General features: G+C 42.1%; 50 protein-coding genes and 2 tRNA genes (1 of these 52 running past the window's edge). 31 read left to right on the top strand and 21 right to left on the bottom strand.

The features are described from left to right. Positions 1-52: 52 nt before the first annotated feature. Together AC4IFT_RS02975 and AC4IFT_RS02980 are read left to right on the top strand one after the other, a co-directional pair. Positions 53-175 carry a hypothetical protein gene (locus AC4IFT_RS02975; protein WP_490750603.1) on the top strand — a complete coding sequence of 41 codons (123 nt, stop codon included), beginning with the start codon at positions 53-55 and terminating at the stop codon, positions 173-175. A gap of 1,625 nt (positions 176-1,800) precedes the next feature. Further along, entirely contained in the window at positions 1,801-3,351 is a 1,551-nt protein-coding gene (locus AC4IFT_RS02980; RefSeq protein WP_490750604.1) for an aromatic amino acid lyase, read from the top strand. A 15-nt stretch (positions 3,352-3,366) separates the two neighbouring features. Here the strand turns inward: AC4IFT_RS02980 and idi are convergent, their stop codons facing one another. The 4 genes from idi to AC4IFT_RS03000 all read right to left on the bottom strand — a co-directional run bounded on the left by idi (position 3,367) and on the right by AC4IFT_RS03000 (position 7,887). After that, positions 3,367-3,888: an isopentenyl-diphosphate Delta-isomerase gene (gene idi / locus AC4IFT_RS02985; RefSeq protein WP_490750605.1), complete on the bottom strand. Its 522-nt coding sequence runs from the start codon at positions 3,886-3,888 to the stop codon at positions 3,367-3,369. Positions 3,889-4,054: 166 nt separating this feature from the next. Continuing rightward, positions 4,055-4,711 carry a two-component system response regulator NarL gene (gene narL / locus AC4IFT_RS02990; RefSeq protein WP_490731522.1) on the bottom strand — a complete coding sequence of 219 codons (657 nt, stop codon included), beginning with the start codon at positions 4,709-4,711 and terminating at the stop codon, positions 4,055-4,057. A 20-nt stretch (positions 4,712-4,731) separates the two neighbouring features. Further along, positions 4,732-6,498, bottom strand: coding sequence for a nitrate/nitrite two-component system sensor histidine kinase NarX (gene narX / locus AC4IFT_RS02995; protein WP_490750606.1), 1,767 nt, complete (start codon positions 6,496-6,498; stop codon positions 4,732-4,734). Positions 6,499-6,978: 480 nt separating this feature from the next. Further along, positions 6,979-7,887, bottom strand: coding sequence for a DUF808 domain-containing protein (locus AC4IFT_RS03000; protein WP_490731526.1), 909 nt, complete (start codon positions 7,885-7,887; stop codon positions 6,979-6,981). Positions 7,888-8,176: 289 nt separating this feature from the next. On the opposite strand from AC4IFT_RS03000, the gene AC4IFT_RS03005 reads away from it, so the two are divergent. Then, positions 8,177-9,163, top strand: coding sequence for a glycosyltransferase (locus AC4IFT_RS03005; protein ID WP_490731528.1), 987 nt, complete (start codon positions 8,177-8,179; stop codon positions 9,161-9,163). 45 nt (positions 9,164-9,208) lie between these two features. Here AC4IFT_RS03005 and uriH read toward each other — a convergent pair whose 3' ends face one another. After that, positions 9,209-10,153: a uridine-preferring nucleoside hydrolase UriH gene (gene uriH / locus AC4IFT_RS03010; RefSeq protein ID WP_490731530.1), complete on the bottom strand. Its 945-nt coding sequence runs from the start codon at positions 10,151-10,153 to the stop codon at positions 9,209-9,211. A 269-nt stretch (positions 10,154-10,422) separates the two neighbouring features. Here uriH and AC4IFT_RS03015 point away from each other — a divergent pair, with 269 nt between their 5' ends. The 5 genes from AC4IFT_RS03015 (at position 10,423) to AC4IFT_RS03035 (ending at position 15,614) form a co-directional block, all read left to right on the top strand. Then, positions 10,423-11,169: a helix-turn-helix transcriptional regulator gene (locus AC4IFT_RS03015; protein ID WP_490750607.1), complete on the top strand. Its 747-nt coding sequence runs from the start codon at positions 10,423-10,425 to the stop codon at positions 11,167-11,169. A 330-nt stretch (positions 11,170-11,499) separates the two neighbouring features. Then, positions 11,500-12,804 (top strand): NAD(P)/FAD-dependent oxidoreductase, encoded by a 1,305-nt coding sequence (locus AC4IFT_RS03020; protein WP_490731534.1) that lies wholly within the window; start codon positions 11,500-11,502, stop codon positions 12,802-12,804. 48 nt (positions 12,805-12,852) lie between these two features. Then, on the top strand, positions 12,853-13,221 hold the full coding sequence (locus AC4IFT_RS03025; protein WP_353244298.1) for a cupin domain-containing protein: 369 nt from the start codon (positions 12,853-12,855) through the stop codon (positions 13,219-13,221). A gap of 28 nt (positions 13,222-13,249) precedes the next feature. Further along, positions 13,250-14,743, top strand: a complete 1,494-nt coding sequence (locus AC4IFT_RS03030) for an aldehyde dehydrogenase family protein (protein WP_490731537.1) — start codon at positions 13,250-13,252, stop codon at positions 14,741-14,743. A gap of 127 nt (positions 14,744-14,870) precedes the next feature. Further along, a complete protein-coding gene (locus AC4IFT_RS03035; protein ID WP_490731539.1) occupies positions 14,871-15,614 on the top strand; it encodes an SDR family oxidoreductase in 744 nt (247 codons plus the stop codon). Between the two features lie 4 nt (positions 15,615-15,618). Here AC4IFT_RS03035 and AC4IFT_RS03040 read toward each other — a convergent pair whose 3' ends face one another. Further along, positions 15,619-16,284, bottom strand: coding sequence for a helix-turn-helix transcriptional regulator (locus AC4IFT_RS03040; RefSeq protein ID WP_490750608.1), 666 nt, complete (start codon positions 16,282-16,284; stop codon positions 15,619-15,621). 399 nt (positions 16,285-16,683) lie between these two features. On the opposite strand from AC4IFT_RS03040, the gene AC4IFT_RS03045 reads away from it, so the two are divergent. From AC4IFT_RS03045 to AC4IFT_RS03070, 6 genes are all read left to right on the top strand, one after another. After that, the gene (locus AC4IFT_RS03045; protein ID WP_490731543.1) at positions 16,684-18,177 is read left to right on the top strand and encodes an APC family permease; all 1,494 of its coding nucleotides are present in this window, start codon (positions 16,684-16,686) and stop codon (positions 18,175-18,177) included. Beyond that, positions 18,152-18,766 (top strand): DUF3156 family protein, encoded by a 615-nt coding sequence (locus AC4IFT_RS03050; RefSeq protein ID WP_490731545.1) that lies wholly within the window; start codon positions 18,152-18,154, stop codon positions 18,764-18,766. Before AC4IFT_RS03045 ends, AC4IFT_RS03050 begins: the two co-directional genes overlap by 26 nt. 58 nt (positions 18,767-18,824) lie before the next feature. Next, positions 18,825-20,393 (top strand): alpha/beta hydrolase-fold protein, encoded by a 1,569-nt coding sequence (locus tag AC4IFT_RS03055; protein WP_490750609.1) that lies wholly within the window; start codon positions 18,825-18,827, stop codon positions 20,391-20,393. A gap of 181 nt (positions 20,394-20,574) precedes the next feature. Next, positions 20,575-22,014 carry an alkaline phosphatase gene (gene phoA, locus AC4IFT_RS03060; protein WP_490731549.1) on the top strand — a complete coding sequence of 480 codons (1,440 nt, stop codon included), beginning with the start codon at positions 20,575-20,577 and terminating at the stop codon, positions 22,012-22,014. 218 nt (positions 22,015-22,232) lie between these two features. Next, positions 22,233-22,763, top strand: a complete 531-nt coding sequence (locus tag AC4IFT_RS03065; protein WP_490750610.1) for a GNAT family N-acetyltransferase — start codon at positions 22,233-22,235, stop codon at positions 22,761-22,763. Positions 22,764-22,882: 119 nt separating this feature from the next. Then, the gene (locus tag AC4IFT_RS03070) at positions 22,883-23,137 is read left to right on the top strand and encodes a DUF1435 family protein (RefSeq protein ID WP_353244289.1); all 255 of its coding nucleotides are present in this window, start codon (positions 22,883-22,885) and stop codon (positions 23,135-23,137) included. Positions 23,138-23,234: 97 nt separating this feature from the next. On the opposite strand, the gene AC4IFT_RS03075 is transcribed toward AC4IFT_RS03070, so the two are convergent. The 3 genes from AC4IFT_RS03075 to rsmC form a co-directional block, all read right to left on the bottom strand. After that, positions 23,235-23,320, bottom strand: a tRNA-Leu gene (locus AC4IFT_RS03075). A 48-nt stretch (positions 23,321-23,368) separates the two neighbouring features. Beyond that, positions 23,369-23,454, bottom strand: a tRNA-Leu gene (locus AC4IFT_RS03080). A gap of 159 nt (positions 23,455-23,613) precedes the next feature. Beyond that, positions 23,614-24,627 (bottom strand): 16S rRNA (guanine(1207)-N(2))-methyltransferase RsmC, encoded by a 1,014-nt coding sequence (gene rsmC / locus AC4IFT_RS03085; RefSeq protein ID WP_490731554.1) that lies wholly within the window; start codon positions 24,625-24,627, stop codon positions 23,614-23,616. A gap of 131 nt (positions 24,628-24,758) precedes the next feature. Here rsmC and AC4IFT_RS03090 point away from each other — a divergent pair, with 131 nt between their 5' ends. Together AC4IFT_RS03090 and rimI are read left to right on the top strand one after the other, a co-directional pair. Beyond that, a complete protein-coding gene (locus tag AC4IFT_RS03090) occupies positions 24,759-25,169 on the top strand; it encodes a DNA polymerase III subunit psi (RefSeq protein ID WP_219245631.1) in 411 nt (136 codons plus the stop codon). Further along, a complete protein-coding gene (gene rimI, locus AC4IFT_RS03095; protein ID WP_490750611.1) occupies positions 25,138-25,590 on the top strand; it encodes a ribosomal protein S18-alanine N-acetyltransferase in 453 nt (150 codons plus the stop codon). The genes AC4IFT_RS03090 and rimI overlap by 32 nt, the downstream gene beginning before the upstream one ends. An 87-nt stretch (positions 25,591-25,677) precedes the next feature. Here rimI and AC4IFT_RS03100 read toward each other — a convergent pair whose 3' ends face one another. Then, positions 25,678-27,237: a BCCT family transporter gene (locus AC4IFT_RS03100; RefSeq protein ID WP_490750612.1), complete on the bottom strand. Its 1,560-nt coding sequence runs from the start codon at positions 27,235-27,237 to the stop codon at positions 25,678-25,680. Positions 27,238-27,558: 321 nt separating this feature from the next. On the opposite strand from AC4IFT_RS03100, the gene AC4IFT_RS03105 reads away from it, so the two are divergent. The 3 genes from AC4IFT_RS03105 to AC4IFT_RS03115 are packed head-to-tail and all read left to right on the top strand — an operon-like array spanning position 27,559 to position 31,137. Further along, on the top strand, positions 27,559-28,686 hold the full coding sequence (locus tag AC4IFT_RS03105; RefSeq protein ID WP_490731561.1) for an aromatic ring-hydroxylating oxygenase subunit alpha: 1,128 nt from the start codon (positions 27,559-27,561) through the stop codon (positions 28,684-28,686). 32 nt (positions 28,687-28,718) lie between these two features. Next, positions 28,719-30,167 carry an NAD-dependent succinate-semialdehyde dehydrogenase gene (locus AC4IFT_RS03110; RefSeq protein WP_490750613.1) on the top strand — a complete coding sequence of 483 codons (1,449 nt, stop codon included), beginning with the start codon at positions 28,719-28,721 and terminating at the stop codon, positions 30,165-30,167. Positions 30,168-30,183: 16 nt separating this feature from the next. After that, a complete protein-coding gene (locus tag AC4IFT_RS03115; protein WP_490731565.1) occupies positions 30,184-31,137 on the top strand; it encodes a PDR/VanB family oxidoreductase in 954 nt (317 codons plus the stop codon). A gap of 35 nt (positions 31,138-31,172) precedes the next feature. On the opposite strand, the gene AC4IFT_RS03120 is transcribed toward AC4IFT_RS03115, so the two are convergent. Continuing rightward, complete coding sequence (locus tag AC4IFT_RS03120; RefSeq protein ID WP_490731567.1) at positions 31,173-32,078, bottom strand: helix-turn-helix domain-containing protein; 906 nt, start codon at positions 32,076-32,078, stop codon at positions 31,173-31,175. After that, positions 32,078-33,025, bottom strand: coding sequence for a LysR substrate-binding domain-containing protein (locus tag AC4IFT_RS03125; protein WP_490731569.1), 948 nt, complete (start codon positions 33,023-33,025; stop codon positions 32,078-32,080). Before AC4IFT_RS03125 ends, AC4IFT_RS03120 begins: the two co-directional genes overlap by 1 nt. A 101-nt stretch (positions 33,026-33,126) precedes the next feature. Between AC4IFT_RS03125 and AC4IFT_RS03130 the strand changes: the two genes are divergently transcribed. From AC4IFT_RS03130 to deoD, 10 genes are all read left to right on the top strand, one after another. Then, positions 33,127-34,191, top strand: coding sequence for a tartrate dehydrogenase (locus AC4IFT_RS03130; protein WP_490731571.1), 1,065 nt, complete (start codon positions 33,127-33,129; stop codon positions 34,189-34,191). Positions 34,192-34,393: 202 nt separating this feature from the next. Continuing rightward, positions 34,394-35,983 carry a peptide chain release factor 3 gene (gene prfC / locus AC4IFT_RS03135; protein ID WP_490731573.1) on the top strand — a complete coding sequence of 530 codons (1,590 nt, stop codon included), beginning with the start codon at positions 34,394-34,396 and terminating at the stop codon, positions 35,981-35,983. A gap of 197 nt (positions 35,984-36,180) precedes the next feature. Further along, positions 36,181-36,591, top strand: coding sequence for a BON domain-containing protein (locus AC4IFT_RS03140; protein ID WP_490731575.1), 411 nt, complete (start codon positions 36,181-36,183; stop codon positions 36,589-36,591). 130 nt (positions 36,592-36,721) lie between these two features. Next, positions 36,722-37,819 (top strand): patatin-like phospholipase family protein, encoded by a 1,098-nt coding sequence (locus tag AC4IFT_RS03145; protein WP_490731577.1) that lies wholly within the window; start codon positions 36,722-36,724, stop codon positions 37,817-37,819. Next, a complete protein-coding gene (locus AC4IFT_RS03150) occupies positions 37,812-38,597 on the top strand; it encodes a TatD family hydrolase (RefSeq protein ID WP_490750614.1) in 786 nt (261 codons plus the stop codon). The genes AC4IFT_RS03145 and AC4IFT_RS03150 overlap by 8 nt, the downstream gene beginning before the upstream one ends. 303 nt (positions 38,598-38,900) lie before the next feature. Beyond that, positions 38,901-40,184: a NupC/NupG family nucleoside CNT transporter gene (locus AC4IFT_RS03155; RefSeq protein WP_490732044.1), complete on the top strand. Its 1,284-nt coding sequence runs from the start codon at positions 38,901-38,903 to the stop codon at positions 40,182-40,184. A 496-nt stretch (positions 40,185-40,680) separates the two neighbouring features. Beyond that, complete coding sequence (gene deoC / locus AC4IFT_RS03160; protein ID WP_490731581.1) at positions 40,681-41,460, top strand: deoxyribose-phosphate aldolase; 780 nt, start codon at positions 40,681-40,683, stop codon at positions 41,458-41,460. A 48-nt stretch (positions 41,461-41,508) separates the two neighbouring features. Next, positions 41,509-42,831 carry a thymidine phosphorylase gene (deoA, locus tag AC4IFT_RS03165; RefSeq protein WP_219245644.1) on the top strand — a complete coding sequence of 441 codons (1,323 nt, stop codon included), beginning with the start codon at positions 41,509-41,511 and terminating at the stop codon, positions 42,829-42,831. A 53-nt stretch (positions 42,832-42,884) separates the two neighbouring features. Continuing rightward, positions 42,885-44,108, top strand: a complete 1,224-nt coding sequence (gene deoB / locus AC4IFT_RS03170) for a phosphopentomutase (RefSeq protein WP_490731584.1) — start codon at positions 42,885-42,887, stop codon at positions 44,106-44,108. A gap of 82 nt (positions 44,109-44,190) precedes the next feature. Then, positions 44,191-44,907, top strand: coding sequence for a purine-nucleoside phosphorylase (deoD, locus tag AC4IFT_RS03175; RefSeq protein ID WP_206084491.1), 717 nt, complete (start codon positions 44,191-44,193; stop codon positions 44,905-44,907). Between the two features lie 70 nt (positions 44,908-44,977). Here deoD and AC4IFT_RS03180 read toward each other — a convergent pair whose 3' ends face one another. The 3 genes from AC4IFT_RS03180 to AC4IFT_RS03190 all read right to left on the bottom strand — a co-directional run bounded on the left by AC4IFT_RS03180 (position 44,978) and on the right by AC4IFT_RS03190 (position 46,067). After that, complete coding sequence (locus AC4IFT_RS03180) at positions 44,978-45,298, bottom strand: CcdB family protein (RefSeq protein ID WP_273804487.1); 321 nt, start codon at positions 45,296-45,298, stop codon at positions 44,978-44,980. Further along, on the bottom strand, positions 45,298-45,480 hold the full coding sequence (locus AC4IFT_RS03185) for a type II toxin-antitoxin system CcdA family antitoxin (RefSeq protein WP_273804488.1): 183 nt from the start codon (positions 45,478-45,480) through the stop codon (positions 45,298-45,300). The genes AC4IFT_RS03180 and AC4IFT_RS03185 overlap by 1 nt, the downstream gene beginning before the upstream one ends. A gap of 92 nt (positions 45,481-45,572) precedes the next feature. Beyond that, complete coding sequence (locus tag AC4IFT_RS03190; RefSeq protein WP_273804489.1) at positions 45,573-46,067, bottom strand: GNAT family N-acetyltransferase; 495 nt, start codon at positions 46,065-46,067, stop codon at positions 45,573-45,575. 215 nt (positions 46,068-46,282) lie between these two features. Here AC4IFT_RS03190 and AC4IFT_RS03195 point away from each other — a divergent pair, with 215 nt between their 5' ends. Continuing rightward, positions 46,283-47,545 carry a hypothetical protein gene (locus AC4IFT_RS03195; RefSeq protein WP_490750615.1) on the top strand — a complete coding sequence of 421 codons (1,263 nt, stop codon included), beginning with the start codon at positions 46,283-46,285 and terminating at the stop codon, positions 47,543-47,545. 81 nt (positions 47,546-47,626) lie between these two features. Here AC4IFT_RS03195 and AC4IFT_RS03200 read toward each other — a convergent pair whose 3' ends face one another. From AC4IFT_RS03200 to AC4IFT_RS03220, 5 genes are all read right to left on the bottom strand, one after another. After that, on the bottom strand, positions 47,627-50,416 hold the full coding sequence (locus AC4IFT_RS03200) for a M16 family metallopeptidase (protein WP_490750616.1): 2,790 nt from the start codon (positions 50,414-50,416) through the stop codon (positions 47,627-47,629). Beyond that, positions 50,406-52,112: an ABC transporter ATP-binding protein/permease gene (locus tag AC4IFT_RS03205; RefSeq protein ID WP_219245651.1), complete on the bottom strand. Its 1,707-nt coding sequence runs from the start codon at positions 52,110-52,112 to the stop codon at positions 50,406-50,408. Before AC4IFT_RS03205 ends, AC4IFT_RS03200 begins: the two co-directional genes overlap by 11 nt. A gap of 56 nt (positions 52,113-52,168) precedes the next feature. After that, positions 52,169-54,937, bottom strand: coding sequence for a secretin and TonB N-terminal domain-containing protein (locus tag AC4IFT_RS03210; RefSeq protein WP_273804494.1), 2,769 nt, complete (start codon positions 54,935-54,937; stop codon positions 52,169-52,171). A gap of 117 nt (positions 54,938-55,054) precedes the next feature. Further along, positions 55,055-56,044: a FecR family protein gene (locus tag AC4IFT_RS03215; protein WP_490750617.1), complete on the bottom strand. Its 990-nt coding sequence runs from the start codon at positions 56,042-56,044 to the stop codon at positions 55,055-55,057. Between the two features lie 2 nt (positions 56,045-56,046). Beyond that, the gene (locus tag AC4IFT_RS03220) at positions 56,047-56,580 is read right to left on the bottom strand and encodes an RNA polymerase sigma factor (RefSeq protein ID WP_273804496.1); all 534 of its coding nucleotides are present in this window, start codon (positions 56,578-56,580) and stop codon (positions 56,047-56,049) included. A 200-nt stretch (positions 56,581-56,780) separates the two neighbouring features. Between AC4IFT_RS03220 and AC4IFT_RS03225 the strand changes: the two genes are divergently transcribed. Beyond that, on the top strand, positions 56,781-57,563 hold the full coding sequence (locus AC4IFT_RS03225; protein WP_273839768.1) for an energy transducer TonB: 783 nt from the start codon (positions 56,781-56,783) through the stop codon (positions 57,561-57,563). A 3-nt stretch (positions 57,564-57,566) separates the two neighbouring features. Here the strand turns inward: AC4IFT_RS03225 and AC4IFT_RS03230 are convergent, their stop codons facing one another. Continuing rightward, positions 57,567-57,671, bottom strand: the final stretch of a protein-coding gene (locus AC4IFT_RS03230) for an AhpA/YtjB family protein (protein WP_219245656.1). The gene runs 642 nt beyond the window's last position; only the last 105 of its 747 coding nucleotides appear in the window; its start codon lies beyond the right edge, outside the window; it ends in the stop codon at positions 57,567-57,569.

Genomic DNA, 57,671 nt, shown 5'->3' on the forward strand with positions numbered 1-57,671 from the left:
CCATGTGAGAGTAGGGAACTGCCAGACATTAAATTAGTGAGAAAGCCACCCAATGGGTGGCTTTTTTGCGTTTGGGGAAACGGGAAATGGCGCAATTTACGGTGGTGTGCTTCGTTTTGTTAACCCTGCCCATTATTTTTTATGGCTGAAAGAGGAAGCGGCTCAAATGCCATAAGTTAATCAATGATCCACTTAGCAACTAACCTATCTGTTTATGGCACTTTTGTAATTTAAACGTACTTGAGAATGAATAGTGGTGCTTCGCTTGGTTTACTCTGCCCATTATTTTTATGGCTGAAAGAGGAAGCGGCTCAAAAGCCATAAGTTAATCAATGACCCACTTATCGTTAAAGGTGATAAGGCAATCAGTAGTCAACTCAGCAATTAAGTCATTAGGTGAATAGGATGATGGCGAGTGGGTATTTCTTTGTTGACGCCGCTAGTGACTTCTCGTGATGAGTCATTCAGCTAGTAACTGTTCTTTGTATTAATGCTATTGCTAATCAATGCTGCACTCAGTAACTCACGGGTATGTTACGCCAATTTTCATCATATTAGCCCTTATTGTAGTTCCTTTTCTCATCCGAAATCACCCCAGTATTTATGCGACACCTTGTTATTGCTCATCAATGATCCACTTAGCAACTAATTTATCTGTTTATGGCACTGTAGTTGCGTAAGTGAGGCTGGTAAAGATTAGCGGGTATTCTTGTTGTGGGTGCTGCCTTTTTAGCATTGGTAAGGCCTGAAGGTGAAGCGATAAAGTTCCTTGTCAGTTAATGATAAGGTAATCAGTAGTCCACTTGGCAACTAACTTATTTATCTAGAGCTCTTTTTTGTCATCAAATAATAATCAGCTAAGCAATTAACGGGGGATCACGATTTTCATTATGTTAACTTCCACCATAGTTCCTTTTCCTACCCAAAATCGTCCTCTGCCTTTATGCCACTTCTTGTTGTAGTTAATCAATAATCCACTTAGTAACTAACTTATCTGTTTATGGTACTGCAGTTGCGTAAGTGAGGATGATAAAGATTAGCGGGTATTCTTGTTGTGGGCGCTGTCTTTTTAGCATTGGTAAGGCCTGAAGGTGAAGCGATAAAGTCCCTTGTCAGTTAATGATAAGGTAATCAGTAGTCCACTTGGCAACTAACTTATTTATCTAGAGCTCTTTTTTGTCATCAAATAATAATCAGCTAAGCAATTAACGGGGGATCACGGTTTTCATCATGTTAGCTTCCATTATCCTCCCTTTTCTCATCGAAAATCGTCTTCTGTATTTATGCCACTTCTTGTTATTGTTAATCAATAATCCACTCAGCAACTAACTTATCTGTTTATGGCACTTTTATAATTTAAACGTACTTGATAATAAAGAGTGGTACTTAGCTTGGTTTGTTTTTTCGTTAAGTCTTGCGGTAGGAGAATGGGAAATTCTAGTTAATCAATGGATTGCTATAAAATTAACTTGTATTATCACACTCCTCATCTTGCTTGAATTTTTATATGCTATCACCTGTTGTTGTATTAATTATAGCTACATATAAGCACCATTGGCCTATGTTATGGTGGTCGTGAAAAATAAAATTAAATAATTAGAAGTTTAGCTGTTAGTTACTCACTATATTTATTGAGGGTTTTTAAATTCAATAAAATTATTTCATTATAATTATTGTTCTCTCCTAATTAATAATGACTGTTAGTTAAAGTTTAAAGATGAAAAAATTTGGTGTTTAATATAAATAAATGAGAAAGACGGTTTTTTTATTATCACTTTATTTATTTTTAAAGGGGGAGGTATGGTTTTATTAAATGGAAAAAATATGAGCTTTCATGATGTGGAACTAATTATGAATGGTGAAGATATTGCTGTGAGTTGTGCAGTAATGGAGAAATTAGAGAAAAGCCATAAAATATTAATATCAGAAGCGGAAAAGGGCGCAAAAATATATGGTTTAACCGTAGGGGTTGGCTTAAATAAAGACATGGAATATATAAAATTAAATGGAGGTTTTACTAAGGAATTAATTGAAAAATCAACGATTTTTAACAAAAAACTAATACGTGCACATTCTGTAGGTATAGGTAAGTCTATAGATAGCGGTTTAGCTAGGGCTGTCATGGGAATTCATATTAACATGTTGCTGAATGGCTATAGTGGAGTTCAACCTAGAGTAGTGAATACTTACGTTGAATTGCTTAACAAAAATATCATTCCTTTTATACCAAGTATTGGTTCTATTGGTGAAGGCGATATTACAATACTGAGCCATATAGGGCTTGCAATGCTAGGAGAAGGTGAGGTCATTTATCAAGGTAAAACAATGCCGTCTTTAAAGGCACTTCAATTTACTGGTATTACACCCATAGAGCCTTGGGCAAAAGATTCACTCTCTTTATTATGTTCAAATGCTTATTCTGCTGCTATAGCAGTAGTTGCGTTATTAAAAACAGCGCATTACATAAAGATAAGTGAATTACTATATTGTTTAAATCTTCAAGCCTTAAATGGTAATATCTCACCTTTAAATCAACAGGTTTTGAATGCTTCAGCTTACCCTGAGGTAATTGCTATGGGCGCAAAGCTTAGAGGTTTATTAGCAGGCTCTACATTGGAGTCTTATGACGATGAACGACATTTACAAGATCCATTAAGTTATCGTTGCGGGGTATTTCGACTTGCGGAGTTACACTTAAGTTATGAACAAGCGAAAGCACAGCTTCTCATTCAAGTAAATGGATCAAATGATAATCCATGTGTGCTTACTGAGAGTGTGCATAATAATTTGGCTGAGAATTATCGTTATAAGGTGGTACTCCCCAGTGGGAACTTTGAAACATTACCTTGGGTCTTAGCTATCGAAAAATTAAGTTTGGCAGTTGCTCATCATGCTTTAGCAAGCATGCAGCAGATAGTAAAACTCAATGACCCTTATTTTACACAACTAACTCGATTTTTAGGTAATGCGACTGCATTTCATGCACTTGGTGCTATTGAAAAACCTGCAGTTGCTTTAGCAATGAGAATTAAAAATCTAGCAATGCCTGTTTCATTAGATTATTTTCCTGTCGCAGGAGGTGTTGAAGATACAGCTACGAATGCGCAACTCGTTGCTGAAAAATTACAAAGCCAATTAATATATGGGTATGAGTTAATTTCGATAGTATTTTTATGTGTTGTGCAAGCAATTAATTTAAGAAAAGAAAAGGAGCCCTCTTATCTATTATCTTCAAAAACAGAAGATATTTATCGTGAGATATGTGAATATATTGATTTAAATGGCGAAGATAAGTCACTTTCGAAAGAACTAAAATTGATAAATGACTATATTTTTAATTATAAAATATAATCATCGAGCTGTTATTTAATTTGTATTGAAATTTAATGATGGGTACTTATTTAGAATTTCTTTAAACCAAGGCGTAAAAATCTCCGGTTGTTGGTTAACTTCATTAATAAGTTTAGAAATACTAACCCAACGGACGGACATGACTTCTTCTATATTGGGCGAGACTATTTTATCGTAGTGACCAATATATAGGTGGTCATATTCATGTTCAATTAATCCGCCATTTACATCTTCTCGATAGAGAAGAGAGCCTACATGGGTTAGTGGTGTAGTAAAGCCCAGTTCTTCTTGAAGTCTTCGCTCAGCTGCATCAAGTGTTTTTTCATTTGGTTTTGGATGGCTGCAACATGTATTAGCCCACTGGCCAGCAGAGTGGTATTTATGAGCAGCTCTTTGTTGAATTAAGAGCTCATTCTGTTCATTAAAAATGAAGATGGAAAATGCACGATGTAAGCGCCCGAGCTGGTGTGCGAGTAATTTAGGCATAGTACCTATAGCAACATCATTTTCATTAACTAAAATTAAATCGTCTTCCATCTTGTTATATTTCCATCATTAAAGTTATTGCAGCAGTCTATTATAATAAAAAAAATAAAATTGTAGATTTGAGCTATTTATTTAAGATACTTATTGCACCTTTGCGAACTTACTTTTTTGATAAAAATGGCAGCTATATCATTATTGATACTGCCATTCCCATTATCTACTTTTGTTGTAAAACCCAAACGGCAGCTTCAACACGAGATTTTAAATTTAGCTTTTTAAGTAAGTGTTTTACATGAACTTTTACTGTGCTTTCTGCAATATCTAGCTTGCGTGCAATCATTTTATTAGAAAGACCTTGTGCAATAAGTTCTAAGATATCCGCCTCCCGTGGTGTTAGTGTTGCTATATTATTTTCATCATGGGTCGGATTATCACGTAAAGATTCGGCAAGAACGGATGTGAGGGTAGGGCTGACAACTAACTTCCCACTTGCAGCTTCTTTGAGTGCAACAATCAGTTCTTCTGGTTCCATATCTTTTAATAAATAGCCATCTGCACCACGCTTTAAAGCATTCACTAAATCATCACTATAATTTGAGACAGTAAAGAGGATAATTCGACCCGACAGCTCTCTTTTTCTTAGCTCATCAAGTGTTTCAAAACCATTCATTCCTGGCATATTTAGATCGAGTAGGATGAGGTCAGGGTCTTGTTCTTCTGCAATTTGAATTCCAGCCTTTCCATCGCCCGCTTCACCGATAACTTGTAATGAAGGTTCTAAACTAATCAGTTGTTTGACTCCATTTCTCAGCATCGGATGATCATCAATAAGTAGAATGGTTGATTTATCATTCATTGTATTTGTATTTTCCATAGATGATTTTCTCCGGTGTATTAAGCTTCAGATAAAGGGAAAGTAACCTTAACTTCGGTTCCGCCTTGAGTTCTGGGAATAATAAGACATTCACCATTAAGGCTGAGGGCTCTTTCTCTCATAATAATTAGGCCATAGTGATTAAGTTTATCGGCATTTGATGTAATTCCACCACCATCATCGGTAACTTTAATACAAATAATGCCTGAATTTTGCGTTAAGGAGACTTCAGCCCAGCTTGCATTTGCGTGTTTTAAAATGTTACTTAGGGCTTCTCGGATTATCTGTATAATATGAATTGATTGATGTGGCGAGATACTTTTCGCAGGGATATCATAGTGCAACTTAATCGTATAGCCCATTCGTTCATTGAATTCACTAATCGTACTTTCTAGGGATGGGAGCAGCCCTGGTTCCGTTAGTTTTAACCTAAATGTGGTTAAAAGCTCTCTCAACTGACTGTAAGCCGTATTAATTTCACTGCGCATCTCAGTTAATAATTGCTGTGGTTTTTCGGGTAATGGCTCAGGCTGTAGTTGTAGGTAGCTAATTTGCATTTTTAAGCAAGATAGCGATTGGGCAATTGAGTCATGCAGCTCACGTGCAATGGCAGAGCGTTCATCCATAATTAACAACTGTTGTTGTTGTTCAATTTGGTGCTCCATCGCTAACATGCCAGATATTTGCTTTACCAGTACAGAGACTAGGTTATTTTGCTCATCAGATAAGGCTTGACCGTGCTCTATTTCACCAATAATGACGCCATAACGATGCATATTGTCTGATAATTCCCACTGTATAGTCAGCAGTTTTTGATTTTCGGATGGGCTATCTTGTCTTTCATTTAGCTGCGGTAGTTCGTCGTGTAACCCTATTGATTGGCAATTGATTTCATGAAAATAGGCTTCATTGTTATCTTCGTATAACCGTAAAGCCAGATTGTTTAATATGGTAATATTCTTCAGCTCAATAAGAACTTTTTGCAGCCTTAAGTAAAGTGGTTCAGATGAGTGAAGTATTTGATTAGACTGGTATAAATAGGAAAGCACTCGGTTTTTAGTTGTTAGATCGGCTGTTTTTTCTGCAACACGCTCTTCTAGCTGATGATAGCTTTGTGCGAGTTCTTCAGACATCTGATTTAGCGTTTCACCCAGTGCATTTAATTCATCTTGCCGGTTATTTTTGGGATAGCGCTGGCTGAAATCCTTTTGCCCAATAGCCGTCACCATGGACAGTAATTTCATCCATGGGTAGTAAATTTTTCGACGTAAGTGCCATATAGTGCCCATTAACAGCAAAAATACTAAACTAATGAAAATAAGTTGTGTCATGGCGACATAAGCTATTTTTCTTTCAGTCTTTTCATCAATATTATGAACCAACTCATCTAGTTTATTAACGAAAGATATGACTTCGTATCTTGCGTCATTTGGCGTGTTAGCATCCATTAATGCAGGGCGTAATATTTGTAGCCAAAAATTGAGAAGCTCATTAAATTGTGGTGTTAAACTTTCAACTTTAACAACTTGCGTGAGTTCAGGACTTAGCAAATCTTTTTCTAGAGCGTCAAGATAGTGTTGATTTTGTTGATTAAGAGGAACCAATGAAAGCAATCGGTAGCTTTGCATGCGTAATGAGCCAGACTTATTGATTGCGTGCGCATTACCTTGCACGCTGATGATCATACGATTGGAAATCGTCATACCAATAATACCAAGTATTGCAATCAGTAGCATGAGGCCAATGACTTGGTTTATTATCGAAAATCGACGATACAGAGTCGGCATTTTGGGGTCCTCAAAAATCCATAATGAAGCCAGCTTTAAGGTTAGGTTGGCTCTATTGTTCATAAAGACAACTTTATTAAATATACTACTTTAGTATTAACTTAAAGAGATTTACTCAGCATACAGTGCTTTCAAAAGAGAGTATAAAAACTTAAATATAATCTTATGTATTGATAGATAAGGTTAAAATTATATTTGTTTGCTGTTTTTCTTACTCTGATTACGTATTATAACGTAAATTAAAGATGAGTTTCTTTTGATTTAGATCAGACTGAATATTTTTATCCTGTAAAAAAATGGGTGCAGGATATATCGTAAATACTCAAAATTTGAAATCTTCGATATGTATTTAATTATATATCGATGATGTAAAAGACAATGAAATAATAAAAAATTGACTAAAGGTATTTTTTATTTCATCGAGTGAGCGAGTAAGAAAATAGAATAATGTGAATAAAACGCACTATTCTATTTTTGATATTAGAATTTTTTAATTTTCTTGATCAAAGCGAAGAGCATGACAAGACACATGCCTATGATGAAGCCAAAGAATAAGTTAATTATTGTTGGTAGGATAAATTGCATAGTACTACCAATGACAGGGGTTAATAGGGCAGTAAAAGATAATTCTTCAATCCAATCAGAGAAGTAGTGAATGCCATGTGTGATAATCCCGCCTCCAACCATAAACATGGCAGCAGTACCGACAACGGAAAGTGTCTTCATCAAATAGGGCGTTACATAAATAAGGCCATTACCTAGTTTTTGTAATAGCGTAGAGGTTTTCTTTTGGAGATAAAACCCTAAGTCATCAAGTTTAACAATCCCAGCAACGAGTCCATAGACGCCAATGGTCATGATAATGGCAATAAGAGACAGAACTGCAAACTGGTTAACTAATGTGGTGGTAGATACTATACCTAATGTAATCGCAATAATTTCGGCGGATAAAATAAAATCAGTGCGGATAGCGCCTTTGATTTTTTCTTTTTCAAATTCAGCCAGTTTATCTTCGGATAGGGGGTGCACTTGTACGGCTATTTTTTCATCGGAATGAAAAATATTATGGGCTATTTTTTCTGCGCCTTCAAAGCATAGGTAAGCGCCACCTAACATTAATAACGGCGTGATAGCCCAAGGAATAAATGCGCTGATCAATAAAGCCAGAGGAACTAAAATTAATTTATTGATAAATGAGCCTTTAGCAACGGACCAAACAACAGGAATTTCCCGTTCAGCGCGAACACCCGTCACTTGTTGAGCATTCAAAGCAAGGTCATCCCCTAAAACCCCAGAGGTTTTTTTTGCAGCCATTTTCGTCATCACTGCAACATCATCAAGTACAGCTGCAATATCATCCAGTAATGTTAGTAAGCTACTTCCTGCCACCGCAAACCCTCTATTAAGTTTGTTTAAGATGTTGTTAATGTTTATTAGGCTGGTTAAGTGATAATAAGTTCATTCTCACTTAATAACTTATTTAAGTTTTAAATAACGCATTTATTACTTATCTCCAGTATTATTTGATTATGAAATTTTTATGACAATGGAACCAAAGCACTTTTTTCTTTTCTAACTAGTGAATTTCTGCAAACTCTGAAAATGAGTTTCCATTTGTTGTCTTTAGCAATGTTGCCTTGGGTTAGTAATTTTAAATTGATTGGTATAGGGTTAATTCATGTCTTCTCAGCCAGTTTTGAGTATTGTTGTTGCGGTTTATAATGGTGAAAAATTTTTACCTCAATTCTTTGACAGTCTGTTAGCACAAAATTTAGAAAACTGGGAGCTCATTGTGGTTAATGATGGCTCTAAGGATAATAGCGAAGGAATTATCAAAGAGTATGAGGATAAATTCAGTCAGTTGAAAATATTGTCTCAAGAAAACCAAGGCGTATCAGTTGCACGTAATACTGGAATGGTTGAAGCAACAGGGAAGTACATTACCTTTCCTGATATTGATGATGAAATTAGTCCCAAAATGTATGGCAGGTTGTTAGAAATCGCATTAGCGGGTGACTTGGACGTTGCAACTTGTAATGGTACCTATGTTTATACGAATGGTGATGCACCAAAAGCGATTTTTCCGCCAAATAAGGTGCCTTCTACAGGGGTAATTAGTGGCCCTGAATGGCTAGAAAAAGGGCTGAGTTCCCGTAAGTTTCTACATGTAACTTGGCTGAATTTGTACCGTTTAGATATGTTACGTCAACATAACTTTTTCTTTGAGCCGAAGCTACACCACCAAGATATTCCGTGGACAACGGAAGTTTTACTGGTTGCAAAGCGCGTGCAGTTTATTAATGAGCAATACTATCGCTACCTGATCCATAACCAATCTGTTTCTCATTCATTGAGTGGTGATGAGCGGTCGGTGCGTAAGATTAATACTTATTTAAAAATTATTGATATGTTGTTAGCGATTTACCAGCGTTATCCAGAGCAAGTCAAACAAGCGCCTGCATGCATTTGGCAAGTAGGTAAAGAGGGATTAGGGGTTGTTCAAGCCTTACTTGCAATTAAATCCCCTGAAATTCGCAAAGAAATGGTGCAGCAATTTTTCGATAAAGGGTATTGGGAAATTGTGTGGAACCATGCGACAACGGTAAAATTAAAATGGCGCTTAATTAGACGCTATACGAAATTAAAAGATATCTTAAAAGCCTAATCGTTTAAATGGGTAGCTTATTCAGTCGGATAAGCTACCTTTTTATTATTTACCTAATTGCTTTAGTGCATTAATAAACATTTCCCATAATCGTTGATTATTAAGCTTCGTTGCCACTTGTGTATGGCAATCCGCGGGGGCTTGAGCACGAAAATCGGTTACTGTCATCCCAAGCGTTAATGTCCCTTGAAGTTCAATATCAACAGGGGCTTTGCACGTTTCTATCATTGATGGGTCAATAACATAGGCAACGGCACACGGGTCATGTACTGGCGCATGGTCGCTGTAGCCGTTACGTTGGCGATATCCCGCCGTGTAGTAATTCAATGATTCAACGACAAACCGGCTAATCGGTGTATTGAGTGCGGCAATTTCAGCCATGATGGCATCTGTTGGTTTTGCTTGGTGAGTTAAATCCAGTCCAACCATTGTTAATGGCCATTTTTCGTTAAAAACAATATGGGCCGCTTCTGGATCAATGGCGATATTGAATTCGGCAACAGCGGAGCGATTCCCCGTATGATACCCGCCCCCCATGAGTACGACCTCTTTTACTAACTCAACAATTTCAGGGGCTTTTCTCACTGCAAGGGCAATATTTGTTAAGCCACCGATTGGCACTAAAGTGATCGTTTTCGCGGGATGCGATTTAAGGGTATCAATAATCAAGTCAACAGCATGGCGCTTATCAAGGGGTAATGTAGGTTCTGGGAGGTGGGTACCATCTAAGCCACTAATCCCGTGTACTTCAGCGGCATTCTGAATAGCCCGAACTAAAGGGCGTGGGCAACCCGCAGCAATCGGAATATGTTTAGCGCCTGCAAACTCTAGGATAGCACGTGCATTGTGAGTGACTTTTTCTAGGGTTTGATTTCCCACAACCGTCGTGACCGCTAGCAATTCTACATTCGGATTACCTAGGGCTAATAAAATAGCCATGGCATCATCATGCCCAGGGTCACAATCCAAAATAATTTTGTGTAAAGGCATCGTATCTCCTTGTATAAAGCCATTTTTATTAATTATTAGACTAATAAATTATGAGAGAGTTTCATGTGATCCGCTTCTGGTTTGCTTATCCCACATCAAATATTTAGTAACAAAATATTAATACTTTTGGACGATACTGTGATTTGATTAACATATTAATAACAAGTGGTTTGAGCTTAGGCAAATAATGTGTTTTTTATATCCTTTTGGGCTAATGCATTTGCGAGCCAAATTTAATTCATTAATAAGTTAATAAACTTGGGGGCGAAATGGATAATTATCTTACCAAATTACCGGATGTAATTGATTCTATTACAACTAACCAGTTTTACCCTAATTTATTATCATGGTTATCGTCCTTTATCGCTTTTGATAATGCGATAGTCTATTCCTTTGAGAAAGGAACTCCTCCTCGCTTTTTGTCCAAGGTTGAAAGGCGAAATAGCGACAGTGTGAACCGAATCTATCAACGCGGCGCTTATTTAATGGATCCGTTTTATCAAGAGATCCAAAAAGGGGGGACTTCTAAAGTTCTTACCTTGAAAGAGTTAGCGCCTAAAGGTTTTTATCATACGGATTATTACCTTAATTTTTACCGTAAAACAGGTTGGTGTGATGAGGCAGGATTGCTATTGGAAATTTCTGCGGACAGGCAGTTGGGCATATTTTTCGGTAATGAAGATAGGCCATTTTTCTCTGAAAAATACACGCAAGCCCCATTAAAAGAAGCGTTTGAAATTATTTGTAGTATGGCCCGATTGCATAAAGAGGTCTCCCCCAATGCGGTATCGAGCCATTATCAAATGGCAGATAGGCAAACACGTTTCGGTTTAACGCCAAGGGAGTGTGAAGTGGTGGAGTTGATTCTTGAAGGTAAGGGATCTCCTCAAATTGCCGAGTCACTTTTCATTAGTCTTGGTACCGTCAAAAATCATCGTAAAAACATCTATCAAAAATTGAATATTAATTCACAAGCGGAATTGTTTAATTTATTAATGAATCGAATTACCCAGTGATTGTGTTAGGTGAGTGTAAATATAGCTAGAATAATAAGTAATATTAATTATGTTATTAATCATGTAATTACGGATTTTTTCATTTTTTTTTATACTCCATTCATTTTTGTTAAAAAAACGTACAAAATATTGTTAATATCGAAATGTTTACTTAATTTATTGAATATAAATAACAAACAATAATTTATTAAAATTTTATTTTTATTTAAATATTCTACTTGGCTCACAAATGTTAACTTAATGTTTCGAATGTCCCTAAAGGGCTATGTAATTGTTAATGTAAGGTTAAGATAATCGAGGTATTGCAAGATACTAAACAGGGTATCCATTATGAATAACCAAGTAGAATCATTAACTTATTACTCAGCGACTAAAAAATACGACTTACGCTTTCCAATATTGAAAGAAGACCTTGATGTAGATGTTGTGATCATTGGGGGAGGATTTTCAGGTATCCATACCGCGCTTGAATTGTGCGAGAAAGGGATTACCAATATCGCTATTTTGGAAGGACGTTACCTCGGTTACGGTGGTTCTGGGCGCAATGGTGGTCAAGTGATGGCAGGAATTGGCCATGACATTGATGCAATCAAAAAATATGTGGGTCCTGAAGGACTAGAAACCATCTTTAAGCTCAGCAATATGGGTGCTGGAATTATGCGTGAGCGCATTGCTAAATATGATATTGATGCGGACTTTTGCCGTGGATATGCTTATTTAGGGAGCAACGCTCGCCAAGAAAAAACACTGCGTAGCTGGCTGAAAGATTTCAAATCGGTTGACCCCGATGAGGAAATTGAATTTTACAGCGGCTCTGAGCTAAAACAGATTATCGGTTCAGATGCTTATACCTGTGGTATCAAACATATGGGTGGTGGGCATGTACACTCGCTGAATCTGTTATTGGGTGAGGCGAAAGCGGTTAGCGAAATTTATGGCGCTAAAATTTTTGAAAATAGCCAAGTTTTGAATGTTGAGTATGGTAATACCATCAAAGTCAGAACCGCGATGGGCACCGTGAAAGCCCAGAAAATGCTGTGGGCATGTGACTCATTCTTAAATGGCCTTGAGCCAACGATTTACCCAAAAACCATTAACACCTATGCCTATCAGTTAATGACAGAAGAGCTGTCTGACGAGTTAATTGAGCAAATCAGCCCAATTCGCGGCGCTTATAGTGATATTCGCCCTGTGATTGATTATTACCGTGTGACCAACGAAAACCGTTTGTTATTCGGTAGTTCAACGCATTTTCTTGAGTACATTCCGTCTGATTTAAAAGCGTGGAATCGTAATTTAATGTTGAAAGTCTTCCCTTACCTAAAAGATGTCAAAATCGAATTAGCATGGGGTGGGCCAATGGCCTGTAGCGCGAATCTTTTCCCGCAAATAGGTTCGTTGCCTCAACATAAAAATGTGTTTTATGCGCAGGGTTACTCAGGTTTTGGTGTCACGCCAAGCCAAATTGTGTGCAAGGTATTGGCCGAAGGAATGGTGGAAGGTTCTCACCGTTATGACTTAATGAGTTCGATTCCTCACGCGAATATTATTGGTAAAGACAGCATGCGCAATGTGATTGTTTCACTTGCAAAAATCATGCACCAAACATCGGGTTACTGGCAGGGTCGCCGCTAATTCGTATCAGTTTAATTATTTTATTGAAATCGATTAAAGGTAAACATCATGATTAGTCCATTACTGCTGAATAAACCACTTCCAGAACTGCTGAACATTGGTAGCGTAACAAACTTAGGCTCTGTGGTAGTCGAGGGCGATCCACAAGCAAGCGTGGCTATGGTGCACGGTGAGCCAACTGATAACCTGACTTGCGGTATTTTTGCGTGCACAACAGGCAAGTTTAAGATGGTTTATCCATTTGATGAAATGGCAACAGTGCATGAAGGCTCAGTTAAATTAACCGATGTCAAAACGGGTGTGACCGTTGAATACCATAAAGGTGATACATGGTTTGCAGCGAAAGGTACTGAAGTTTTATGGGAAATTGATGCCCCACGTTTCGTTAAGCACTACCTAGCTTGTGTGAATGCTTAATTAATTTCTATTTAGTGGAGTGATTGCGATGAGTGAGTTAACCCTATTACCTGAAGTCAGCGAATTTCTGAAACGTCAACATGGGCATTTTATCAATGGGTTGCCGGTTTCTGGCAAAGGCGAGACTTTTTTTAACGTCGTCAATCCAGCCACAGAACAAATTATCGCTAAAGTCAAAGAAGGGACATTAGCGGAAGTGGATGCAGCAATGAATGCGGCACACGCGGCATTCAAAGGTGTTTGGGCAAATACCACGCCAATGGAACGGGGTAACTGCCTAAACCGCCTTGCGGATTTACTTGAGAAGCACCTTGAAGAACTCGCGCAGCTCGAAACCTTATGTTCAGGGAAGACTATCCAACTTTCACGTTTCCTTGAAGTAGGTTCAGCGGCGCAGTTTTTACGCTATTTCGCAGGTTGGGCAACAAAAATTAGCGGTGAAACGTTAAATGTGTCACTGCCATCATTTAACGGTGAAAAGTATTCTGCGTTTACGCAGCGTGAGCCTGTTGGGGTAGTTGCAGGGATCATTCCATGGAATTTCTCCATCATGATTTCTATTTGGAAATTGGCGGCTGCATTAACCTGTGGTTGTACGATTGTATTAAAGCCGAGCGAGTTTACGCCACTGACCATGTTACGCGTGGTGGAATTAGCGAAAGAAGCAGGGATCCCAGACGGTGTGATTAATATCGTCAATGGTGGTGGTCGTGAAGTGGGGCCTGCACTTATTCAACATCCATTATGTTCTAAAGTGACCTTTACGGGGTCTGTACCGACTGGGCTGGCGGTAGGGCGCACAGCGATGGAAGGAAAATTAACCCGTGTGACCTTAGAGCTGGGGGGTAAAAACGGTGCGGCATTCTTGGCCGATTTACCTGTCGAAAAAATCGTTAATGGCATTATCGAAGCGGGTTACCTAAACCAAGGGCAAATCTGTGCGGCGGCAGAGCGTTTTTACATTCCATCCAAATTAATGGATGAGGTGTTGGCTGAGCTTAAAACCCGTTTATCTGCGATAAAAATTGGTTCTCCATTAGACGAAACAACGGAAATGGGCCCGCTTGCCAACAAAGCCCACTATGAAAAAATTCTCAGCTTGTTTGAGAAAGCACGCCAAGATGGCAGCGAAATTATTTATGGTGGTCAGCCTATTGCAGGAGCAGGGTATTTTGTTCCACCTACAATCATCCGAGCGAATAGCCCAGAAGATGCGTTGATGAAGGAAGAAACCTTTGGTCCTGTCGGCACCTTCTTAAGTTACGATGATGAAGAACAACTTATTGAGATGATGAATAGCACGCCATTCGGTTTAGCAGCTAGCGTGTGGACAAATGACCTCAGCAAGGCGATGCGAATGATTTCACGTATTGAAGCGGGCACAGTCTGGGTGAATATGCATACCTTCCTTGACCCTGCGGTACCATTTGGTGGTATTAAATCTTCAGGTATTGGCCGCGAGTTTGGCAGTGCCTTTATTGAGTATTACACCGAATTAAAATCTGTCATGGTGCGTTATTAGTGGTTAATCTTGAGTATTGTTCAACTGCTTCCCGGCCATCGTGCCGGGTTTTTTTATGCTTTTAGTCGTCTTGACATGAAAATTATGGCTATGATAGCAATCTATTATTGTTGAGCTAGGTCATGATATGAAAACAGTATTGATCACCGGCGGAAGCCGAGGTATTGGTCGTGCAACTGCAATACAGCTTGCACAGCTTGGTATGCGAGTACTCATTAACTATAAAAGTGATCATCAGGCGGCAAAAGAGGTGATCGCACAGATTCAGGCATTTGGTGGCCTTGCGTATGCATTAGCGTGTGACATAAGTAGTGAAAGTGAGGTTGTTAAGTTGTTCGAGACCATTAAGCAGCAACATGGTGACTTGCACTACTTAGTCAACAATGCGGGTATTTTATTTCAGCAATGCAAAACAGAGGCGTTAACAGCACAGCGAATTAATACGGTTCTGGCCACAAATGTCACTGGGTTATTGATCTGCTGCCGTGAGTTTATCCAACTGGCCCGCCATTTTAACCACTTTGATAAAAAAGCGATTGTGAATGTTTCGTCAGCGGCAGCACGTTTAGGTGCGCCTGGAGAATATATCGATTATGCTGCGTCAAAAGGCGCAGTAGACTCCATTACTAAGGGACTATCATTAGAGTTAGCTGAGTTAGGGATACGCGTAAATGGCGTTCGTCCCGGCTATATTTATACACAAATGCACCAAGATGGCGGTGAGGCGGGGCGGGTTGATCGGGTTGCGGCACAGTTACCACTGAAAAGAGGCGGCGAGCCTGAAGAGATTGCTGAAATTATTTCATGGCTGCTGAGTGATGCCTCATCCTATGTGACGGGCTCGATTATTGATGCGGCGGGTGGCCGCTAGTTAATTAAAACTTTTCCTGGCGAATAATAAACCCTGACGATACAAGTTCAGTTCGGTTAGTAACATTGGCTTTGGTGAATATATTACGCAGATGAGTTTTGACTGTGGATAATGACACGCCCAATAACAATGCGATGCGCTTGTTACTCGCACCTTCACGCACTAAATGTATGATTTCCTGTTCTTTTGGTGTGTAGGACACCAACGAATCTGGCAGGATATCAAACGTCATCAACTCGGCGACAGGTAAAATAGCGTTTAACCGCATAATCTCGTGTTGAGAAAATGGGCTATCCCGCAATACCGAAATCCCCGCAATAATTTTATTTTTCCGGCGAATAAAAATCTCAGCCATATCGGTTAGGTTATTTGGCTGCATAAAATCATGAAAGAAAGTCTGATTTTGCTGGCGGACTTCAGGATCCATTCTCACCAATCGTAGATCATCTCCACGAAATTTATCGGGGTGGAGTGGATCGAGCTGGTGAAAATAAGCCAGATAATCGCGATGCATTTGAGCGGGGATCCCATGTAACACATAGTTGTCAGGCTGCCAGTGGTCGTTGACAAGGTAATATACTGACGCAGAAATCGGAATAATGTGCGCGATAGTATTTAGGCAACAATCAATTAATGTTTGCTGGTGGTCGCTAAATTGAGGTGGGCTCATTTGATTACCTTCCATAGTGAGTCAGGTAATTATCATGCGCCTTATTATTGTTAACATAAAATAAACATGTTAATAACGTGAGGTCGATAACAGTATTTAAAACTGATAAAAAGTGGCTTGGTCTTGATTTATTAGGATTTGGTATCTTTTGTCAAATTATTATTAATATATTAATGACTAAAATGATTGTTATATATTGATATTCAAGCGTATATTTTTATTCCTACTGATTTTCTTGGTACTTTTCGGATAGTTACAAGAATCCCCCCCTCTCTCTGGGTATCGTTCTTTAGGACGATGGTGGCTGGTTTGTGCTTCTTTCTATAGTGGCAATGTAGTCACGCTATTTTTACAAAAAATTCACATTTTTGACTGCATTGAGAGCAAGAGGGAAACAAAATGAATCTATCCTCAAAATTGTCGTCACACCTCGAAAAGGGGAAAGTTGGTTTCCCAACGACGCTGGCGAGTTCTGCGGGCTTAATTATGGCGAGCCCTGTTATTTTAACGGTCACCAGTGGATTTGGTATTGGTGGCGATACCTTTGCGTTAGCGGTGCTGCTGAGCTTTATTATGATGCAGGCGCAGCTGACTACCTTTTCTGAGGCCGCGGCGATCCTACCCACCTCTGGCTCAGTGTATGACTATATTTCTTGTGGAATGGGGCGCTTTTGGGCTATTACAGGCGCGCTGTCCGCCTATTTGATTGTGCACGTTTTTGCGGGAACCGCAGAAACCATTCTGTCGGGGATTATGGCGCTAGTAAACTTTGAGCACCTGAATACCGTATTGGAAACCAGTAATTCATCGTGGATGGTTGGCGTGGGCTTAGTTGTCACTTTCGGTATCTTAAATGCTTTCGGTATTGAAGCGTTTGGTAAGGTTGAAGTGGTGCTGACTTTCGCCATGTGGTCTACATTGGTGATTTTTAGTATTACAGGCTTGATGCTGCCATTTAACGTACCAATGGAAGGGTGGTTTGGTGCGGAGCTAAATATCTCCGATCCGACACTGGTTTTAAGCTTTGTCGGTATGGCGATGTTTATGTTTGTGGGCTGTGAATTGGTGACGCCAATGGCGCCAGAAATTAAAAACTCGGCCAAAGTGATCCCCCGTGCCATGACAACCGGTTTATTCTGCGTAGCCTTATGCATGGTGCTGTTTGGGGCTGCGTTAGCCAACCAAGTTGAAAACGTCGTCGTTGACCCACAAACGGGTACGCGTTTACTGGAAACACCGATGGCAATCCCTGCGTTTGCTGAGCGTGTCATGGGCGAATTTGGTAAATACTGGATTGGTGTTGCGCTGTTATTAGCAGGTGGGGCAACCATTAATACACTGATGGCCGCTGTACCGCGTATTTTATATGGCATGGCACTGGATGGGGCATTGCCGCGCATCTTCACATATTTGCATCCACGTTTTAAAACACCCGTATTCGGCATTCTAGTGGCCGTGATGATCCCATGCTTGCATGCATTTGCTATCCAAGGCGACCTTGACCGTATTATTCCATTAGTACTCGCAGCGGTGTGTTCTTGGGGTACGGCCTATTTATTAGTCACTATTTCCGTGGTGTTATTACGTATTCGTCGCCCTGATTTACACCGTGCTTACCGTTCACCGTTCTTCCCAATTCCGCAAATTATTTCCAGTGTGGGGATTATTTTAGCGATAGTGTATATCACCCCGCCGGGTATGAATAAGTCGGATGTGTATATTCCGTTTGCCATAATGTTAGGTTTAACATCAGGTTACGCACTAATTTGGACGGTGTTTGTCCAGAGGGTCAATCCGTTCAAACCCGTTGATGTTGAAGTTGTTCTGTCTAATTCATTTAGAGATGAAGAGCATGAGGAGGTACAACTTGAGCCATTACGTCACCTCGCCTAAACCTTCGCTATTACAGCGTCTAGGTGGCTTAACGAAAAAACGGTTACCAACAGGTTACCAAGCTGGATTAACGCTAAATCGCATTGAGCGGGACATGGCGCCTTATCCTTGTGAATGGGGTGCACCGGGAGTGCTTCTTATCCAACCGCAACCCTCGTTGACTATCGACGTCACTGAGCGCGTTAGGAAATTATTTCTCGCGTTTATTGTATACAGTCGTTTTGCAGTGTCAGGTTTTTGTGATGAAAATTTACATGCAAAAATTGTTGTGAAAACACGCGGGAGCGTGAGGAAAAAACACATTCATTTTGTGTCGAAGCAACCTGATGGGCAAAAAGTGATTGATTGGCTCAATGCCTACCCAATTATTAGAGAAACACTGGAAGAATTAGATTTTAATTCATGCCAAATAACCTTTAATCAGGGTCACTGGCGTTGTGAAATTGAACCTTTTACTGCATCGGAACTGGTCAGCCGCGTTCCAGCAACAAGGCGTTATTTGAAAATATCCCAAAAACAACGGCACCGGTTACTCAGTACTCTTCAGTTGATTAACCAACTGATGGAAAAACATACCGCGACCCATTGAGTTTAAAAAGGTTTTTTGATAGTAATAATTATTATCAGTTGACTCCTTGGAATTAGATGTGAAATCTTTGCCGCTTTTAGGTTGTATCCTGTTCTCTTGTGCAGCGATGGCCTCGCAATCGGACTGCATTCGTTTAGGTGAGCTTTCTTCCGTAGAAGGCGTACATGATAGCGAAGGCCATAGCTGCGTTTATTTTGAGGCTTCGCAGCAAGATTTTATTAAGCAGCGCGGTGAGGGGGTCTCTCAAGTTGTTTTGTTGAATGCTGACAAGCAGCCTGTCCGTATCTTACAGCCATATGGTTCTGACAAAGAATCCCATTCAGCGGATTATATCGTTCCAAAAAATGGGGTGTATTACCTTGATTTACAAGGCTCTCCGGGGCGGCCATGGCAGCTCCAGTTTAATGTGAGCGATTATCTGCCTTTAGCGATTAAAAAAGATAACGAGCCTATAAGCCCTAAGCTGCAAAGCCTGCTCGATGCACATTATCAACATGGCGATACCAAGGCGTTTTGGCAGGCGGTTGCCGCACAAGGAACGCCGCTGATTGAAGACCTCATCGGTCGGCAAAAACGGGTCACATTTTTATGGCGCGGTGCAAAATCCAATGCGTATATTCTTGGGGCACCTTCAGGCAACCATGAAAGGATGGCGCAAATAGAAGGAACCGATATTTGGTATCGTTCTTTTATCATTCCAGCCGATACTTTAACCCAATATAAAATTGCCCCTGATATCCCAACGGTGCCAGAAGGCGGGTTTGCCCAGCGTAAAGCCATTTTAGTCACCGCACAGGCTGACCCTTATAATCCGCAAAGTATTCCTTCTGCCTCAACGGATAAATATAACCGTTTTTCCTTGCTATCATTGACTCCCAATATTCGTCAGTGCCAATTTCCTGCCATTGAAAAAAATCAAATTAAAGGGCAGTTAGAGACCTTTACCTTATCTAGCAAAATATTAAATAACGAGCGGCAAATTACCGTGTACCGCCCAAATGTGCCGATGAAACAACCTGCTTTATTGGTGCTTTTAGATGGGCAAATTTACCTTCATACCTACCAAATGGCGAAATTCTTTGATAGCTGGATGAATAAGGGAGATTTGCCGCCAATGAATATCGTATTTGTCGATAGCATTAGCGCTGATAAGCGGGGTGAGGAGCTGCCCCCTAATGCGCTTTTCCCGCAATTGCTGGCGGAGGAATTAATGCCACAATTGGCGAAAAAAGGCATTGGTGCCAAAGCGGAACATACCATTATTGCAGGCTCAAGTTTTGGTGGACTAGGGGCGACATGGAATGCATTACAACACCCTGAAATATTTGGCAATGTTCTGAGTATGTCTGGGTCTTATTGGTGGGCACCCAAAGGGCAAGACCCTGAATGGTTAATCAGTGAAATAGAAACAATGCCACCGCAGCCTATTCGTTTTTTCCTTGAAGCAGGGTTATTTGAGCAACGGGGAAGTTGGGGCGGGATCATTCAAAACCATTATCAGTTACTGGAAGTATTGAAACATAAAGGCTATTTCGTTGATGCCATCGAATTACCCAGTGGGCACGATTATGTTTCTTGGTGTGAAACATTATATGAAGGCTCTAAACAGCTCACTTCTCAGTGGTAATCGCGCATTAATTTCAATAGAAAAGCAGCGGATAATGCGCTGCTTTTTTCACATTTATGACAATCGTCTTCATTTCGCCACAAAAGCGTCATTCAACTGTCATCTAGCTACTTTAGCATGCCTGTCATTATTTGAAGCATACTTCCTCTTTTTTCATTATTGATTGGCAAGGAAAACAGTTATGACTGGTAATTTTATGAAATCCCTTTTAGCTGTCACAGTCAGCACATTAATGTTAGGTAGCACCCTTCCGGCTTATGCGGTGGATAAAAATGATGCGGTTTCAGAAAACCGCGCAGCGCAAGGTGATATCACCAAATTTGGTGGTGCACGCCGCTTAGCGACCGAGCAAACGGATATCATGAAAGCCGCACTGCATAATGGCAAAGCGAAAAACGTGATTTTATTTATTGGTGATGGGATGGGCGATTCAGAAATCACCGTTGCACGTAACTACGCTGAAGGGGCTTCTGGCTTCTTTAAAGGTATCGATGCATTGCCAATTACAGGCCAATATACGCATTATGCGTTAGATAAAAAGACGCAAAAACCTGATTACGTCACAGATTCAGCGGCATCCGCAACGGCATGGTCTTCTGGTGTGAAAACCTATAACGGCGCGTTAGGGATTGATGTGTTCGGTAAAGACCACGAAACCTTAATTGAAATTGCTAAACGTAACGGTAAAGCGACAGGTAACGTGACGACCTCTGAAATTCAAGATGCAACGCCAGCGGCACAATTCTCCCACGTGACTGCACGTAAATGTTACGGCCCAGAAGAAACCTCAGAAAAATGTGGAACCAATGCCCTTGAAAATGGCGGTCGTGGTTCAATTTCTGAACAGTTACTGGTGACCCGCGCAGATGTTACATTAGGCGGTGGTGCGAAGAGCTTCAAACAAGAAGCGAAAGCGGGTGACTACAAAGGTAAAACGCTTGAACAACAAGCTGTTGAACGTGGTTACACCATCGTACGTGATGCACAGTCGCTGAACGATGTGAAAGTGGCGAACCAAGACAAACCTGTGCTTGGATTATTCCACGATGGCAACATGACCGTCGCGTGGGAAGGCCCGAAAGCCGTGCATTATGGCAACATCAACAATGCGCCACTGGAGTGTAAACCAAATCCGAAATTAGATCCAAACGCGCCAACGTTAGCCCAAATGACACAAAAGGCCATCGATCTATTAGAAGTTAACCCAAATGGTTTCTTCTTACAGGTTGAAAGTGCGTCTATCGATAAACAGGATCACAAAGCCAACCCATGTGGCCAAATTGGTGAAACAGTTGCCCTTGACCAAGCGGTACAAGTAGGCTTAGATTTCGCGAAAAAACATGGTGATACCTTAGTTATCGTCACGGCTGACCATTCACATTCAAGTCAAATCATTCCTGAAGGTACGAAATCAACGGGTTTGACCCAAGCGTTGATTACCAAAGACGGTTCTGTGATGGTGGTGAATTACGGTAACTCTGAAGAAGATGATTCACAAGAGCATACAGGTGCTCAGCTACGTGTAGCAGCTTATGGTCCACATGCTGCGAACGTGATGGGTCTGACTGACCAAACCGATTTGTTCTTTACCATGCGTGATGCAATGGGACTGAAGCAATAAACCAACCCTGTAGTGTAAATTCTCCACAATACGGATGTTGTGGGGAATTTTTATTTTTGCGTCTCCATTTCTATTTAATTTCTCGCCTTTATTTCAACCTTGCCTTAACGACTTACTGAAATTGTTGAACTTGTTTTTTTATCCGTTATCGTGGGGCACAAATTCACCTGATAACAATAAAGCGCACTTATATTGGTGCAGATAATGAGAACAAGGTCATGAGAGAAATCCGCAAACTACAACGGGATGAAATTCCTTCTGTTTGGTCAATCGATCGCACTGAATTAATTGAACACCTTTATTTACATCAAGAGGGCAAACTGGTGCTTTCGAAGCAGCGCTTTGATATGAAAGGTTGGCCAGAAGGCGAACCAGAGGCCTATACCCCTCATTTATTAGACAGTTATGACCAAGGGGCGATTTTTCTGGGCGTTTTTGAAGAAGGAAAAATCATTGCGGCTGCGAGCGTGGATAATATTTGGCGAGGGGAGCAAAAGAATTTACTGCAACTGTCCTTTTTGCACGTGAGCCATGCAGATCGAGGCAAGGGGCTTGCAGGGATGTTATTCCAACAATGTGTGGGCATTGCAACGCAAAAAGGGGCAAAAGGCCTGTATATCTCTGCAACACCCTCTGAAAACACGGTGCACTTTTACCAATATATGGGATGTGGCTTGATTGAAACGCCTGACCCTGAACTGTTTGCCCTTGAACCTGAAGATATTCATTTTGTTTATTGGTTTTCTTAAGTTACCTATTTTGTAAAAAGCATGTTAATTTAAAGTGGTTTCTGAATAAAAACGATTGAAATTCACTAAAAATTAGATATGATTGATAATCATTATCATTTAAGATTGTTGAGGTCACGATGCCAACTAGCATATCAAAAACCGCAGGTTTACGGCGTATAGGCGCAGGTCTATGGGGGGTTTTTGCCGTGGTATTGCTGAGCATTGCTTATGTCCTCAGCAATATGGGGTTTGATAACCTAAAAGTGGTGATGATCACCATGATGATCGCGACAGCGGGGATGTTATTTAATCGAGGTTCTCGCCGCTTGTTAATTATTCCAGCAGTGGTTTCATTGCTGTGCTTTCTGATGGCTTTTGTGTTGCAAAGGTAGCTTGATGAGCGAAAGCACTCATTGAGTTGAATGTAACCAGAGGACGTTTAAGAAGGATATGTGCAAGGTTGCTAGAGGAATAACATTCACTGACCAGTGGTGCGAAAGGGGGGACTTGAACCCCCACGTCCGAAGGACACTAACACCTGAAGCTAGCGCGTCTACCAATTCCGCCACCCTCGCAATACTGTTTCGTCAATGCTGAATTACCGTGTTTTATTTGAAAGTTAGTGGTGCGAAAGGGGGGACTTGAACCCCCACGTCCATAGGACACTAACACCTGAAGCTAGCGCGTCTACCAATTCCGCCACCCTCGCAATGCCAAATCTAACTTTTCTTACAACGATAATACGCAGCGGATTTTAGGCTAATTTTAGCGGACGTCAATATTTTTTTAATCATCAATTTTTTGTTTGATTAAAAAACGGCCAGCACATTAGGCTGACCGTTAAATTGTACGAAAATACAGCTTATCATTAGCGTTTTGTGGCTTGGTAAACCTTGAATTTACCCGTTTTTGCCAGCACTTCATGGCTGCCAAAGGCTTTATCTAATAAGTCAGGGTAAGGCAAGAACGCATTGGCAACGATACGTAAGCGGCCGCCTTTTTTCAGGAACTTAGGTGCTTGGTAAATCATGTTTTCAACGGCATTGTAACTGGTATTTAGCCCATCATGGAAAGGTGGGTTAGAGATAATCCAATCGAATTTGTCGTGAATATCGGAGTAAGCATCACTTGCAACCACTGTACCCGTGAGCTTGTTGGCCTCAAGTGTGGATGCTGCGGAATCTAATGCAGAAGCACTAACATCGCTTAATGTTAGCTTAACATCCGGGTTTTGCGTTCCAATAACAGTTGCAAGAACGCCATTACCGCAAGCGAGGTCGAGAACATCGCCCTTCATTGGTTCTGTTAATGTCGAAAGCAGTAAATCACTGCCAATATCCAGCTCATTATGGCTAAACACGCCAGGAAGTGCGTTAACTCTAACAGTATCAAGATCATAGTGACGCCACCAACGTGCAATATCAAAGGTCGTTGGTTGTTCTAATTCACCATAATACAAACCACAACGGCGGGCTGAGTCGATTTTTTGCAAGGTTGCGATGCCTTCCATGATGGATTCTGCACTTTTGACGCCACTGCGGTTTTCACCGACAACAAAAATTTGGCTACCCGCAGCAAGATGAGTGCACAGGTCGTCCAGTTGGAAGCACGCTTCTTGTTTATTTTTTTGCCAGAAGTAAATCAACGTATCGCAAGGTTGGATAAATTCAGCGGGTGTTGTGGTTGAAAATAAAACCATTTCGCCCATTAATGGCTGTAGGTTTTTCCAACGGTGGTATTGATTGGTTACGACGCGAACGCTTGCGGCTTCGAGAGTGGCAGCCAATTCATCCTGAATGTCACCAGCCAAAATGACATGACGATCCGTAAAATGCTCAAGATGGCGCTGGATAACTTCACTGGCCGGTGTCAGTAATGACATATTCTGTCAATCTCCTAAAATGATAAAAACTGCTAACACCATACCAGAAATGCGAGAAATCGCATTGCTCTGTTGGCGCTATTAATCCCCTTTGATAAGATGGGGTTGTAAAATTGCGACTGGAAAAACAAATGACACGACGTGACAGGCTTTTAGAACAAATGGGGATCACTCAATGGATGGTGAGAAATCCGGCTGTGTTACGTGGTGAACGTGGTGTCAGGATCCCAGCGTCGACTAAGCTTATTATTATTACTGATGAGAACCTTGATTTAAATAGCCAGCTGTTAAAAGATATTTTCCTCTCAATGCAAATTGCGCAAGATGACGTCGTTTGCATAAATTCTGAGCAGCTGAATTTAATCCCAACGCCAATAACAATTCCTTGTTGGGTTCTGGGGGGGGAAGTCCACCCAGAAGGTTCAAAAATGACGTACTTTTCACCTGTTTTGTCTGAACTTATGACGAGTATCAGCGCCAAACAGGCACTATGGAAACAAATTTATCAATATGATGAAAATTTCAACACTAAAGCAATCTGACCTTGCTACAGCCTTCTTAATTGAGAAGCTAAGCCATGATTTTCCATGGACTGAGCGGGTTTTTTATGGGAATCAAGGGGAAAAGTATCATAACCTAAAAATTTCTGTTAATAATCAGATTGTTGGTTATGCAATAACACAATGTGTTCTTGATGAAGCAACCTTATTTAATATCGCTATTCACCCTGATTTTCAAGGCAGGGGATATGGGCGTTTATTGTTAGAACAGTTGATTAGTGAGCTAATTAATAAAGGTATTATGACGCTTTGGCTAGAAGTTCGAGAATCAAACTCCTCTGCATTGCATTTGTATGAAAAGCTCGGGTTTCATGAGGTCACTGTACGAAAAGATTATTACCCTGCTAAGAAAGGTCGAGAAGACGCATTAGTTTTAGCGCTCACACTGTTTGGCTCCGAATAATTGCGCCTGAAAGCGAGTAAAAAACCCCAGCACATGGCAAATGTTCTGGGGTTTTTGTTATTGAGACATTATTAATTCACTTACTAATTACTTCTCGGGTTCTGGTAATACTGATTCATTAGTAATAGAAAGAGGTTCTTTTATCTGTTTTTTGGCTGCGGCCTGTGCATTCACTTCTTCATTTAGACCTTTATAGGTGGAATAACACATGACTAGCATCATCATGGAAAGAGGGACTGCCATGGCAACTAACGCCGATTGTAAACCGGATAACCCTCCCGTCATGATGAGCACAGCAGCAATCGCAGCAATCACAACACCCCAAATGGTTTTGGTGATGTGAGACGGGTTCGGGTTACCATTTTCACTGACCATTCCCAATACAAACACCGCAGAGTTTGCAGAAGTAATAAAGAAGATCAACACCAATGCAATAGCAAGCACACTGATGAAAGTGGATGCAGGAAAATAATCTAAGAATTTAAATAGCGCTGATGTTACATCGGTTTTTACTGCGTCAGCGAGTGCGGTTTGCCCTAAATTTTGAATTAAGTGAATAGCAGAACCGCCCATCACGGCAAACCATGCAAATGCACTTAATACTGGAATAAATACTGCACCAATCATAAATTCTTTAATGGTTCGGCCTTTTGAAATACGCGCAACAAAACTCCCTACTAATGGTGCCCAAGCAATCCACCAGCCGAAGTAAAACAGTGTCCAGTTAGCAATCCAAGTGCCATCGTTATAAGGCTCGGTACGAAATGACATACTGACAAAGTTTTGCACGTAATCGCCAATACCTTGGAATAACACTTTCAAAATGGTTTGCGTTGGGCCAGAGATAAAGGTAAATGCCATCAATGCTAATGCGAGGATGATATTAAGATTGGATAGATGTTTAATCGCCCCTTGTAACCCTGAAATGGTTGATGTGATGTACACAACCGTAACCAGCACAATAATGCCAATCTGAACATAAATACTAATGGGCAGTCCCCATAAGTAATTCATTCCACTGTTAACTTGAAGTGTACCAAAGCCTAATGAGGTGGCGATCCCGATAACAACGGATAAGATCACTAATACGTTGATCAATTTACCAATCGTTCCGTAGATCCTGTCGCCAATTAGTGGGTAAAACACTGAACTGAGTGAAGATGGTAGTTTTTTTCTAAATTGAAAATAACCGAGAGCAACGCCGACTAACGCATAGCACGCCCATGCCGATACACCCCAATGAAGGTAGACATATTGCATAGCCGCTTTTGCGGATTGCTCTGTTGAGCCTTGGCCAATCGGTGGGCTGATATAGTAAGAGACTGGCTCAGCAACACCCCAGAACATCAAGCTAATACCGATAGACGCACTGAATAACATGGCAATCCATGTCACCGTGCTGTATTCCGGTCGATCGCTGTCATCACCAAGACGGATATGACCGAATTTAGAAAAACCAAGGAACATACAGAAACTAAAAAAGATAAAAACAGAGCCCAGAATGAACCAGCCTAGGTTGTTATAGATAAAGCTAAGAGCAGAATGTGAAAATGCTTCCAGTTTGTCTGGAATAAACGCGCCCACACTGATGATAGCCAAACTAATGGCTAACGACACGTAAAATACAGATTTCTTATGATTCATCATACCTCTTCTCCAGTTGCTCACTTATTTTTTGTCTTTTATGAGAGTTGGCTTGCAGGGAATGCCTGTTTGTTTTTTAAGGGTACAGCTAATAATGGTTACTTTAGGTTTACAGAGAATAGCCATGCAAAGATTGTGTAGTCAACAAGTAATTAACCAAAGATTAACATTAAAATTAATTATTTTTAATTTAATCTTTTGATTTAAAATGATTAATCGTTTTTGTTTTAATTTTACACAATATTTTGTTTGATCATTTATGCGATCTTCGTTAACATCCACAAAAAAGATGTTAACTATAAGTTTACATAAGTGAGGGCAATTATGAGCAATGCAGCAAAAGTCATTTCGATTAATGATCACCTTGATATTGATAACGCATGGACAATTCCTGCACGTTATTACACGTCTAATGATGTTTTTGAATATGAAAAAGAAAAAATCTTTGCTAACTCATGGGTTTGCGTTGCCCATATTAGTGAGGTTAAAGAAAAAAATGCCTATATCACCCGTGAATTAATTGGCGAAAGCTTAGTCATTGTGCGTGGCCGTGACGATGTTCTACGGGGCTTTTATAACGTATGCCCTCACCGCGGACACCAATTAATTAGCGGTGACAGTGGTAAAGTTAAAAATGTGATTACCTGCCCTTACCATGCGTGGGCGTTCAAGCTCGATGGCCAACTAGCCCATGCGACAAACTGTGAAAACGTGAATAATTTTGAGTCTGATGCGATGTCACTGAGCAGCTTCCATGTGATTGAACATGCTGGATTTATTTATGTGAATATGACAGTGGGTGAGCCGCAGCCAATTGAAGAACAATTACCGGGTCTTGCGGAAAAAATGCAAGAAGCTTGTGCAGTGATCGGCGATTTAAAACTGGCGGCGCGTTTTGTTAGCCATACGCCAGCCAACTGGAAAACAATCGTTGATAACTATATTGAATGTTATCACTGCCCAACAAACCACGTTAGCTTCGCCAGTTCTGTGGATGTGAATGTTTACGAGCACCAACTTCTGGATAATTGGACGGTGCAAATTGGTAAAGCCAAACCGTCTGAGTCTTCTTATCAGTTTGATGAGTCAGTTTTAGACCCGCGCTTCTTTGGTTTTTGGATTTGGCCAAGCACCATGTTCAACATGCCGCCGGGTGGGGATTTCATGACCGTTATTTATGAATTCCCAGTGAACGCAGGGGAGACTTTGCAGCACTATGATATTTATTTCCTCAATGAAGAGCTGACTGAATATCAGAAAAACTTAGTGGAATGGTATCGCACAGTGTTCCGCCCAGAAGATTTACGCTTAGTTGAAAGTGTTCAAAAAGGGCTGAGATCCCGTGGCTACCGTGGCCAAGGCCGTATTATGGCGGATAGGCAACGTAGTGGGATCAGCGAGCACGGTGTGGCGCATTTCCACAAAATTGTTGCTGGCGCACACACTGAATAATTTTTAAATAATCACCAAAGGAGCCGTCACACATGCAGACAGTCACTCACCCGACGCTTTTTCGCCAGTCTTGTTATATCAACGGGCAATGGGTTGATTCAGATAAAAAAATTCCTGTGACTAACCCTGCTGACCAATCTGTGCTGGGAAATATTCCCAGCCTAACGGCAGCACAAGTGGATGAGGCAATTGAGCAGGCTCACCGTGCAATGGAAGGTTGGAAACAACTGACCGCGAAGGCTCGTTCAATCATTTTGCGCCGTTGGTTTGAGCTGATCGAGGCCAATGTCGACGATCTCGGCCTTATCATGACCCTTGAACAAGGCAAGCCGCTGCATGAAGCCAAAGGAGAAATCCGCTATGCGGCTTCTTTTATTGAATGGTTTGCGGAGGAAGGTAAGCGCGTGTATGGGGAAACCATTCCGCAAACTGTTGGCAGTAACCGTATTTCAACGATAAAACAGCCGATAGGTGTCTGTAGCGCTATCACCCCGTGGAATTTCCCAGCGGCGATGATCACGCGCAAGGCGGCTCCTGCTTTGGCGGCAGGGTGCAGCATTATTATTAAACCCGCGACAGAAACACCTTTTACTGCTCTCGCATTAGCGCAGCTGGCGGATGAAGCCGGTATTCCAGCAGGGATATTTAACGTCATCACTGGGGATTCTCGAATTTTAGGTGAAAGGCTGACAAAACATGAGCTTATCAGTAAGTTTTCATTTACGGGCTCAACACAAGTCGGCCGAGTGTTATCGGAACAATGTGCCTCAACCATCAAGAAAACATCACTAGAGCTTGGCGGAAATGCGCCGTTTATTGTCTTCGATGATGCTGATATTGATAAAGCGGTGACCAGTGCAGTTCAAGCGAAATTCCGTAATGGTGGGCAAACCTGTGTTTGCGTCAACCGTTTCTACCTTCATGATGCTATTTTCGACGAATTTAAGACCAAGTTTGTTGCAGAAGTCGCTAAATTGAACGTTGGGAATGGGGTGGATGCTGGTACAGATATTGGGCCAATGATTACCACTCGAGCTATTGATGGCATGAATGCACTATTGCAAGACGCATTGGCAAAGGGTGCAAAGCAGCTGGTTTTGGGTAATGAAATCAAAGAGCAAGGTCATTTTTTCAATCCAAAAGTGCTGGTGGATGTTGATGATTCAATGGATATCGTACATGAAGAAATCTTTGGTCCGATTGCAACGCTGATCCGCTTTACGGATGAAAATGAAGTTATTACGCGAGCAAACAATACCATTTATGGGCTAGCGGCTTACTTTTTCTCCCGTGATGTGAACCGTGTCTATCGTGTTGCTGAAAAACTGCAAAGTGGCATGGTGGGGATCAACACAGGGTTGATTTCTAATGAAGTGGCGCCATTCGGTGGGGTTAAGCAATCGGGGCTAGGAAAAGAAGGGTCTCGATATGGCATCGAAGATTACTTAAGTATCAAATACCTGTGCTTAGATATTGGCTAAAAAGAGGGAAACGGTGATGAGCCAAGAAAAAATTGCAGTGAATGTCAGCCGAATCGAACAGGTTAGCTCAACGATTAAAATGTTTGAGTTTGTCGCCCAAGAGGGCAGTTTCTTGCCTTTTAGTGCAGGCAGTCATGTTACTGTGCATATGGGGGAGCAAACGGGGTTACAGCGTGCTTATTCTCTGATTAGCGACCCAAAACACAGTGGCAGTTACTGCATTTCAGTTTTGCGTGATGAAAACTCGAAAGGTGGATCGGCATTTATGCATGAGCAGCTGTCTGTGGGGGATTGTATCCATCTTTCACCTGCTCAAAATTTCTTTTCCCTTGAACAAGATAGCCAGTGTAAGCACTTGCTAATTGCGGGGGGGATAGGCATCACACCGTTTTTGTCTTACTTGTATGAATTAGAGCAAGGCGGCATGGACTTCGAGTTGCATTATTGCTTTCGCGATGCGAAAACCGCTGCGTTTATCGAACACTTACAAGAACGTATCGGCTCTCGTTTGCACCTTTATGATGGTAGCCAAGGTCAGAGGATGCTTGTCGAGGCGTTGATTCAGTCTCAGCACCCATCAAGCCATGTATATGTGTGCGGCCCGCAATCATTAATTAATGAGGTGATTGAAAAAGGGAATCAACATCTTGGAGAATCACACGTCCATTTTGAAAACTTTGGCGAGGTCGCCAGTGAAGGGGATTCTTTCGAAGTTTACTTTCAGCGTTCAGGCTTTAGTTTAGACGTTGGCAAAGATATGTCTATTTTACAGGTGATTGAGGCCGATAAGCGCATTAATGTGGAATGTTTGTGCCGCAATGGGGTTTGTGGAACCTGTGAAACGGCGATCCTTGAAGGTGAGGCAGATCACCGTGACCATTACTTAGATGATGATGAAAAAGCAGAACAAAAAACCATGATGCTGTGTGTTTCCCGGGCGAAAAGCAAACGGTTAGTGCTTGATTTATAAACTGCTCACCCCACTGCAATATGTGGGGTAAATCATTAAGCTTGCTTGAGTTCAAACATCAAAAACGGTTGGTTTTCATCATTAAAATGTTGATATGCAGTGATTTGCTTATCTTGAAAAACAATTTGCCCGCGGCCTGCTTGGCACACGTCTTCTAGCCAAGTTTTGTGGTTAATGACAAGTTGGTACAATAAACGTTGCAGTTCGAGGTAGTCAATTTCAGTGGATTGGCTGTGTAAATTACTGGCGAGAATTTCTCCCGCTTTATCGGTGAAAACAACTAAATGGTTGAAGTGGGCGAGTAAAACATCAAAGTAGCATTTGGTTTTTCGCAGACTTAATTCATTATTTTTACGCTCGGTATTATCAAGGCTAATCCCAACCAATTTAGTCACTTTGCCATTAGGGCCTTTAACGCCAGTTGCGCGGGAGGTGATCCAACGGTATTCGCCTTCCCAGTTAATTTTAAAATCCATCTCATGGGCACCGCCTTCGCGAATGATCTTTGAGTAACCATTCACCAATTTTTCTTTGGATTCAGGCGCCATTAATGTCCAGAAATCTTCGTTGGTCGTGATTTTAATGCCATAAACGGCTTCTACGTTATCTGAGTAGTTTAATTCGCCAGTGAGTAAATCCCATTCCCACGTCACGATATCGGCAGACTCTTGCAGATGCACTTCGTTGATGTTGCGCATGACACCTGCATTGGTGACGGTGATTTGGTTATTGGTGTATTCGCCGTATTTTAACCAAATTTTATCGACATCCAGTAATGTAGCGAGCTTATCAAGGTTGTCTTCGTCAATCATACCGCCTTTTGTCCATTTATTGACGGCGGTTCGGGAGACACCAAGGGCTTGTGCGGCCTTAAGTTGGCTCATTTTCTTTTGTTTGAGCAGCGTTAATAAACGTTCTTTGAATGTCTCTGTTTCTGTCATCAATTGCTATCTACCTTTACTGAAGGTTTTGCCATAAATCCATTTTGCAAATGGGTTGTAAGGTACTGTTCGAGGTTTTCAATGAAAACTCTAAGGTTAGCACTTGTTCGAATACTTCTCGAATAAACGGCATAAACATCGGCGGTTTGGTACCATTCTGGGAGGACGCGCACGAGCTGTCCCGATTCTAATTCGGGTAAGACGCTCCATAATGAGCGCAATAAAATGCCCTCCCCGCTTAAACACCACTGTTTTGCGACTTCACCATTATTCACCGTGAGTTTACTGTTCGGAGTAACGGTCATATTCTCTTGGTTTTGCGCTAGTTTCCACACTGCGGGGGCTTGGTTGCGCTCTTTAATAGCAATACAAAAATGTTTTTGCTCAAGTTCTTGCGGGTATTTCGGGGAGCCATTTTTTTCTAAGTAACTGGGCGCAGCGCAGAGTATACGCTGGTTTTCTGCAATCCGTTTGGCAATAAACTGATCCGAGATAGTCCCGCCGATACAGATATCCACATCAATGTTTTCATTGATAATATCGACGGATTTATCCGTCAATGTGAGGTCGATAGCCAATAACGGGTATTGAGCTCGGAGTGATAGAATAAACGGATTGATATAGGTGCTGCCAAACCCTGTGCTGCAACTGATCCGCAGTGAACCACGGATTTCTTCACGACACGCGTTGAGCGCTTCTTGCATGTGCTCAAGTTCAGCTAACATCAACTCGCTACTGCGCAGAATAATTTGCCCTTCATGGGTGAGTTTAATCGAACGAGCACTTCGAAAAAACAGCGTTTGCCCTAGGTTTTCTTCCAACAGCTTGATCCGCTTAGAAATATATGCTGGTGAAACCAATAGCTGCGCTGCCGCTTGAGAGAAACTCATTAAGCGGGCGACGGTGACAAAAACGCGAATGTCCTCTAACGCAGGGAGCTTGTTCATAGTTTGTAAACCTAAGGATTACAGTTCATGCCTATACTTTATCACAGCAATCCCTAAACTGGAGAAAAACACACCTAATTCATTTATCAGAGGTTTTCACCATGTCACAATTCAATATAGCGGTTATTCCGGGGGATGGTATTGGTACGGAAGTGATCCCAGAAGGGTTAAAAGTTTTAGAAGCCGCTGCGAGTAAACACAATGTAAAACTCAATTTTACACATTTCGATTGGTCATGTGAAACCTATCACCGCACTGGGCGCATGATGCCAGAAGATGGCTTAGAACAATTGAAAAAGTTTGATGCAATTTTTCTTGGTGCGGTAGGCTTCCCCGGTGTACCTGACCATATTTCGTTATGGGGCTTACTATTGCCTATCCGCCGGGCATTTAACCAATATGTTAACCTGCGCCCAGTTCGTTTATTTGAAGGGATTAAATGCCCACTAGCAGATAAAAAACCGGGGGATATTGATTTTTATGTGGTGCGTGAAAACGTGGAAGGGGAATATTCCGCCATTGGCGGGATTCAATATGAAGGCACGGAAGATGAAATGGTGCTGCAACAAAGCATTTTTACCCGTAAAGGCACAGACCGTATTTTAAAATATGCGTTTGAATTAGCGCAAACTCGTGAGAAAAAACACCTAAGCTCTGCCACTAAATCTAACGGATTATTCCACTCCATGCCGTATTGGGATAGCCGTGTAGCGCAAATGGCGAAGTCCTACCCAGAGATTAAAGTTGATCAATTCCACATTGATATTTTTGCAGCAAATTTAGTGCGCATGCCTGAATTTTACGATGTGATTGTGGGGTCAAATTTATTTGGTGATATTTTGTCTGATTTAGGCCCAGCTTGTACGGGAACCATTGCGATTGCACCATCTGCCAATATCAACCCAGAAAAAGAGTTTCCATCCATGTTTGAGCCTGTACATGGCTCAGCCCCAGATATTGCAGGGCAAAATATTGCCAACCCAATTGGTACGATTTGGGCGGCAGCGATGATGATGCAACACTTAGGTTGCCCTGAAATGCACGACAGCATTATGGCTGCGGTGGAAACGGCGATTAAAGAGCGTCGCCATTTGACGCGTGATATGGGCGGAAATGCGAGTACTCAGGCATTAGGCGATGAAATCACTCAATTGATTTTGGCATAATATGTTGGTTATTTTAGCCATTTCTACGTTGCGTCGGGGTATTGTTTTCACTGTACCTCGATGCTTTGATTGTTAATACCCCCAAGATCTGCGAAAATATCCGCCAATTATGTTTAACAACACGGATTTGCACCGCAAAGTGCCACATTGAGCCAAGGCGCGTGCCGCTATAAATCTGTATTCAGACGAAAAGAACGGTTAAATGACAGATCAGAATTTTCTACAGGAAGTTAGCACGCGTAGAACGTTTGCTATCATCTCTCACCCCGATGCGGGTAAAACCACGATTACAGAAAAAGTATTGCTGTTTGGGCACGCTATTCAACGTGCAGGTACAGTAAAAGGCCGTGGCTCAAATCAACATGCAAAATCCGACTGGATGGAAATGGAAAAACAACGTGGTATTTCGATCACCACGTCTGTGATGCAGTTTCCGTACAATGATTGCTTAGTTAACTTACTCGATACCCCGGGGCACGAAGACTTCTCGGAAGATACATATCGTACGTTAACCGCGGTTGACTGCTGTTTGATGGTCATCGACTCCGGTAAAGGGGTTGAGGATCGTACCCGTAAATTGATGGAAGTTACCCGTCTGCGCGATACGCCAATCTTAACTTTCATGAATAAACTTGACCGTGATATTCGTGACCCAATGGAGCTGCTGGATGAAGTGGAAAATGAGCTGAAAATCGCTTGTTGCCCAATCACTTGGCCTATTGGTTGCGGTAAATTATTCAAAGGTGTTTATCATTTACTGCGTGACGAAACTATCCTTTATCAAACAGGTCAAGGTCATACAATCCAAGAAGTCCGCATTATCAAAGGGTTAAATAATCCTGACTTGGATGCGGCAGTGGGTGATGAACTGGCGGCTCAATTACGTGATGAATTAGAACTGGTTCAAGGTGCTTCACATGAATTTGACCATGATGCGTTCTTAGAAGGCGAGCTGACGCCTGTTTTCTTCGGTACTGCATTAGGTAACTTTGGTGTTGACCACATGCTAGATGGTTTAGTGGAGTGGGCGCCAGCGCCGCAAGCTCGCAAAACTGACGTGCGTGAAGTTGAAGCCACCGAAGAAAAATTCACTGGCTTTGTCTTTAAAATTCAAGCCAATATGGACCCGAAACACCGTGACCGTGTTGCGTTCATGAGAATTGTGTCAGGTACCTACGAAAAAGGCATGAAGTTACGTCAAGTTCGTATCAAAAAAGACGTGGTGATTTCCGATGCATTAACCTTTATGGCGGGGGATCGTTCTCAGGTTGAAAACGCCTACGCAGGGGACATCATTGGTCTGCACAACCATGGAACCATCCAAATTGGTGATACGTTCACACAAGGTGAAGAACTGAAATTTACCGGTATTCCGAACTTTGCACCAGAACTGTTCCGTCGTATTCGTTTACGTGACCCACTGAAGCAAAAACAGCTACTAAAAGGGCTGGTTCAGTTATCTGAAGAAGGTGCGGTGCAGGTGTTCCGTCCATTGACTAACAACGATTTAATCGTGGGTGCGGTGGGTGTGCTACAGTTTGATGTGGTGGTTTCGCGTCTGAAGAGCGAATACAACGTTGAAGCCATTTACGAGGCGGTTAACGTTTCTACGGCACGTTGGGTTGAGTGCGATGATGCGAAGAAATTCGAAGAGTTTAAGCGCAAAAATGAGCAAAACTTAGCCCTTGATGGTGGTGATAACTTATCGTATATCGCCCCAACGATGGTGAATCTCAATTTGACCAGCGAACGTTACCCAGACGTTCGGTTCCGTAAAACGCGCGAACACTAATCTTGTTTTTAACCCGCTATTTCATTATGAGGTAGCGGGTTGTCTCTTCTTAATGCTCTTTTTAAGAGCCTTTCCCTGTCTTTAAAACTATTTCATCAAGAATATTCTGTCTTTGCCTTTGGGGCTCTTTATTTTTTCCGTTTTTTTACTTAGGCTAGTAACGTTGACTCGTCTACCACAGTGAAAGGAAGGTTCTTATGAAAAAGGCAATACTATTAAGTAGTTTAACTGCTATTGGACTGAGCTTTGCACTCACTGCATGCAGCTCATCATCAGACGGCGCGCTGAAAAAACAAGCCTCTGAAACGTGGGACAGTGCGGCAAAAACCGTTGAAATGGCAGGTAAAGATACAGGTAATGCGATTTCTAGCGGCGCTAAAAACACAGGCGAATACATTGATGATTCAGCAATTACTGCGGATGTAAAAGGTAAGCTACTCGGTACCAAGGGAATTTCTAGTAATAGCGTATCGGTAAAAACCGTTAACGGTGTGGTCTACCTTTCTGGTTTCGTGAAATCTGCGGATCAAATCGATAAAATTACGCAAGTTGCTTCCCGCGTTAATGGCGTGAAATCAGTGCAAAATGGATTGGTGCTTGCGAACTAATCTGTAAATAAATGTCTCAATAGCCCAAATTGTTGAACGTTTATTGTACAATGTCGCTAGGATGAGCTTTCAAAGGGAAGCTCATTCTGTTTTTGAGTCAATTAAAGCGTTCAAGTTATTCAGGGGTATTATGGGAAAACACGTTTCAGTCACTTTAGGCACCATTGAGCCGCTCGCATTTTTAGATAACATCAACTCGGGGAAAACCGCACTGATTTGTGAAGGTGGCGGGCAGCGAGGGATTTTTACAGCGGGTGTACTGGACGAGTTTCTAATTTCTGACTTTAATCCGTTTGATTTAATGATTGGCACCTCCGCAGGAGCGCAAAATTTATCTGCTTATATTTGTGGGCAAGCAGGTTATGCACGCCGTGTGATCACCCGCTATACCACCAATTCTGCGTTTTTTAATCCACTGCGTTTTATCCGGGGTGGTCACCTCATTGACCTAGACTGGCTGATAGAAACCACGGCAAAAGAATTTCCTTTACGAATGGAAGCGGGGCTGGATTTGTTGGATTCAGGCCGTGAATTTTATATGGGTGCTAGCCGCAGCGATGATTTTTCTGCTGAATTTTTACAACCTGATGCAGATACTTGGTTGGATATTATTCGCGCATCCAGTGCAATCCCTGGTTTTTACCGCGAAGGGGTTGAGTTTGATGGTACGCGATACCATGATGGCGGCATTAGCGCGGCAATTCCGGTTGAAGAAGCCTACCGACGCGGGGCTGATACTATTGTCGTGATCCGCACCGTACCTTCCCAGATGTATTTCACCCCTGAATGGGTAAAAAGAATGACACGCTGGTTGGAAGGGGATAATAACGGGTTACAACGTATGGCAGCGATGCTGAAAGTACACCTGAAAAGCTACCGCAAGACACAAGAATTTATTGAAAACCCGCCTAAAGATGTGCAGGTTTTCGAAATTTATCCACCTGTTCCGCTAAAAAGCAGTGCGCTAGGCAGTAAAGTCTCTTCGTTAAATGAAGACTATCACACAGGGCGGCGCTGTGGGCGCTACTTTATTGCTGCTCTTGGTGCAGGGTTTAGTCAGAACCAAAATAGTTTCAGCCAAACTTTGGCGCGTAAGATAGAACGCAATCCTCTTGAGATTGACATTGAGCCTTCAGAGCAAAATGCATTAATGCCTGAAGAACTTGTACCAGAGCTTGCCGAGGCGCCTTCAATCATATTGCCAGTGAATGAAAATCGTAATGGATAAACCCCAATTTATTGATACACATTGCCATTTTGATTTTCCGCCTTTTAGTGACGATTTCACTGAAAGTCTGCATCTTGCAAAACAAAGTGGCGTAGAACAAATTGTTATCCCAACGGTGAGTTTAGATAACTTTGCTCGCGTGTGGCAATTGGCGCAGCAATACCCGCAATTGCATGCCGCGATGGGGTTTCATCCCCTGTATATCAGTCAGTATCAAGACGCACACTTTGATGTATTAGTGGACTATCTTGCGCAAAAAAATAAAAAGTGTGTCGCGGTGGGGGAAATTGGCCTCGATTTATACATGCACAATCCCCAATTTGAGCGCCAACAGCAATTGTTAATAGCGCAACTCAAACTGGCTAAACAGTTCGATTTACCCGTGATCTTGCATTCACGTAAAACCCATGACCCACTAGCCGCGATACTGCGTCGTATTGATGTGCCTGCTCGCGGAGTGGTACATGGTTTCGCAGGGAGCCTATCTCAAGCACAAGCCTTTGTTAAACTAGGTTATTATATTGGTGTGGGAGGGACGATAACGTATGAGCGGGCGAATAAAACGCGCCATGTGATGTCGCAATTGCCACTTACCTCATTAGTGTTTGAAACCGATGCGCCAGATATGCCTGTTTCTGGCTTTCAGGGGGAGCCCAATCGACCCGAGCGTATTGAATGGATTTTTCGTTCGTTTTGTGAGCTTCGCCACGAATCTCCAGAAGAAATCACCCAACAACTTTACAACAATAGCCTGTCGTTATTTAATCTGACAAAGTAAAAACAGTTTAAACGATAAGTAATGCTTATATAAATCTGTTTCCCATCTGATTTAATCCATTCAGCTTTTACCATGACATATGACACCTTTAGCGTCTTTCCAGATAAAACTGACTTGATTTTGTGATTTTTATCACATTATTTGAATTTTCAGTGTTTCTTGCACCTCGTATTTGTGATGAATATTGCGGGTTATTGATGATGACTAGGTATAATCATCCCACAAAGAGACAAGGTGACTTACACGTTTCCTTATATATCAACCTAGAATCAAGTGAACAGGGATCCTTCCATGCAACTCATTATGAGTATTATAGGAATGGCGGTACTCATCGCGATAGCTGTCCTATTTTCGAGCAATCGCCGAGCGATAAGACTTCGCACTGTGGGTGGTGCTTTTATTTTACAGCTAGCGATTGGCGCATTAGTTTTATATGTACCTGCTGGGCGCAGCGTACTGCAAGGGATGTCTGATGGCGTCTCTAAAATCATCGGTTATGGCCACGATGGCATGAGCTTTATTTTTGGCGGCTTAGTGTCCGACAAAATGTTTGAATTATTTGGTGGTGGCGGCTTTATTTTCGCTTTCCGTGTTCTGCCTATCATTGTGTTCTTTTCATCGTTGATTGCTGTACTTTATTACTTAGGTATCATGCAGTTGGTGATTAAAGTATTAGGCGGCGGCTTACAGAAAGTGCTTGGCACCTCAAGAACAGAGTCCTTGTCTGCGACTGCGAACATTTTCGTTGGGCAAACCGAAGCGCCTTTAGTTGTTCGTCCTTACATCGCAACCATGACCACCTCTGAATTGTTCGCGATTATGTGTGGTGGCTTAGCGTCAGTGGCGGGTTCTGTCTTAGCGGGTTACGCACAAATGGGTGTGCCAATGGAATACCTGATTGCGGCATCATTTATGGCGGCACCGGGTGGTCTGTTATTCGCAAAATTGATGGTACCTGAAACAGAAGATGTACGTGACAGAGTAAACGCAACTGATTTAGTTGCCGAAGATGAGCGCCCTGCAAATATTATTGATGCCGCAGCAGCAGGTGCTTCATCGGGTATGCAATTAGCTCTAAACGTGGGTGCGATGTTATTAGCTTTCATTGCATTGATTGCATTAATTAACGGTATTTTAGGCGGTATCGGTGGTTGGTTTGATTACCCTCAGTTGTCTCTTGAGCTGTTATTAGGTTGGTTGTTTGCACCGATTGCTTACTTAATTGGCGTGCCATGGAGTGAGGCGACTATTGCGGGCTCGTTCATTGGTCAGAAATTAGTTGTGAATGAATTCGTTGCATTTATGAATTTCGGTGAATACATGAAGGCGGATGCTGAGGTGATTGCGGCTGGTAAGCAAGTGCTGTCTGACCACACTAAAGCGATTATTTCATTCGCATTGTGTGGCTTCGCGAACTTATCATCCGTGGCCATTTTGCTTGGTGGCTTAGGCGGCATGGCACCAAATCGTCGTGGCGATGTTGCACGCCTTGGTATGAAAGCTGTCATGGCGGGGACATTATCTAATTTAATGAGCGCGACTATTGCTGGTTTCTTCTTGACCTTGGGTGCCACTGCGTTAGCATAAAAGCATGATGTAGAATTTTAGGCGGGTTTATCAAACCTGTTCACAATAGAAGCGGAAGGGCGTTGCTCTTTCGCTTTTATTTTTATCGGTTATATTCATTTGCTATCTTTTATATTCAACGGCAAAATTTCAACTATTCTTAACTTAGTCAATTAATGATTGTCTATGGTAAGAAAAGCGATTTGAGTGAATAAATTAACATGCAGATCAGGTATAATGAGATCTGATTCACATAATTATATTTAATAATGTAACATTCAGTCGATTAATGTGATTTGTAGCACATAAAATGACGCTGTTCCATGGTCAAATAGACACTAGTAAGCTGCTAATGGAACTGCTAGTTCTCAGAGTCAAGTGACTCTAGGGCATCGTGCGGTGAGAAGGAACTCAGCTGCTCAGCTCGGACGCATCCGGCTGGCATCTTTAAGGAACCAAGCCCGCTCGCCAACAAAGAACGTGTCGTTCTGAAGAATTAATAACGTTGGAGAGTTATATGACTGATTTAAAAGCAGCCGCACAACGCGCGCTGACCCTGATGGATTTAACCACATTAAATGATGACGACACTGATGCAAAAGTGATCGCATTATGCCATCAAGCCAAAAGCCCTGCGGGTAACACAGCGGCAATTTGTATCTACCCTCGTTTCATTCCAATTGCGCGCAAAACACTGCGTGAGCAAGGCACGCCTGACGTTCGCATCGCGACCGTAACCAACTTCCCACACGGTAATGATGATATTGACATCGCATTAGCAGAAACCAAAGCGGCTATCGCTTATGGTGCGGATGAAGTTGACGTGGTATTCCCATACCGTGCGCTGCTCGCAGGTAATGAACAAATCGGTTTTGATTTAGTGAAAGCGTGTAAAGACGCGTGTGCTGCTGCCAATGTATTACTGAAAGTGATCATTGAAACCGGCGAATTAAAAGATGCAGCGTTGATTCGTAAAGCGTCTGAAATTTCAATTAAAGCGGGTGCTGATTTTATCAAAACCTCAACAGGTAAAGTTCCTGTTAATGCAACATTAGAAAGCGCAGAAATCATGATGCAAGTCATCAGTGATATGGGTGTTGCAAAAACCGTTGGTTTCAAACCTGCCGGTGGTGTACGTACTGCTGAAGAAGCTGCTGATTACTTAGCATTAGCAGGCCGAATTTTAGGTGACAATTGGGCTGATAGCCGCCACTTCCGTTTTGGTGCATCAAGCTTATTAGCAAATTTATTAAACACGCTGGGTTACGACGTTAAAAAATCAAGCAGCAGTTATTAATTTTCGCATTATTGTTAGCCGATAAATTCGACTTTAAAGGAGTATATCGTGTTTCTGGCACAAGAAATTATTCGTAAAAAACGCGATGGCAAACCATTAAGCGAAGAGGAAATTCGCTTCTTTATCAATGGTGTTCGTGATAACTCTGTTTCGGAAGGTCAAATTGCTGCATTAGCAATGACCATCTATTTTAACGATATGACGATGCCTGAGCGTGTCGCGTTGACGCTGGCAATGCGTGATTCAGGAACGGTTCTGAATTGGAAATCGCTCAACCTCAATGGCCCATTAGTGGATAAACACTCTACAGGTGGTGTCGGTGATGTGACTTCCTTGATGCTTGGCCCAATGGTGGCGGCGTGCGGCGGTTATGTTCCAATGATTTCAGGCCGTGGTCTGGGTCATACAGGTGGTACGCTGGATAAGCTGGAAGCTATTCCTAATTTCGACATTTTCCCTGATGATGTTCGTTTCCGCGACATTATTAAAGATGTGGGTGTGGCGATTATTGGGCAAACCAATTCATTAGCACCTGCAGATAAACGTTTTTACGCAACCCGTGATATTACTGCAACAGTTGACTCGATTCCGCTGATCACGGCATCTATCTTAGGTAAAAAACTGGCTGAAGGCCTTGATGCCTTGGTCATGGATGTGAAAGTCGGCTCTGGCGCATTTATGCCAACCTATGAGAAATCAGAAGAGCTGGCAGAGTCAATCGTTAAAGTGGCAAACGGCGCAGGTTGTAAAACGACGGCATTGTTAACCGACATGAACGAAGTGCTGGCATCCAGTGCGGGTAATGCGGTTGAAGTACGCGAAGCAGTGCAATTCTTAACTGGCGAATACCGTAACCCACGTCTGTATGAAGTGACGATGGCACTTTGTGTGGAAATGTTGGTTTCAGGCTCACTCGCGGCTACCCGTGAAGAAGCACGTCAAAAACTGCAAGCGGTACTGGATAACGGTAAAGCAGCCGAAGTGTTTGGTCGTATGGTTGCTGCACAAAAAGGCCCAGCAGACTTTGTTGAAAATTATGACAAATACCTGCCAACCGCCGTGCTGAGCAAAGCTGTTTATGCACCGAAAGACGGTATTATCACGCAAATGGATACGCGTGCATTGGGCATGTCCGTTGTGACATTAGGTGGCGGTCGTCGCAAAGCCACAGACCCAATTGACTACAGTGTTGGTTTGAGTGATATCGCAGCGTTAGGCGCGAAAGTGGATACACAAACACCATTGGCAATTATCCATGCGAACAGTGAAAAAGCATGGGAAGAAGCGGCAAAAGAAGTGCGCGCAGCCATGGTTATTGGTGAAAATTCCCCTGAGCAAACGCCGATGGTTTATCGCCAAATCAGCGAGTAATACACATAGATTTTAGTGGTATATCGTTCTAATAAATACCGCAGGAGAAAAATATGAAACGCACATTTATTATGGTTTTGGATTCCTTTGGGATCGGCGCTGCACACGATGCACATAAATTTGGTGATGAAGGCTCAAATACGTTGGGTCACATTGCAGATGCTTGCGCACGCGGCGAAGCGGACATTGGTCGTAAAGGGCCTCTGCATTTACCTAATTTAACAAAATTAGGTTTAGGTAAAGCAGGAGAAGAATCAAGCGGTTCATTCCCTGCGGGTCTTGATCCTAATGCAGAAATTATCGGTGCATATGGTTATGCGAGCGAGATTTCTTCCGGTAAAGATACCCCATCAGGTCACTGGGAAATCGCAGGTGTGCCTGTGTTATTCGATTGGGGTTATTTCTCCAATGAAGAAAATAGCTTCCCACAAGAATTGCTGGATACCTTAGTTGAAAAAGCGAATCTGCCGGGCTACTTAGGTAACTGCCACTCATCAGGTACAGTCATTCTCGACCAACTGGGTGAAGAGCATATGAAAACTGGGAAACCGATTTTCTATACCTCCGCTGACTCCGTGTTCCAAATTGCGTGCCACGAAGAAACCTATGGTTTAGACAAACTGTATGAGCTGTGCGAAATCGCCCGTGAAGAGTTAACCAAAGGTGGTTATAACATCGGCCGTGTTATTGCGCGTCCATTTGTGGGTGACAAAGCAGGCAACTTCTCGCGTACTGGTAATCGCCACGACTTAGCGGTTGAGCCACCAGCACCAACGGTACTGAAAAAATTAGTGGAAGAGAAACAAGGTGAAGTTGTTTCTGTCGGTAAAATTGCAGATATTTATGCGCACGTTGGTATCACGAAGAAAATTAAAGCAACGGGTTTAGATGCTTTATTCGATGCAACAATTGAAGAAATGAAGCTGGCTGGTGATAACACTATCGTGTTCACTAACTTTGTTGATTTTGACTCTTCATATGGTCACCGTCGCGATGTTGCAGGTTATGCCGCCGCACTTGAGTTATTTGACCGCCGTTTACCTGAATTAATGAAACTGGTTAAAGAAGATGACATTCTGATTTTAACCGCTGACCATGGCTGTGACCCAACTTGGCCGGGTACAGACCATACACGTGAACACATCCCTGTTCTCGTATATGGGCCAAAAGTTAAACCAGGTTCATTAGGCCACCGCGAAACATTCGCAGATATTGGTCAGACAGTCGCTAAGTATTTTGATTTGTCGCCGATGGAGTATGGTAAACCAATGCTTTAAGAGCAAAAATTACGTTTATGAATAAGGTGGGAAACCACCTTATTCATTTTAAAAATATTTTATCGTTTAAAGGGAAATAATCATGGCAACTCCACATATTAATGCAGAAATGGGTGATTTCGCTGATGTCGTTCTGATGCCAGGCGACCCATTACGTGCAAAATACATCGCAGAAACTTTCTTGCAAGATGTCCGCCAAGTGAACAATGTTCGTGGCATGTTAGGTTTTACAGGGACTTATAAAGGTCGTAAAATTTCTGTTATGGGTCACGGTATGGGTATCCCTTCTTGCTCAATCTACGCAAAAGAATTGATCACCGATTTCGGTGTGAAAGTGATTATTCGTGTAGGTTCATGTGGCGCAGTGATGGATGATGTGAAACTGCGTGATGTTGTTATCGGTATGGGTGCTTGTACAGACTCTAAAGTTAACCGCCTGCGTTTCAAAGACCAAGATTTCGCGGCAATCGCAGACTATGACTTAGTTCATAACGCGGTTGAAGCGGCAAAAGCAAGAAAAGTTAACGTCCGTGTGGGTAACCTGTTCTCTGCTGACCTGTTCTACACACCAGATCCAGACATGTTCAAAGTGATGGAAAAATACGGCATCTTAGGTGTTGAAATGGAAGCGGCGGGTATCTATGGTGTTGCTGCGGAATACGGTGCGCGTGCACTGGCAATTTGTACCGTATCTGACCATATCAAAACTGGCGAACAAACCACGTCTGATGAGCGCCAAACCACATTTAATGAAATGATTGAAATCGCACTGGATTCTGTTCTGTTAGGCGATAAATAATCGTTTGATTCGATAAAAAGCGTTCTCTAAATGCCACGTATTGCGTGGCATTTTTTTGCTTAAATAGCGACTAGATACCTGAAAGGATCATATCAACAGCAGAAATAATTTTGGTATGAATGCTTGGTATAATACAAACAAGGTCGTTTGGTTTGAGTTTATTTTTAGAAACGGTTGTAATTGATTTTGTAATAATTACATGATGGATACCGTGAATTGTGATTATTGGTGATAAGACTTTTATTTGTGCATTTTTTTGTGATAGCGGAGCAATAGGCATAATTACTCGTGAATGATAGTCATCAAGTAAGTTATTTTGGATATCAATAATATAAGGGTATTGTTCTTTAGACTTAATGGACTTGTTACGGTATACGGCATATTGCGGCATCAAATTACTCCATACTCACCATCATCGGTAAATAGACCCTCTTGCTCTTCGAATTCATTGAATGCATCAATGGCGATTTTATGTATTTCTTTCCATTCCGATTCAGGTGCCGATTTAACTAAAGCAACTGGACTCTTATGAGGAAGTGTTTGATTTAATGGCTTAGATAAATGATTTTGCATTTTATTTATTATCTCAAATTATAGATGCACAGAATATTTATTAGTTTAAGATAGCTCCAAGCCACTCGCAATGAATAGGGCGAATTTTAGGACTAACTTCTTATTCGGCTCATCATCACGGCATCAACGTATTGCCCATCACGAAAGGCGTAGTCTCGCATCCGGCCTTCTTGCACAAAGCCAAATTTTTCATATAGCCCAACACCGCTACCATTTGCGGCAAACACTTCGAGCTCAATGCGGCGCACATTCAACCAGTTATCGCAGTAATCCACCATCACTTGCATCAGTTTTGAGCCAATGCCTTTCCCTTGGTGTGCTTCGCTAACCGTGATGCCAAAAGTGGCCACATGGCGACGGCGAACTTGGCTGGGTTGGCTAATAACCAATAACCCGACAACGATATTATCAATGGTGGCGACAAACTGCGTTACAAGCGGATCATTCGCCCCAAGGCGCGCTTCCCATGTTTTTTCTGTTGGGTATGGCAGTTGTAATGTATTGGCGTAAGCCGAATAGTCTGCGTGGATTTGTGTGATGGCGGGGATATCTGCCATTGTTGCTCTGCGTACGATTACATCGCTCATGATTTTCTCTTGTTATCATTTTTTAGATGATTATTAATCACATTAAAGCTATGTTCTGTCAACTCAATAAGGTGATAGAAATCAAGTAGTCACATTACATTTTACTGACAGGCTTTAAAAAGCGATAAGGGAATCGCTATCTGATATCGAAAACTAGTAAGCTTCTATATGATTTTTATGGGGAGAGTTTTAAATGAAAATATAGAGGAAAAAATATGCCAGTGTTTAAAGTATCAAATGAAAAAATACAAAAATATGCATCTCTTTCATTAGAAGATATGATAGTTAAAATAAAAAATAAACCAAAAGCTTTCGAGGGGTTTAGTTATGTAATAGTGGATAAAATCAAAAAAATAAAAAAAAATGGTGACATGGATACTATAAATAAAAATTGGCTGTTGAAAAAAGGAGCTAATGACGAGTCTATACGTAAAATAGATAAGTATTTTAATCTGGGTATGAAAGCTAGTACAAATTATTTTTCTTCACCTCCTGAACAGTCACTTCCTGCTAAAAAAATACAAACTGAGCAAAAAGAAAATATTCTTGATAAAGTCACTGAACGAAAGTCACATAGTGACGATTTATCTAATAATTCAATAAAAAAAAATACGCCAACAGAGAATGGTGCTAAAAATGATGAAGTTATAGAAAATATGAAGCATTGTGAAGGCGCGACTGTTGAACAGAAGAAGGGCGCAGTTAGTGAGAAAATAAATGATTTTATCAATGAATTATTACCGAATAAAAATAAATCAAACCAATTGAAATCAAGTGAAAAAGAACCTGAGTTTCAAAAAATTCTTGCGAGTCATACAATAGAGGAAGCGATTAAAATTAAAGTGGTCTTTAACGAGATTTCGGTTCGCTCATTAAATTTGATTGAATCTAAGATTAAGGCGAAATTTAATGAGTTAAAGTCAAGTAAAACCCCTGAACTCTTTGAAAGAGAAATGTTCAATGCACAGGAAATATTAAAAAAATACGATAATAAATTGGTTTGTGAAAAAATAAATAAGATTATTAATAAATATTTGGATGAGCATGAATTGTATATTAGAGAAAATAAAAGTCCGATAAGCCGATTTTGGTATGCTGTAAATTCTGTATTTGGATTACAAGATATTACACCGCGTAAGTTCAATGAATTTAAAATGGCAATTAGAGATGATTTTAAAAAAGAGCCCATTGAAAATATTGAAAAATATTCATCTGATTTAGTGCGAAAAATATCAAATTACACCCATGAAAATATTGCTAAAAAGATTAATGATTTCATAACTACCCATTTAATAGATAGAATAAATGAATTGAAGGGAGATGAAAAACTCAGTGATACAAGTAAAGCAGAGTTATTGGAACCTAAAGAAAATGTAACTACGGAAGAGTTATTGAAGGAAGTCAGTTTAAAGAAAATAATTTCACATGTGTTCAATCGAGTAATTAATAATATACGAAGATTCTTTGTCAGAAATTAATCATAAATTTCGTTCATATAAGAGTATGGCAAACAATAAAAAAATGAGCCCGTTGTATTTTACGGACTCATTTTACTCATACTAAGGCGTCATCATAAATACTTTGCTGTTTTGCCCTAAATATTGACGAGCCAAACGGTTTATATCTTCAACTGTGAGCTGTCGCACAATGGCTTGCTCTTGGTTTAAGCGTTGATATTGGCCATCATCTGAAGCGATTTGTGCCAGTGCTTCTGTCCAATAGCTCGCACTGTCAGTCACTTGCGAATTCTCCGTTAACCAAATATTTTTAGCCTCCGTTAACTCTTTTTCACTCACTCCTGATTGGCGAATTTGCGCAATGGTTTTTTGCGCGATAGTCGTCATTTCCTGTGCACGCTCAGGGGAGGTGGTGAAATTCAAGCGAGCAAGATAATAAGGCTGTGGTTTTTTCGCTAACATCTGCGAAAAACCGAGGGCATAAATTCCGCTGGCTTTTTCGCGTAACTCGCTGCGTAAGCGTTGGCTAACAAGGGTATCAATCAATTGCAGTGCCAGTTGATCTTGTTGCGACCAAACCGCAGGCGCCGCAAATTGAATGCTTACCATGCTTTTATCACTGCTACTGATTGGGTAGGTTTTATTGAAGCTCGCCATTTTTGGCATAATGCCTTGGTCGCGCGAGACCAACTTTTGGTCGCTATAAGGCAGTGAAGCAACCCATTTTTCCAGTAGTGGCTTAAGGTCTTTGCTGCTCATTGCCCCCGTAATCACTAACGTCATATCCGTCGTTGAGGTGAGTAACTGGCGGTTGGCTTGTTGTAATTGCTGCGCGGTGAATTGGTTCCAGCCACCTTGTGGGTTAATGACTAAAAATTCACCGTGGGTGTAGTTTTCCTGATTAATATTATCGAGGAACGTTCGCTCTACCGGGGTTTTCGATAAATTTAACGCGAAAGACTGCTTTTGTTGCTCGAGTTTTTCCCCACTAAATTGCGGTGCCGTGAGCTTTAAATTCAGCAGCTGTAATGCCGTTTCGAGGTTATCGGCAGGGGTTTTACCGCGAAAACCGTGAGTCAGTAACTCACTGTAAGGGCGAAGCGATATTTGGTTCTGTTTTGCGAGCAGCGCTAAATCACGCGCACTGTAATTGCCGTAGCCGCTGCTTTCAGGTAGTTTCAGCGCCCAGTCGGTTAAACCTGCGGTTTGTTGGGTTTCTAAGGAACGGCCGCCTGGTAATTGAAGGTTAAACTGAATATCATCCTTAAGATTTTTATCCGTTTTGACAATCACTTTGATACCATTACTCAACGTCCATTGCTCAGTTTTATCAACGGGCAATTTGGCTTGTTCAACAATAGTGCCTTTTGTCACTTCAGGCAGTTGCAAGGTAATCGCTTTTGAGCGTAAGGTAAATGGCCCCGGTGAGCTTTGACGAGCGTTGAGCCATTGGGTATTAAATGTGGATTTATCCACGGTTGAAGCATCGGTATCTGGGCCAATCAGTGCTAAGCGTGGGGAGGCCACTTGCAGGAATTTGGCCACATGTTGCTGTAACGCTTGTGGTTTTATTCCATTAATTAATTGATAACTACCATCCAATTGCTGGCGTTTATTCCACATTGGCATGTCATACTCAAGGGCGGTCGTTAGTTGCCCTGCCAGATAATCATTGCTGTAACGCTGCTCAGAGGCGGCTTGTAAGCTGAGCTTTTTCAACATCGCTTGTTTTGCGCTATCGAGCTCTTCTTGGGTCACAGGCTCAGTGGCTAACCGCTGTAATTCCGTAAACAGAATTTGCGTGGCACCAGCATAGTCATTGCCTTTCGGATGGATAATCATTAGTTGTTGTAAACGTTGGTTATCCAGCATTGCCCCTTGCTCATTGATGCTGATCGACGGCAGAACACCGTTATCCACCATCACCGTGAAGCGTTGGTTTAAAATGGCGAGCCATAAACTGTCTAATAAGTCTTCTTGCTGCCCTAAGCGGGTATTCAGTGGTGCGCTAACATCCTTTTGCAATGCGAATTGAACATAACGTGCACCTTGTTCTTTATCAAACACCCCTTGAACTAACATATTGGTGGAATTAGTAAATTGCTTCCATTGTGGGTTGTCTTCCGCCACTTTTTCAGGTTTAGGCAAGGCAAATAAACTATTGACCTGATTGCGAACTGAAGAACGATTAAAGTCACCAATTACTAACAAGGTCATGCGCTGTGGCTGGTACCATGTTTGATAGTAATTTTTTGCTTGCTCAATCGGGGCTTGGCGTACGACATCGAGGGAGCCAATTGGATTACGTTCTGCATAACGGCTGCCGTGGTAACGTAGTTTTTCAAGGCTATCATTAATGCGATAGCCCATCCCTTGGCGTAAGCGCCACTCTTCGACAATCACAGGGCGTTCTTTTTCAAATGCGTCTTGGTCGAACGTCATATTCGAGGCCCAATCCGCCATCACTTGCAAGCCAGTTTCCACTTGTTTTGGGGTTGCATCAGGTAACGACAACTTATACAGAGTGGAATTTAAACTGGTGATGGCATTGACGTGGCTACCCAGTTTCAAGCCTTGTTGTTCCAGCTGTTTAAAGCCTGTTGTTCCGGGAAAATGTTTAGTGCCTTTAAACGCCATGTGCTCAGTAAAGTGAGCGAGGCCAAGTTGCTGTTCATTTTCTTGCAATGAGCCGCTGCTCACCAATAAACGCAGTTCAACACCCGGCTGACTACGTTGTAAGAGGTAAACTTGCAGGCCGTTATCTAACTGATAATGTTGTAGGTCGCTACGCACAGGCAGTAAAGCTTGAGCATTTTGGCTGCTGGCAACATGACCTGCACAGCCGCCCAACACTAAACTGATGCAAGTAACAAAAGTGATTTTACGAAGCATATTCTGGTGTTCCTGTCATTAAAGAGTCAGTACGGGCAGACTCTGAAAGGTGAATTTTTTGTTCTGCAAATTGCGCGACAAAGCTTTGGTGGCTGACGAGGACTATCGCGCTATCGTGCAATTCCGCTTTTAACAGTGCGAGCAATTCCAATGCGCTGTTTTCATCCAGCGCTGATGTGGTTTCGTCAAGCAACAACAGTTTCGGGCGGTTTAGTAGCAGACGTGCAAACATGATGCGTTGCTGTTCACCACCAGATAGGCGGTTGTTCCAGTCTGTTTCTAAAGCGAGTTGATGATGCAGTTTTTCTAACCCCACCAAGGTCAGCGCATACTGAAAATCGTGTTGGCTAAATTGGCTGGTAGCTTGCGGGTAAGCTAATAAGTTATCTAAGCGGCTGACAGGTAAATACAAGCGTTGTGGGACCCACATGACGTGCTCTGTGCGTGAAATCGTGCCGCTAAAGAATGGCCAGTGCCCACTGAGTGTACGCAGTAAAGTCGATTTGCCAATCCCAGAGCGCCCTGAAATTAATGTCAGTTCCCCTTGTTTGGCCGTGAAATTAACATCTTCAACCAGTAGGCGGTTATCTGCCGTTGATACGCTAATTTTGGCAGTTAACGGCGCATGTTGTTCATCAACGGTGACTTGTGCTTTATTGTCGTTTTCCAATAACACCACGAAGTTATATAAACGGGAGACAGTAGCTTGCCATGCCGCAATTTCTTTATAGGCGAAAATAAACCAACCTAAAGAGGTGGCAACGCTAGTGAACGCTTGGCGTAATTGCATTAATCCACCTAACATAATTTCCCCAGCAAGGAATTTAGGCAAGGCTAATAGAACAGGCGCTAATGCAGTCACTTGTTGGTAACCCACGGTGTAAAAAGATAAATTCCGCTCACAGCGGATCAGGCGGTTCCAGTTAGTAATGATTTCACCAAAACGCCCCATTAACTCTTTTCTGTCTTGGTTTTCACCGCGCTGCCCTGCGATGGCGTCACCGTGTTGGCGGCAGTTAATGAGCGAGCTACGGTAATCTGCTTCACGGCGCTGTTTGTCCATGTGTAAACGGCGCAGTGGAAAACCAATCCACTGGGTGAGGGCTATACCAATTAGAGTGTAAATGATACAAGCCCAGAACATATAACCGGGGATAGTCCAATCACTATCCGCAAAGTTAAATGACAGGCTACCGGAGAGTGTCCATAAAATAGCTGCGAATGAAACGAGCGTTAACATTGAGTGCAGGAATGTCACGACCAAGTTGAGGGTCGATTCAATCAACAAACGGATGTCTTCGGCGATACGTTGATCGGGATTGTCGGGCTCTTGGGCGGTAAGTCTTAATAGGTAATGTTTGCTGTTAGGGGATAACCAACGGCCAAGGACTTGCTCAGTCATGCCTTTGCGCCAACGGATAATCAACATTTGTTTGAGGTAATTCCCCATCACCACTACAAAGATTAACCCGCTGACTAAGATAACAAAGTACTGCAATAAGCCATATAGTGCTTGGCCATCAAGCTTTTGCAGCGCGTTATAAAAGTCGCCATTCCACATGTTCATTTTGACGTTGAACCATACAGATGACAGCGTTAGCCCCAGCGAGGCAAAAAGCAAAATCCAGCACAAAAGGGCAGCACGCTGCCCCCAAAAAGGTTTTACTAAATAGAAAAATTGTTTCAATGTCTTCATGACGTCTTATTCATTTGTTGTTTTAATGGCTCACATTGCCGACAGGCGTACGGGTATTACAGGTCGTAATTCACTTGTAACCAGAACTGACGGCCCGGGTCGTAAGACTTCAACACGCGGTCTTCGAACATAAAGCGGTCAGCAATATTTTTATTATTCAAGATATTGTTCACCTCAACCGAGAAACCAAAGCCATGGGCAAAGTCTGGTTTCCAGCCTAGGCGGGTATCCCATGTGTATTTGCTGGCAAAGTTTTGCTTGGTGTATTTGCGTAATTGGCCCACTTCAGGGTCGCTATAATAAGAGTTGTCATAACGAACGGCTTGACTGCGAGCTCCCCACCATTGAAGGCGGTTATACCAAGTAACGTCGTATTCATCCCATACACTGGTAAGTTCGAGGTTTAACTTGATTGGAGAGTTAAAGCTGGTTGAAGGTAGTTTTGAGGCATCAATAACTTTACCGTCATACCAGACTTTATTCAGGTTCACTTTATTGGCGGGATCGAAAGAGTTGTAGCCTGCATCTTTTGGTGTATTACTTTCTGTTTGCTGCCATGTGAAAGACGCATTCATGACATGAGAAGCATCCGCCCATTCCCATGGTTGGCTATTTTTCACGGATAAAGTGACGGTATCGTGAGAGCTTCGTCCACCATTGTCATACATACGAATACTGCGTTTATCGGCATCGCGGGTGTCATACTTGGTACGAGTTCTGACTTCGTCATACCCTTCACGGTGTACGTATTGCAAGCGCCATGTAGTCGAAAGGATCTCTTGTTGCAGTGCTAAGGTGAGCTCATCGTTATAGGGGGTTTTTAGTGAATCAATACCCTCATAATCTTTTTTATTATCCCAATTGTTGTTATCAGGGTTAAGCGAACATGCGAAATCTTTGCCATAGCCCAAGCAATTTTGCATTCCATCATTTTGTGCACCGTATAATGCATAAGTGAGCATTGAGCGTCCATAATAACGGTTAGCCCCTGCTATCAATTGAGTTGCACCATCACCGAAGACATCATAAGTTCCACTTAAACGTGGAGCGATATTGGTACGGTTGACAAAATCATCGCGATCCAAACGCACCCCTGGACGCAAATTTAATTTGCCATATTGAATGCTATCATCAAGGAAGATGGCGTAATTAGTATAATCCGCTGAATATGAGCCTTTTTTAAACCGAGTGACATTGCTTAAGTAACCATCGTATAAGTCATTATTAATGATGTCACCAGTGTAGGTGTAACGGAAATAGTCTTGATCACGAACGTAGGTTCCTTTGGTGTAATTTACCTCAGCACCGAGTGTGGGTTGGTGTGTTAATCCAAGTGCATCCTCTTGGGAATTAAACCGCATCACGGTTTTTAGTCCATGAGTTTTTTGCTTGGATTCTAAGTCGCCAAGACCTCCGCTATTGCGTTCAATCATATTCCAATTCTTGTCGAATGCCCTGATCGTTAGGGAGTATTTCTGGTCATTTTTTCGATCATCTTTTAAATCTTGGGTATTCGCGGTGACTTCCAACTGCCCTAAATCAAGCTGATGTTTAAATACCGCGGTAAAACCTAAGCCATTGTGCGTTGAATCATAGCCTGAGTTACTGATTGAAGACGAAAAAAGGCGGCTATCATAGTTGGCGTAATTAGCGGACAAATCTAATGAGCTCTTATCGGATAAATCTAATGAATATTTTAAAAAGTAGTTATCCGAAGTACGGCGCTGATTTTTCTTACCCGAATCAGTGGTGATTGGCTCAACTTGGTTATTCTCTAGCACAAAGGCTTCACCCCCCGTGACTGTCATCGGAATGGTCGAACTGCGGCGTGAGGCTGAGAAAACTAACCCTGAATTTTCGCTAACACCTAATTCAAACCAGCCACCAAAGTCATTTTTATCGTAGCGATTTTGGAAACGCGCGGGGTTTGATGTGTCATTTTTAGTAGTATCAATGCCTTGGGTTGAATCGTGGAATAAGTTGTTCCAACCCGAACGTGTTAAGCGGTAATAGGCATGGGCGCTGTTTTCTCCTTGCCAGCGGCGGCTATTCACTTCAACGGTTCCCCCCGTAAACCCACCAAATTCAACAGGAATGTTGTTATCGTACACCGTCATGCTGTCAATCAGGCGGCTATCGATGTAAATCCCTTGGTCGCTGCTACTTAAGCGGGTTGAGGTTTCCCCTAAACCGCTATCGGCAGGGTCAAAGTCATTATTAAAACTGACGCCATCAAGGCGATAGGCATTTTGGTAGCTGCTCGAACCGTGGATTGAGACGCGGGAAGGTTTAATTTCCCCTTGGTTCATGGAGTTGCTATCGTTGTTGGCAAATTGTACCGCAGGGTTGGTTTTCATCAGGTCAGTAATGTTGCCATCCCCCGTATTTTTTTGGCTGATCTCTTCGGCGGTAACATACTGTGGTGCTGACATCACATCGGTTGCAGGGTGATTTTGTACCACGCCTGAGACTTGGGTTTCAGGTAAAACCAATGTGCCTTGGTTTAAATTTTGCTGACGAATAACGAAAACGCCATTTTCACTGACAAGCTCTAACCCGCTACCGATAAGTATTTTTTGTAATGCGGTTTGTGGGGAGTAGTTACCAGAAAGTGCAGGCGCACGTAAGCCATTTAGCTGGCTTTTATCGTACAGCAGTTGAATTTGGCCTTGGCGGCTAATTTCTGCAACGGAGGTTGCAAGTGATTGTTCGGGTAGTGAAAATGCCAGCTCTTGTGCAGCTGCGGATTGGCAAACTATTGCGCTACCAACTGCCACAGCAAGGGCAAGCGGCTTTAACCGGCCTTGAGTAAACTGAATAGACATGGATATCCCTTATTCTTAAGCTGCACAAAAAGTGTGCGGAAAATGGTCAGTAAAAAACTAACTACTTAAGAAGAGGGTGAAATGAGAATTATCCTCACCTGCAAATGAAAATATTTTTCATTTATTTTTTTTATTGTTGATAATCAAAATGTTATTTTTATCTTGATAGACAACTTGGACAGGTAATAGGGAAGGAAGGGCTTGAAAAAACAGATCTGGCTGGCGGATATTGATACGCCCTGAGATTTTACTGTTCGCTAATGTGGCAGGTGAAAGCTCAACATTGACGGCAGAATAGTTTTTGAGTTCAGCAAGGACTTCAGCAAGGGGTTTATCCACAAAAACTAATTCGCCAAACCGCCAGCGCGCCACATCCTGTGCATCTACGTGTTGTCGGGTAATTTTGCTGCTTGGGCTGGCACTGACCGCGCTATCGCCGGCGAGCAAAAAAACGGGGTGGGCGTTTTGTTCACTTTGGAAGCTCACAATGCCTTGGCTAACATTCACTGAAACCTGCTGCGCAGCCTTATCCACTTCAAACTCAGTACCGACAACCTGAATGCGCCGTTGGTCAGTTTGAATCACAAAAGGGCGGTAAGGGTTTGATTTTACCTTGAAATAGGCATTGCCTTCATCAAGAAATAGGTTACGCACAGGTGTCTCATAGGCAACACGGACACGGGTATGGCGGTTGAGAAATAATTGAGAACCATCGGGTAACGTGACTTCTTTTGGCGTATCTGTCGTTACCAACGTCATGTTATTCAATAACATGGATGGTAAATGGCTGTAGGGTAAAAATAAAATAGCGGCAATAAAAAATGCGGCTAATGTATTACCCAGCGGCCGCCAGAGGCGAAAAAAAGGGCGTTTTTCACTTTCCTCTTTTTTGGTACTGGCAGGGCGAGGCATTGCATCAAAATCACGCCACACTGACGCCATTGCGTCATAGGCTTTTGCATGTTCAGAGGACGCGGCAAGCCATTGTTTAAATTGCGCGGTTTCCTGTTCACTGATGCGTTGGCTGTGCATTCGGGTAAACCAAAGCGCAGCCTCTTCATCAATGCGGTCTGTATCCTCTGATTGGTGCAAAGGCTCGTGTGTCATGACTATTTATTGCCCTGATTATCAAGGTGTTTTTTACAATGTACTAATGCTGCCGCAATATGTTTTTCCACCATGCTGATTGAAATTTCCATTCGTTCAGCGATTTCACTTTGCGATAACCCATCAAAACGATATAGCAAGAATGCTTCTCGTCGACGAGGGGGCAAAGTTTCAAGGGCTTCACTTAACCGTTGAATACGTTGCTGATGTTCCAGTATTTCACTGGGATCAGCTTCGCGTTGCTCAAAACTGTGCTCATGCACGACCTCATCAATGGAGGTTTCTGATTTGGTCTGGCGTTGGTTACGCCGCCAATGGTCAATCAGCACATGATTTGCAATTTTAAACAGGTAAGCGCGGCTCTCTTTTATTGGTGTTTGTTCCTTGCGATTAAGCCATAGTGTAAACACATCCTGTGATAAATCATCAGCATCGTTGCTGTTGTCTAGCCGATTGCGGAAAAACCGTACAAGTTGGCTATAAGTTGACTGATACGCACCGCTAATTTTGCGGGCAAGAGATTTATCGATGGTCATTTTACTGGTGTCAATGTTATCAAAGTGCGCAAATAACAGGATGGGAACTTTAAATGCGCTGATGAATAATCCGCTCAGATTACTTTTTATTATAAATCAATATTTTATTTTAATTATTGTGTTTTTACTAATAATAATGAATATCATTTTTGTTTGTATTATGCCTATAATCTGCAAAAAATAAAGTCGTGAGGCAGAATATGAGCAGTATGACGGGCAAGTTAGAGCGCCCGATTTTCCGTCCACTGGGCGGTTTGGCGTTGAGTTGTCTTTTCCACGGAACACTAGCAATTATTTTTATTGGATGGTTTACGTCTTCCATCCCCAAAACGGGCGTATTACCGCCTGCAATTTCTTTGCAACTCGGGGTTTATCAGCTAGAACAGCAAGTGGAACCTGAAGTGAACCACGCGCCTAAACAGCAAGTGGCGACTCGCGAGGAAACCTTGCCAGAGGTGGTGGAAAAAGCGGAAAAACTGCCTGAAACCGCACTGGTGGATAACGGCACGTTAACGAAAGTGACGGAGAAAAAACGTCCGCCGAAGAAAAAAATTCCCCAAGAGAAAAAAGTGTTTGAAGATGCCCCTGTGACCACCCAAGAATCAGCGGTGACATCAGCGCCTGCATCAGGCAGTGAGTCCAATAGCAGTGCAAACTTTTCTAGCAATGCCTCGATGGCGGTAAGTGGTCACCAAGGGTGGCAAAGTGAAGTTCATCAGCGTATTGCAAAAACAAAGCGTTACCCACGTGCAGCGCTGCGTTTTCGTTCAACTGGAGTTTCCCAAGTGAAAGTGGTTTTAGACAGTAAAGGGGAAGTCGTGACCGCGAGTTTGTTTAATTCATCTGGCACAAAAATCCTCGACAAAGAAGCCCTTGCGACCATTTCTCGCGCGGCACCTTTTCCAGTACCGCCCGAAACCTTGTTAATTGATGGACGTGTAGAGTTTATCGCGCCAATTGTGTTTGATACGACAGCGATTTAAGCATTATTTTTCTGATTGAGACGGCTTGCTCTTTGGCGCAGGCCGCTTTGGTCGATAAGGGCGAGGTTCTTTTTTACGCCGCAGGCGAACGGGTTTTGCTCGGAGTGC

This window comes from Providencia sp. UF-183 (genome assembly GCF_058246155.1).

Excerpts from the sequence above, each read along its gene's own strand:
- AC4IFT_RS02975 (WP_490750603.1), top strand. The coding sequence starts at position 53 with ATGGGTGGCTTTTTTGCGTTTGGGGAAACGGGAAATGGCGCAATTTAC.
- AC4IFT_RS02980 (WP_490750604.1), top strand. The coding sequence starts at position 1,801 with ATGGTTTTATTAAATGGAAAAAATATGAGCTTTCATGATGTGGAACTA.
- idi (WP_490750605.1), bottom strand. The coding sequence starts at position 3,888 with ATGGAAGACGATTTAATTTTAGTTAATGAAAATGATGTTGCTATAGGT.
- narL (WP_490731522.1), bottom strand. The coding sequence starts at position 4,711 with ATGGAAAATACAAATACAATGAATGATAAATCAACCATTCTACTTATT.
- narX (WP_490750606.1), bottom strand. The coding sequence starts at position 6,498 with ATGCCGACTCTGTATCGTCGATTTTCGATAATAAACCAAGTCATTGGC.
- AC4IFT_RS03005 (WP_490731528.1), top strand. The coding sequence starts at position 8,177 with ATGTCTTCTCAGCCAGTTTTGAGTATTGTTGTTGCGGTTTATAATGGT.
- uriH (WP_490731530.1), bottom strand. The coding sequence starts at position 10,153 with ATGCCTTTACACAAAATTATTTTGGATTGTGACCCTGGGCATGATGAT.
- AC4IFT_RS03015 (WP_490750607.1), top strand. The coding sequence starts at position 10,423 with ATGGATAATTATCTTACCAAATTACCGGATGTAATTGATTCTATTACA.
- AC4IFT_RS03020 (WP_490731534.1), top strand. The coding sequence starts at position 11,500 with ATGAATAACCAAGTAGAATCATTAACTTATTACTCAGCGACTAAAAAA.
- AC4IFT_RS03025 (WP_353244298.1), top strand. The coding sequence starts at position 12,853 with ATGATTAGTCCATTACTGCTGAATAAACCACTTCCAGAACTGCTGAAC.
- AC4IFT_RS03030 (WP_490731537.1), top strand. The coding sequence starts at position 13,250 with ATGAGTGAGTTAACCCTATTACCTGAAGTCAGCGAATTTCTGAAACGT.
- AC4IFT_RS03035 (WP_490731539.1), top strand. The coding sequence starts at position 14,871 with ATGAAAACAGTATTGATCACCGGCGGAAGCCGAGGTATTGGTCGTGCA.
- AC4IFT_RS03040 (WP_490750608.1), bottom strand. The coding sequence starts at position 16,284 with ATGAGCCCACCTCAATTTAGCGACCACCAGCAAACATTAATTGATTGT.
- AC4IFT_RS03045 (WP_490731543.1), top strand. The coding sequence starts at position 16,684 with ATGAATCTATCCTCAAAATTGTCGTCACACCTCGAAAAGGGGAAAGTT.
- phoA (WP_490731549.1), top strand. The coding sequence starts at position 20,575 with ATGACTGGTAATTTTATGAAATCCCTTTTAGCTGTCACAGTCAGCACA.
- AC4IFT_RS03065 (WP_490750610.1), top strand. The coding sequence starts at position 22,233 with ATGAGAGAAATCCGCAAACTACAACGGGATGAAATTCCTTCTGTTTGG.
- AC4IFT_RS03070 (WP_353244289.1), top strand. The coding sequence starts at position 22,883 with ATGCCAACTAGCATATCAAAAACCGCAGGTTTACGGCGTATAGGCGCA.
- rsmC (WP_490731554.1), bottom strand. The coding sequence starts at position 24,627 with ATGTCATTACTGACACCGGCCAGTGAAGTTATCCAGCGCCATCTTGAG.
- AC4IFT_RS03090 (WP_219245631.1), top strand. The coding sequence starts at position 24,759 with ATGACACGACGTGACAGGCTTTTAGAACAAATGGGGATCACTCAATGG.
- rimI (WP_490750611.1), top strand. The coding sequence starts at position 25,138 with ATGATGAAAATTTCAACACTAAAGCAATCTGACCTTGCTACAGCCTTC.
- AC4IFT_RS03100 (WP_490750612.1), bottom strand. The coding sequence starts at position 27,237 with ATGATGAATCATAAGAAATCTGTATTTTACGTGTCGTTAGCCATTAGT.
- AC4IFT_RS03105 (WP_490731561.1), top strand. The coding sequence starts at position 27,559 with ATGAGCAATGCAGCAAAAGTCATTTCGATTAATGATCACCTTGATATT.
- AC4IFT_RS03110 (WP_490750613.1), top strand. The coding sequence starts at position 28,719 with ATGCAGACAGTCACTCACCCGACGCTTTTTCGCCAGTCTTGTTATATC.
- AC4IFT_RS03115 (WP_490731565.1), top strand. The coding sequence starts at position 30,184 with ATGAGCCAAGAAAAAATTGCAGTGAATGTCAGCCGAATCGAACAGGTT.
- AC4IFT_RS03120 (WP_490731567.1), bottom strand. The coding sequence starts at position 32,078 with ATGACAGAAACAGAGACATTCAAAGAACGTTTATTAACGCTGCTCAAA.
- AC4IFT_RS03125 (WP_490731569.1), bottom strand. The coding sequence starts at position 33,025 with ATGAACAAGCTCCCTGCGTTAGAGGACATTCGCGTTTTTGTCACCGTC.
- AC4IFT_RS03130 (WP_490731571.1), top strand. The coding sequence starts at position 33,127 with ATGTCACAATTCAATATAGCGGTTATTCCGGGGGATGGTATTGGTACG.
- prfC (WP_490731573.1), top strand. The coding sequence starts at position 34,394 with ATGACAGATCAGAATTTTCTACAGGAAGTTAGCACGCGTAGAACGTTT.
- AC4IFT_RS03140 (WP_490731575.1), top strand. The coding sequence starts at position 36,181 with ATGAAAAAGGCAATACTATTAAGTAGTTTAACTGCTATTGGACTGAGC.
- AC4IFT_RS03145 (WP_490731577.1), top strand. The coding sequence starts at position 36,722 with ATGGGAAAACACGTTTCAGTCACTTTAGGCACCATTGAGCCGCTCGCA.
- AC4IFT_RS03150 (WP_490750614.1), top strand. The coding sequence starts at position 37,812 with ATGGATAAACCCCAATTTATTGATACACATTGCCATTTTGATTTTCCG.
- AC4IFT_RS03155 (WP_490732044.1), top strand. The coding sequence starts at position 38,901 with ATGAGTATTATAGGAATGGCGGTACTCATCGCGATAGCTGTCCTATTT.
- deoC (WP_490731581.1), top strand. The coding sequence starts at position 40,681 with ATGACTGATTTAAAAGCAGCCGCACAACGCGCGCTGACCCTGATGGAT.
- deoB (WP_490731584.1), top strand. The coding sequence starts at position 42,885 with ATGAAACGCACATTTATTATGGTTTTGGATTCCTTTGGGATCGGCGCT.
- deoD (WP_206084491.1), top strand. The coding sequence starts at position 44,191 with ATGGCAACTCCACATATTAATGCAGAAATGGGTGATTTCGCTGATGTC.
- AC4IFT_RS03180 (WP_273804487.1), bottom strand. The coding sequence starts at position 45,298 with ATGCCGCAATATGCCGTATACCGTAACAAGTCCATTAAGTCTAAAGAA.
- AC4IFT_RS03185 (WP_273804488.1), bottom strand. The coding sequence starts at position 45,480 with ATGCAAAATCATTTATCTAAGCCATTAAATCAAACACTTCCTCATAAG.
- AC4IFT_RS03190 (WP_273804489.1), bottom strand. The coding sequence starts at position 46,067 with ATGAGCGATGTAATCGTACGCAGAGCAACAATGGCAGATATCCCCGCC.
- AC4IFT_RS03195 (WP_490750615.1), top strand. The coding sequence starts at position 46,283 with ATGCCAGTGTTTAAAGTATCAAATGAAAAAATACAAAAATATGCATCT.
- AC4IFT_RS03200 (WP_490750616.1), bottom strand. The coding sequence starts at position 50,416 with ATGCTTCGTAAAATCACTTTTGTTACTTGCATCAGTTTAGTGTTGGGC.
- AC4IFT_RS03205 (WP_219245651.1), bottom strand. The coding sequence starts at position 52,112 with ATGAAGACATTGAAACAATTTTTCTATTTAGTAAAACCTTTTTGGGGG.
- AC4IFT_RS03210 (WP_273804494.1), bottom strand. The coding sequence starts at position 54,937 with ATGTCTATTCAGTTTACTCAAGGCCGGTTAAAGCCGCTTGCCCTTGCT.
- AC4IFT_RS03215 (WP_490750617.1), bottom strand. The coding sequence starts at position 56,044 with ATGACACACGAGCCTTTGCACCAATCAGAGGATACAGACCGCATTGAT.
- AC4IFT_RS03220 (WP_273804496.1), bottom strand. The coding sequence starts at position 56,580 with ATGACCATCGATAAATCTCTTGCCCGCAAAATTAGCGGTGCGTATCAG.
- AC4IFT_RS03225 (WP_273839768.1), top strand. The coding sequence starts at position 56,781 with ATGAGCAGTATGACGGGCAAGTTAGAGCGCCCGATTTTCCGTCCACTG.